The organism is Pseudomonas lactucae (assembly GCF_036688725.1).
Lineage (GTDB): Bacteria > Pseudomonadota > Gammaproteobacteria > Pseudomonadales > Pseudomonadaceae > Aquipseudomonas > Aquipseudomonas lactucae.
In genome coordinates, this window is record NZ_JAQQPT010000010.1 from 1 (window position 1) to 57671 (window position 57671).

Annotated in this window: 50 protein-coding genes, 2 tRNA genes and 1 pseudogene (1 of these 53 running past the window's edge); 33 read left to right on the plus strand and 20 right to left on the minus strand. The window is 62.0% G+C overall.

From position 1 onward, the window contains the following. Positions 1-135: 135 nt before the first annotated feature. From V6M90_RS12965 to V6M90_RS13010, 10 genes are all read right to left on the minus strand, one after another. Positions 136-222 (minus strand) — tRNA-Leu (locus V6M90_RS12965). A 244-nt stretch (positions 223-466) separates the two neighbouring features. Further along, the gene (locus tag V6M90_RS12970) at positions 467-664 is read right to left on the minus strand and encodes a hypothetical protein (RefSeq protein ID WP_003174152.1); all 198 of its coding nucleotides are present in this window, start codon (positions 662-664) and stop codon (positions 467-469) included. Positions 665-763: 99 nt separating this feature from the next. Then, a complete protein-coding gene (locus V6M90_RS12975; protein WP_003174153.1) occupies positions 764-1354 on the minus strand; it encodes a hypothetical protein in 591 nt (196 codons plus the stop codon). After that, positions 1351-2052: a hypothetical protein gene (locus V6M90_RS12980; RefSeq protein ID WP_003174154.1), complete on the minus strand. Its 702-nt coding sequence runs from the start codon at positions 2050-2052 to the stop codon at positions 1351-1353. Before V6M90_RS12980 ends, V6M90_RS12975 begins: the two co-directional genes overlap by 4 nt. Continuing rightward, positions 2052-2813, minus strand: coding sequence for a phosphate ABC transporter ATP-binding protein PstB (pstB, locus tag V6M90_RS12985; RefSeq protein WP_010210300.1), 762 nt, complete (start codon positions 2811-2813; stop codon positions 2052-2054). Before pstB ends, V6M90_RS12980 begins: the two co-directional genes overlap by 1 nt. 76 nt (positions 2814-2889) lie before the next feature. Continuing rightward, positions 2890-3783 carry a phosphate ABC transporter permease PstA gene (gene pstA, locus V6M90_RS12990; protein ID WP_003174156.1) on the minus strand — a complete coding sequence of 298 codons (894 nt, stop codon included), beginning with the start codon at positions 3781-3783 and terminating at the stop codon, positions 2890-2892. Next, entirely contained in the window at positions 3780-4748 is a 969-nt protein-coding gene (gene pstC, locus V6M90_RS12995) for a phosphate ABC transporter permease subunit PstC (RefSeq protein WP_332846631.1), read from the minus strand. The genes pstA and pstC overlap by 4 nt, the downstream gene beginning before the upstream one ends. A gap of 73 nt (positions 4749-4821) precedes the next feature. Next, positions 4822-5850 carry a phosphate ABC transporter substrate-binding protein PstS gene (gene pstS / locus V6M90_RS13000; RefSeq protein WP_003174158.1) on the minus strand — a complete coding sequence of 343 codons (1029 nt, stop codon included), beginning with the start codon at positions 5848-5850 and terminating at the stop codon, positions 4822-4824. Between the two features lie 207 nt (positions 5851-6057). Next, positions 6058-8121 (minus strand): maltose alpha-D-glucosyltransferase, encoded by a 2064-nt coding sequence (gene treS / locus V6M90_RS13005; RefSeq protein WP_078733337.1) that lies wholly within the window; start codon positions 8119-8121, stop codon positions 6058-6060. 84 nt (positions 8122-8205) lie between these two features. Continuing rightward, on the minus strand, positions 8206-8985 hold the full coding sequence (locus V6M90_RS13010; protein ID WP_332846632.1) for an AraC family transcriptional regulator: 780 nt from the start codon (positions 8983-8985) through the stop codon (positions 8206-8208). Positions 8986-9173: 188 nt separating this feature from the next. Between V6M90_RS13010 and V6M90_RS13015 the strand changes: the two genes are divergently transcribed. The 5 genes from V6M90_RS13015 to V6M90_RS13035 are packed head-to-tail and all read left to right on the plus strand — an operon-like array spanning position 9174 to position 15592. Continuing rightward, positions 9174-10799, plus strand: coding sequence for an APC family permease (locus V6M90_RS13015; protein WP_042944763.1), 1626 nt, complete (start codon positions 9174-9176; stop codon positions 10797-10799). A gap of 12 nt (positions 10800-10811) precedes the next feature. Next, positions 10812-11738, plus strand: a complete 927-nt coding sequence (locus V6M90_RS13020; protein WP_332846633.1) for a 4-hydroxyproline epimerase — start codon at positions 10812-10814, stop codon at positions 11736-11738. A 33-nt stretch (positions 11739-11771) separates the two neighbouring features. Then, complete coding sequence (locus V6M90_RS13025; RefSeq protein WP_305427192.1) at positions 11772-12719, plus strand: dihydrodipicolinate synthase family protein; 948 nt, start codon at positions 11772-11774, stop codon at positions 12717-12719. Between the two features lie 59 nt (positions 12720-12778). Continuing rightward, positions 12779-14350: an aldehyde dehydrogenase (NADP(+)) gene (locus V6M90_RS13030; RefSeq protein ID WP_332846634.1), complete on the plus strand. Its 1572-nt coding sequence runs from the start codon at positions 12779-12781 to the stop codon at positions 14348-14350. 3 nt (positions 14351-14353) lie between these two features. Continuing rightward, positions 14354-15592: an NAD(P)/FAD-dependent oxidoreductase gene (locus tag V6M90_RS13035; RefSeq protein ID WP_332846635.1), complete on the plus strand. Its 1239-nt coding sequence runs from the start codon at positions 14354-14356 to the stop codon at positions 15590-15592. A 211-nt stretch (positions 15593-15803) separates the two neighbouring features. Here the strand turns inward: V6M90_RS13035 and V6M90_RS13040 are convergent, their stop codons facing one another. Together V6M90_RS13040 and V6M90_RS13045 are read right to left on the minus strand one after the other, a co-directional pair. Next, entirely contained in the window at positions 15804-16784 is a 981-nt protein-coding gene (locus V6M90_RS13040) for a GlxA family transcriptional regulator (protein ID WP_332846690.1), read from the minus strand. A gap of 342 nt (positions 16785-17126) precedes the next feature. Further along, positions 17127-17735, minus strand: a complete 609-nt coding sequence (locus tag V6M90_RS13045) for a LysE family translocator (protein WP_003174168.1) — start codon at positions 17733-17735, stop codon at positions 17127-17129. A gap of 361 nt (positions 17736-18096) precedes the next feature. Here V6M90_RS13045 and V6M90_RS13050 point away from each other — a divergent pair. Continuing rightward, positions 18097-18638: pseudogene (locus tag V6M90_RS13050) on the plus strand (N-acetyltransferase family protein). Then, the gene (locus tag V6M90_RS13055; protein ID WP_003174170.1) at positions 18639-18884 is read left to right on the plus strand and encodes a hypothetical protein; all 246 of its coding nucleotides are present in this window, start codon (positions 18639-18641) and stop codon (positions 18882-18884) included. 224 nt (positions 18885-19108) lie between these two features. Here the strand turns inward: V6M90_RS13055 and V6M90_RS13060 are convergent. Continuing rightward, positions 19109-19182, minus strand: a tRNA-Cys gene (locus V6M90_RS13060). 75 nt (positions 19183-19257) lie between these two features. Further along, the gene (locus V6M90_RS13065; protein ID WP_003174171.1) at positions 19258-19416 is read right to left on the minus strand and encodes a hypothetical protein; all 159 of its coding nucleotides are present in this window, start codon (positions 19414-19416) and stop codon (positions 19258-19260) included. Positions 19417-19622: 206 nt separating this feature from the next. Here V6M90_RS13065 and V6M90_RS13070 point away from each other — a divergent pair, with 206 nt between their 5' ends. Beyond that, on the plus strand, positions 19623-20003 hold the full coding sequence (locus tag V6M90_RS13070; protein WP_305427196.1) for a fe2+ zn2+ uptake regulation protein: 381 nt from the start codon (positions 19623-19625) through the stop codon (positions 20001-20003). A 1-nt stretch (position 20004) separates the two neighbouring features. On the opposite strand, the gene V6M90_RS13075 is transcribed toward V6M90_RS13070, so the two are convergent. Both V6M90_RS13075 and V6M90_RS13080 read right to left on the minus strand, forming a co-directional pair. Continuing rightward, on the minus strand, positions 20005-20199 hold the full coding sequence (locus V6M90_RS13075; RefSeq protein WP_003174173.1) for a hypothetical protein: 195 nt from the start codon (positions 20197-20199) through the stop codon (positions 20005-20007). Between the two features lie 108 nt (positions 20200-20307). Continuing rightward, entirely contained in the window at positions 20308-21225 is a 918-nt protein-coding gene (locus V6M90_RS13080) for a LysR family transcriptional regulator (protein WP_003174174.1), read from the minus strand. Positions 21226-21340: 115 nt separating this feature from the next. Between V6M90_RS13080 and V6M90_RS13085 the strand changes: the two genes are divergently transcribed. The 18 genes from V6M90_RS13085 (at position 21341) to V6M90_RS13170 (ending at position 43275) form a co-directional block, all read left to right on the plus strand. Beyond that, entirely contained in the window at positions 21341-22336 is a 996-nt protein-coding gene (locus tag V6M90_RS13085) for an aldo/keto reductase (RefSeq protein WP_003174175.1), read from the plus strand. A 139-nt stretch (positions 22337-22475) separates the two neighbouring features. Beyond that, positions 22476-24470, plus strand: coding sequence for a methyl-accepting chemotaxis protein (locus V6M90_RS13090; protein WP_003174176.1), 1995 nt, complete (start codon positions 22476-22478; stop codon positions 24468-24470). Between the two features lie 81 nt (positions 24471-24551). Further along, positions 24552-25016 (plus strand): SRPBCC family protein, encoded by a 465-nt coding sequence (locus tag V6M90_RS13095; protein ID WP_003174177.1) that lies wholly within the window; start codon positions 24552-24554, stop codon positions 25014-25016. 75 nt (positions 25017-25091) lie between these two features. Continuing rightward, positions 25092-25538 (plus strand): DUF411 domain-containing protein, encoded by a 447-nt coding sequence (locus V6M90_RS13100; RefSeq protein ID WP_332846636.1) that lies wholly within the window; start codon positions 25092-25094, stop codon positions 25536-25538. A gap of 3 nt (positions 25539-25541) precedes the next feature. Beyond that, a complete protein-coding gene (locus tag V6M90_RS13105) occupies positions 25542-25985 on the plus strand; it encodes a YqaA family protein (protein ID WP_003174179.1) in 444 nt (147 codons plus the stop codon). A 47-nt stretch (positions 25986-26032) separates the two neighbouring features. After that, a complete protein-coding gene (locus tag V6M90_RS13110; RefSeq protein WP_141063918.1) occupies positions 26033-27034 on the plus strand; it encodes an alpha/beta fold hydrolase in 1002 nt (333 codons plus the stop codon). A gap of 26 nt (positions 27035-27060) precedes the next feature. Further along, the gene (locus V6M90_RS13115; protein ID WP_332846637.1) at positions 27061-28014 is read left to right on the plus strand and encodes a D-2-hydroxyacid dehydrogenase family protein; all 954 of its coding nucleotides are present in this window, start codon (positions 27061-27063) and stop codon (positions 28012-28014) included. Positions 28015-28599: 585 nt separating this feature from the next. Continuing rightward, positions 28600-30153, plus strand: a complete 1554-nt coding sequence (gene glgA, locus V6M90_RS13120; protein ID WP_141063920.1) for a glycogen synthase GlgA — start codon at positions 28600-28602, stop codon at positions 30151-30153. A 19-nt stretch (positions 30154-30172) separates the two neighbouring features. Beyond that, entirely contained in the window at positions 30173-31918 is a 1746-nt protein-coding gene (gene treZ, locus V6M90_RS13125) for a malto-oligosyltrehalose trehalohydrolase (protein ID WP_332846638.1), read from the plus strand. Then, positions 31915-33999, plus strand: coding sequence for a 4-alpha-glucanotransferase (gene malQ / locus V6M90_RS13130; protein WP_332846639.1), 2085 nt, complete (start codon positions 31915-31917; stop codon positions 33997-33999). The genes treZ and malQ overlap by 4 nt, the downstream gene beginning before the upstream one ends. After that, positions 33996-36746 carry a malto-oligosyltrehalose synthase gene (locus V6M90_RS13135; protein WP_332846640.1) on the plus strand — a complete coding sequence of 917 codons (2751 nt, stop codon included), beginning with the start codon at positions 33996-33998 and terminating at the stop codon, positions 36744-36746. The genes malQ and V6M90_RS13135 overlap by 4 nt, the downstream gene beginning before the upstream one ends. A 23-nt stretch (positions 36747-36769) precedes the next feature. Next, the gene (locus V6M90_RS13140; protein WP_003174187.1) at positions 36770-37036 is read left to right on the plus strand and encodes a DUF2934 domain-containing protein; all 267 of its coding nucleotides are present in this window, start codon (positions 36770-36772) and stop codon (positions 37034-37036) included. 133 nt (positions 37037-37169) lie between these two features. Further along, the gene (gene glgX, locus V6M90_RS13145; RefSeq protein ID WP_003174188.1) at positions 37170-39329 is read left to right on the plus strand and encodes a glycogen debranching protein GlgX; all 2160 of its coding nucleotides are present in this window, start codon (positions 37170-37172) and stop codon (positions 39327-39329) included. Position 39330: 1 nt separating this feature from the next. Next, positions 39331-40329, plus strand: a complete 999-nt coding sequence (locus V6M90_RS13150; protein WP_332846641.1) for an acyl-CoA dehydrogenase family protein — start codon at positions 39331-39333, stop codon at positions 40327-40329. After that, positions 40326-41084 carry a PIG-L deacetylase family protein gene (locus V6M90_RS13155; protein ID WP_003174190.1) on the plus strand — a complete coding sequence of 253 codons (759 nt, stop codon included), beginning with the start codon at positions 40326-40328 and terminating at the stop codon, positions 41082-41084. Before V6M90_RS13150 ends, V6M90_RS13155 begins: the two co-directional genes overlap by 4 nt. Next, positions 41081-41680 (plus strand): SAM-dependent methyltransferase, encoded by a 600-nt coding sequence (locus tag V6M90_RS13160; RefSeq protein ID WP_003174191.1) that lies wholly within the window; start codon positions 41081-41083, stop codon positions 41678-41680. The genes V6M90_RS13155 and V6M90_RS13160 overlap by 4 nt, the downstream gene beginning before the upstream one ends. After that, positions 41677-42336, plus strand: a complete 660-nt coding sequence (locus V6M90_RS13165) for a glycosyltransferase (RefSeq protein WP_003174192.1) — start codon at positions 41677-41679, stop codon at positions 42334-42336. Before V6M90_RS13160 ends, V6M90_RS13165 begins: the two co-directional genes overlap by 4 nt. A gap of 177 nt (positions 42337-42513) precedes the next feature. Beyond that, positions 42514-43275 (plus strand): PIG-L deacetylase family protein, encoded by a 762-nt coding sequence (locus V6M90_RS13170; protein ID WP_332846642.1) that lies wholly within the window; start codon positions 42514-42516, stop codon positions 43273-43275. 49 nt (positions 43276-43324) lie between these two features. Here the strand turns inward: V6M90_RS13170 and V6M90_RS13175 are convergent, their stop codons facing one another. Next, entirely contained in the window at positions 43325-43579 is a 255-nt protein-coding gene (locus V6M90_RS13175; RefSeq protein WP_141063927.1) for a hypothetical protein, read from the minus strand. A 412-nt stretch (positions 43580-43991) separates the two neighbouring features. Here V6M90_RS13175 and V6M90_RS13180 point away from each other — a divergent pair, with 412 nt between their 5' ends. Then, on the plus strand, positions 43992-46592 hold the full coding sequence (locus V6M90_RS13180; protein ID WP_332846643.1) for an autotransporter outer membrane beta-barrel domain-containing protein: 2601 nt from the start codon (positions 43992-43994) through the stop codon (positions 46590-46592). On the opposite strand, the gene V6M90_RS13185 is transcribed toward V6M90_RS13180, so the two are convergent. Both V6M90_RS13185 and V6M90_RS13190 read right to left on the minus strand, forming a co-directional pair. Further along, positions 46589-47980: an amino acid permease gene (locus V6M90_RS13185; RefSeq protein WP_305427210.1), complete on the minus strand. Its 1392-nt coding sequence runs from the start codon at positions 47978-47980 to the stop codon at positions 46589-46591. The two genes, V6M90_RS13180 and V6M90_RS13185, sit on opposite strands and share 4 nt — an antisense overlap. Positions 47981-48041: 61 nt before the next feature. Beyond that, complete coding sequence (locus tag V6M90_RS13190) at positions 48042-49079, minus strand: histone deacetylase family protein (protein WP_332846644.1); 1038 nt, start codon at positions 49077-49079, stop codon at positions 48042-48044. Positions 49080-49200: 121 nt separating this feature from the next. On the opposite strand from V6M90_RS13190, the gene V6M90_RS13195 reads away from it, so the two are divergent. The 6 genes from V6M90_RS13195 (at position 49201) to V6M90_RS13220 (ending at position 57187) form a co-directional block, all read left to right on the plus strand. Continuing rightward, positions 49201-49692, plus strand: a complete 492-nt coding sequence (locus V6M90_RS13195) for an Lrp/AsnC family transcriptional regulator (RefSeq protein ID WP_003174200.1) — start codon at positions 49201-49203, stop codon at positions 49690-49692. Positions 49693-49865: 173 nt separating this feature from the next. Then, positions 49866-52019 (plus strand): TonB-dependent siderophore receptor, encoded by a 2154-nt coding sequence (locus V6M90_RS13200; protein ID WP_003174201.1) that lies wholly within the window; start codon positions 49866-49868, stop codon positions 52017-52019. 317 nt (positions 52020-52336) lie between these two features. After that, positions 52337-53827, plus strand: coding sequence for a methyl-accepting chemotaxis protein (locus tag V6M90_RS13205; protein ID WP_141063931.1), 1491 nt, complete (start codon positions 52337-52339; stop codon positions 53825-53827). A gap of 374 nt (positions 53828-54201) precedes the next feature. Beyond that, a complete protein-coding gene (locus V6M90_RS13210; protein WP_003174204.1) occupies positions 54202-54495 on the plus strand; it encodes a hypothetical protein in 294 nt (97 codons plus the stop codon). 295 nt (positions 54496-54790) lie between these two features. After that, on the plus strand, positions 54791-55732 hold the full coding sequence (locus tag V6M90_RS13215) for an EamA family transporter (RefSeq protein ID WP_332846645.1): 942 nt from the start codon (positions 54791-54793) through the stop codon (positions 55730-55732). 117 nt (positions 55733-55849) lie between these two features. Further along, positions 55850-57187 carry an MFS transporter gene (locus V6M90_RS13220; RefSeq protein WP_003174206.1) on the plus strand — a complete coding sequence of 446 codons (1338 nt, stop codon included), beginning with the start codon at positions 55850-55852 and terminating at the stop codon, positions 57185-57187. Between the two features lie 72 nt (positions 57188-57259). Here the strand turns inward: V6M90_RS13220 and V6M90_RS13225 are convergent, their stop codons facing one another. Beyond that, positions 57260-57671 carry the 3' portion of an SgcJ/EcaC family oxidoreductase gene (locus tag V6M90_RS13225; protein WP_305427214.1) on the minus strand. Its footprint extends 107 nt past the window's final position, so the window shows 412 of its 519 coding nt (coding positions 108-519); its start codon lies off the right edge, out of view; the stop codon is at positions 57260-57262.

Genomic DNA, 57671 nt, shown 5'->3' on the forward strand with positions numbered 1-57671 from the left:
TGAGCACAAACGCAAACGCCCCGAACAAGTCGGGGCGTTTGCTGGAACCACCATCAGTGTGTTTTCACACAGCCTGAAAAGGCGGGTTTTTTAAAGGGCTCCACGGACGTTACTGGCGGTCAGTGGAACAAAAGATGGTGCCCGAAGCCGGAATCGAACCGGCACGCCCTTACGAGCGGGGGATTTTAAGTCCCATGCGTCTACCAGTTTCGCCATTCGGGCGGCAGCGCGTGTTGCAGGGTTGGGAATATATAGATCCAGGCGCTTCGATGCAAGGATGCGGGGCAGCTTTCTTGAATCACCGAACGGGTGAAAAAGCTTGCTAGATCAGAGGGCTAGGTAAGCATCTGGAGGAATAGTCGCAGCCTCAATAGCCCGGCAGACCCTGGCCAAAATCCTCCTCGCGCTGCCCAGCGCACACTAAAATCCCGGCGCGAAGGCCGGGACCGTGGTTGCGCACTGCGCATCAATGCTCAGGATGTTCGCTCGTCACCGACTCGGCAGCCTCCACATCAGACATATCCTCTTCGAGCGGTGCTTCGTCGTCCGGCGGCAGTGGGATTTTATCCTCATCATGCCTCGGATCGTGCCCTGTCTCGTTGTCCGTATTGCGGGTCACCGCCTGTTGTGAAAGGTTTCCGGGGGCGTTCTTGTCGATATCCATGCTGGCTCTCCGTTCTGGGCTCGGAATATCCGCGCTTGACGATAAGAGTCGCCGGGTGACCGCAGGTGCCAAGGTTTAGACGAATGGCGTCCCCAACCCTCAACCGTTAACCGTCAGCCCGGAATACACCCCCACCGGCATCTTGTAACGGTGCGGTTGCTGTCGAGCCAACTGCGCCTGCACCTGCGCAACGGCTTCCAGCACGCGCTGGGCCCACTGTTTGTCTTGCGGATCGACCACGACCACGCGGAAACCGTGGTCATGGCCCTCAAGCTGCACGCCTTCGGAGTCATCGACGTGCAAGTCGATGTCGAACGCCGGCGGAAACTTCGATGGCGGGTTCGACAGCCCGCGTTCGGTGAGGGCCTGGTTATGCCGCACGCTGTTGACTACACCGTCGACGTGGATCCCGTACAGCAACAACCAACGTCGAATGTAGGACGGGGTGCGACCGGATGAGGTATAGACCCACACACTGCATCCCTGGCGACGCAGCTCACGCGTCAGCGAACGGGCGCCGTGGCGCAGTGGTTCGCCCAACCAACGATGCAGACAGGCCGGCAACCGGCTGTGTTCGGTCGCGCTGTGGTGAAGCTGGCAGGCCAGCGTGTCATCGATATCGAACGAAATACGGATACGCGGTCGCTTGAACGCGCGTTTGATTGTCTGCAACACCGAATACCTTCTCATCGATAACCGCCCTGATAGACGGACGCAGGCGTGTCGTGCAGGAAAAACTTCATGGGATCTGGAGCGTTATTCTCCAGGAACGCAGCATATTTTTTCTTGATCTTGGGCAACTCGTACAACGCCTTGACGCCATGCTTGGCGGAATTACGGATGACCGAGGACGGGTTGAAGTAGCCCTCGGCGTTATCCAGGGTCAGCACGAAAGGCGGCAGCCCCTCGCGCATCAGCAGGTAACTGACGATCAGCGAGCCGCTGCGGTGATTGCCCTCGATGAACAACTGCGGCTTGCTGAGGCCCCGCACGTAAACCCCCGCGGCACGCTTCCAGACCGATTCACTGTGATGCTTGCAGTACCAACTGTACAAATCCTTGATGCCGCCTTCAACGTTGTTGAAGAAGTGTTCTTCGGTCGCCGCCAGGTGCTGGGCGTATTCCTGCCGGCGTGCCGGGTTCTTGCCGCAGAGCACGGTGGCATTGATCTCCAGCATCAGGTTCAACTGCTGAAGATCGAACAGGTCGACACCGCGCGCAACGTAGTCGTCAATCAGGGCATACCCCTCGAGCACGTTCTGCAGCACCTCGTCGGTCAACGGGTCGCGTGGCTCGGTAAAGTCCCGGCTGAGCGCGGCAAAGTGACGCTGGAGCTCACGCAGTGCGCGCTCAATAGCCGATAAGTCCAGACGACGTGTTGCAATCATCAGCTGAACTTACCGCTGATGTAGTCACCGGTCATTTGCTCGCGCGGGTTTTCGAAGATCTGCGCAGTGGGGCCCATCTCGACCAAATAGCCGGTGCGGGTGCCCTGGGAAATATCCACCGAGAAAAACGCCGTGGTGTCGGCCACGCGAATCGCCTGCTGCATGTTGTGGGTTACCAGCGCGATGGTGTAATCCTTCTTCAACTCCACCATCAGTTCTTCGACCCGGCGAGTGGCGATCGGGTCGAGTGCCGAGCACGGCTCATCCAGCAGCAAGACTTCCGGCTCGGTGGCAATAGCGCGAGCGATGCACAGACGTTGCTGCTGACCACCGGAGAGCGACAAGCCGCTGACCTTGAGCTTGTCCTTGACCTCGTCCCACAGCGCGGCGCCTTGCAGCGCATGTTTCACGCGGTCGCCCAAATCGCCCTTGTAGCGATTGAGGCGCAGGCCAAAGGCGACGTTATCGAAGATGCTCATCGAGAACGGGTTCGGCTGCTGGAACACCATGCCGATGTAGCGACGCACCACCACGGGATCGACGCCCTTGCCGTACACGTCCTGGCCGAGGAAGTGCACATGGCCCTCGAAGCGGAAGCCCTTGACCAGGTCATTCATGCGGTTGAGGCTGCGCAGCACGGTACTTTTGCCGCAACCGGAAGGCCCGATGAAGCCGGTGATCTTGTTCTTTTCGATAGGCACATGGCTGTCACGCACGGCCATGAAGTTGCCGTAGAAAATCTTGTCCAGCTTGCAGTCCATGACCACAGGCGACTGGGTAACAAACGGAGCGGCTATTTGCGCATTGGGTAAGTTCAAAATTCAGGTGCTCCCGTTCTTAATACTTGGGTTTGCCGAAAATACGGCTCACGACATTCACGACCAGCACGATCATCACCAACACCAGCGAGGCCGCCCAGGCGAGCTCAAGCTGATTGTCGAAGGGCATGCCGGAAAAGTTGTAGATCAGCACGGCAAGGGACGCCGTGGGATTCATGACAGCCAGGCTGCCGTCGTGGTAGATCCAGTAGTTGCTGAACAGCGCGGTGAACAACAGGGGCGCGGTTTCGCCGGCGGCGCGGGCCACGGCAAGCATGACGCCAGTGAGGATTGCGGGCATGCCGGTGGGCAGCACGATTTTCCAGATCACCTGCGAGCGGGTGCAGCCCATGCCGTAGGCGGCGTCCTTCATGATCTTGGGCACCATCCTCATCGACTCTTCGGCCGTCAGCACCACGATCGGCAGCATCAGCACCGCCAGCGCCACCCCACCTGCCGGGGCCGAGTAGGTCCCGGTGGTCATCACCACCAGCGCGTAGGCAAACACGCCGGCCAGGATCGACGGCAAGCCGGTGAGCATTTTGGCGGCGAAGCGCGATGCGTTCGCAAGCTTGCTGTCGGGCCCCAGCTCCGCCAGGAACACCGCTGCCAGGATGCCGACCGGTACGGCGATCGCCGCCGCGATACCGACCATGACAAAGGTGCCCGCCATGGCATTGCCGAAGCCGCCGCCCGTTTCGAAACCGGTGGGCGGCAACTCGGTAAACACCTCAAGGCTCAGGCGTGCACCGCCTCGGGTAATCAGCATATAAAGCACGGAGATCAGCGGCACGGCGGCCAGCAGTGCGCCGAACCAGACCAACGAGGTCAAGACCAGGCTGCGCAGGGCACGGCCTTCGAAGCGGCGCTGCAGGCTGGGCAGCGCAGCGGTAGGCGTGGAGAGGTTGGTCATTGTTTGGTCCCCCGCTGGGCGTAGAGCATGATCATCGAACCCGCGACATTGACCAGCAGCGTGATGAACATCAGCACCAACGCCGCATACATCAACACCTCGATCTCGTTCGGCCCGGCTTCGGGAAAGTTCAGCGCCAACAAGGCCGCCAGGGTATTGGCCGGGGCAAACAGGGAAAGGGAAATGTTGTTCGCATTACCCACCAGCATCGCCAGGGCCATGGTTTCACCCAGGGCGCGGCCCAGGCCCAACACCAGGGAGCCGAAGATGCCGGTCGCCGCCGAGGGCACCATCACCTTGAGAATCGCTTCCCAATGCGTCGTGCCCATGCCGTAGGCAGCCTGTTTGGTTTTCATCGGCACCGCGGTGAGCGCGTCCTGGGACACCGCCGCAATCGTCGGCAGGATCATGATCGCCAGTACCAGCGCGGCGGGCAGCAGGCCCGGCCCGCTCAGGGACGTGCCAAAAAACGGGATCCACCCAAGCTCGGTGCTCAACCAGGTCGTCAGCGGCCGAATGGCGGGGATCACTACGTAGATCCCCCACAGGCCGTAAACCACGCTGGGGATGGCCGCGAGCAATTCGACGATGGTGCGAAATACCGCAGCCAGCTTGGCGGGAAGAAAATCCTGAGTGAGGAAAATCGCCATGCTGACACCGAAGAAACCGGCGATCAGCAACGCGATAAAGGCACTGTACAGCGTGCCCCAGATTGCCGGCAGAATGCCGTACTTGCCTTGGTTAACGTCCCAGACACTGCCGAACAGCACATCAAAACCGTGCTTTTCCATACCTGGCAATGCCTTGCGCCCCACTTCGAACACCAGCGCGAAGACCAGCGCCAGCACCAGCACCACGCCGATGCGTGCAAGCGCACGGAAGGTGCGATCAACCATAAAGTCCTTGGTGGACGGCGGCTGGCACGCAGAGTCCGGGTTAACCGGTACGACAAAAGGAGTGTTCATGGGTTGATTCCGAAACAGGGAGGAAGCACGCCGGCATGGCTGACCGCCCATGCCGAGCGTGACCTGGCAAGCCTTACTTAATGTTGGCGGAAGCTTTGCGAACCTGATCGACTACCGAAGCTGGCAGAGGGATGTAGCCCATCGAGTCAGCGATTTTCTGACCTTCGGTCAGGCTGTACTCGACCATTTCACGCATGGCTTTGGCCTTGGCCGGGTTGCCGTTGTCCTTGCGGAAGATCATCCAGGTGTAGGAGGTGATCGGGTAGGACTTGGCACCGTCCGGATCCGGCAGCCAGGCCACCAGGCTTTCCGGCATTTTCACCGCAGCCAGTGCTTCTGCACCGCTTTCGGCGTTCGGCACCACGTAGTGGCCGGCCTTGTTCTGCAACTGGGCGAAGTCAACCTTGGCCAGCTTGGCGAAACCGTATTCGATGTAGCCAATCGCGCCTGGGGTCTGGCGCACGGTGGCGGTCACGCCATCGTTCTTGGGCGACTTGATGAACTTGTCGGTGGCAGGCCAGTTGACGGTGTTGCCTTCACCCATTGCTTCCTTGAAGCCAGGGTTGATGGCCGACAGGTGCTTGGTGAACACGGCGGTGGTGCCGCTGGAGTCGGCACGCACCACGACGGTGATCGGCGTATCGGTCAGTTTCAGGTCCGGGTTGGCGGCGACGATCTTGGGATCGTTCCACTTGGTGATTTTGCCCAGGAAGATGTCGGAGTACACGTCACGCGGCAGCTTCAGGCCCTTCGGGTTGCCCGGCAGGTTGTAGGCCAGCACGATTTCACCGGCGGTCATCGGCAGCAGTTGCACACCCTCGGCGACCTTGGCGATGTCTTCGTCTTTCATCGCCGAATCGCTGGCGGCGAAGTCGACGGTCTTGTTCAGAAAGTCCTGTACACCCGCCCCGCTCCCCTTGGACTGGTAGTCAACGGTGACGCCCTCGGTTTTCTTGCTGAAATCCTTGAACCAGGTGAGGTAGATCGGCGCCGGGAAACTTGCGCCGGAACCGGTCAGGCGGATGCTTTCGGCAGCAAACACCGAAGTGGCACCCAGAGAAACCGCGACGGCGAGTGCAGCAGACTTCATCAGACGTTTCATTCAGGAGAATCCTAGTGATTTCGGGCTCCGGAACTCTGCAACAATCTTGTTACGGTTTTATGAACGTGGAGTGGCAAAACGCCGTGATGTGCTCTTCCAGCAACGCGATAGGGGTCTTTGAGGCGACGAGTTCGTAACAAATTGCGACCAAGTGCCCTGCCGCAGCGTCACCCGCGCAGGGCACTCCAGCGCCTGAAAGGCCGCGTGTTACATCGGGGTTGTGCTGACCACCCTCAACGCCAGCCCTTCATAGGCGTCCAGATTGATGGTAAACACGCCCTCCTCCGTCAGGTCGCCTTCCACCCGCTCATTGATGATGTCCACCACCATCCCCGCCGCGATATCAGGCAGGTTCACGGTTTCGGTGATCGACGTGGCGCCGAAGTTCAGCGCGGTGATTTGCGTGCCTCTACCGGCCGGCAGTTCATGGACCATGATCAACAGTGCCGGGTTTTGCACATCCGGCACCAGGATCTGACGGCTGGCGGCGATGTCGTAGGCGCGGCGGACCGCGAGGATTTTTTGCAGTTGCGAGGCAAACGATTCGGGGTCCTGCAACTGACTGTTCAGGCTGCCATACAGGCTTTTCGAGCGCGGCATCTGCCCGGCGGACAATTCAGCGTCGGGGTTAAGGTCCACCAGGTCGTAGGCCCCGCGATGAATCCAGCGAGTGTCGCCGTCCTGCATCAAATGCGCGACGTCTTGCGCCGCCAGCGGCAAGGCCCCCACCAGGTCCCAGCCAGACAAGGCAAACACCCCCGGCTGCATGGCGTTGTACATCACCAGCAGTAAATGAATCTGGCGGATCTGCTGGATATCCGCCGGGGTGATCGCATCGAGGTCCCGGATACCCAACGCCGCCGTGATGATGCTGGCCGTGGTGCACGACACGCCATTGGTCACGAACTTGAGGTTGTACGGTGCATGCTCGCCGGTCAGGCGCTCATACATCTGCTCGCGGATGTGCTCGCGCAGAATGTTGCCGGGGAACGTCTGGCCCTGGTACAGAAAGCTGTCATGGGCGTGCAGGGTCCAGAAGTGCACCAGCTCCAGCGTCAGTTCATCGTGGTTTTGCAGCGCATGGATCAGCGAGCCGGGGTCGATGCCCTGGCGATGCATTTCGCGCAGCATCAGGCGCAGGAACTCGGCATCGCCCATCAGCAGCGCATGCTGGTATGCGGGACGGGTAATGAAGTCATAGGAGAGGTCGGCGCCGCCATGGGACATCGAGGCGATGTCATCCACCGTCAGGTTCAACTCCTGGAAGCTGAAGCCGCCCGCCTTGCGAATCGCCCCGCCGAGCAGTTGGTTACCGGTGATCGACAACGGGTGGCTCTCCGACCAGGCGGTGCCATCGAGCTTGCGTTCCACACCCAGGAAACCGTTGGCATCCAGGCGCAGGATCTTCGCGCCCATCACGTCGATGGCGTGCAGCGCATCGCCGATAATCATCTGTTGCGCGGCAAAGGTCGGGTCCAGCCAGTTGAGCGACGGCTGGCCTTCCTTGAAGTAATGCAGGTACACCCAGCGACGCGGCTTGCCATCCACGCCGATCACCACAGGCGTGGCGCTCCAGTCGGTTTCCTTGACGCCAGGCTCGAAGAAGATCACCCGTTGCAACTGGCCGACGATGTAGTGCTTGTCGCGCAGTGCATCCACCTGCAATGGGCTGAGGTTCTGCGCATCGCGCCCCTCGGCCACTTCGGGCAGCAGTGGCCAGTCTTCCTCGCGGATCTCAACCATGTGGTAGAGACCGGGGTAATCCTCATACGCCATCTCGGCCAGGCGGAAATCCGCGCCCTTGCCGGTATGGGACGGGATCACATCGTCAATGATCACCGCATTGTGCGCCGCCGCCATGCGCGTCAACGCCTGCAGTTGCGCCTCGGTGCCCAGTTGCGGGTCGATCTCGAAGCTGATGCGGTCGAAATTGCCGTCGATGGTCGGCGTGTGCCGCGTGCCGTTCAGGCCGCCGGACTTTTTCAGCGGGCCGTTATGAATGCCCTGGATGCCGATCTTCGACAGGGCGTGCCACAGGCTTTCATCCCCCAGCGCCTCCAGCACCGTGCCGCCTTCGCGCGTCACGATCGACGCCGGGTACGCGGTAAACCACACCGACGACAACGCCGAAGCATCCCGCGGCCGCGTCTGCGCAAAAGGCTGTTGCCACAACCGGCCCTGCCCGGAATAGAGCTTGGCGCGCTGGCGTGCCGCATGCAGCATCGATTGCTCCACCAGCCAGTTCACATGGTTGTTTTCAGCCGCGGTCATAAGCTTGGTACCTGTCGTTGTGAAACGTTGCTCGTAGACATATGAGGGGGACGCGGGCCATTCGTTGCATTGCAATGGCGACAGCTAGGCCAATCCTTGTGTCGCCTGGCGATACTGACGCGGTGTAAACCCAGTGGAAGCCTTGAACTGCCGCGTAAACGCACTGTGGTCGGTATACCCGCACTGCAACGCCACCTCGGTGATCGGCAGGTCGCTGTGCAGCAAGCGATGGGCCTGTTCCAGCCGTACCTTCTGGATCATTTGCCGGGGAGTGAGGTGGAACACGCGCTTGCAGTAACGCTCCAGTTGCGCCACGGAAATACCGGCGATGCGCGTCAGTTCGCCGAGGGTGACACGGCGGGTGAAGTGGGTGCGGATGTGCTCGTCCACCGCTGCCAGCCGCTGATACGCCGGGTGGGTTTCGCTCGCCGATTGCAGGTCTACGGAGATACCCGCCAGGCCGATGATGCGACCTTCAGGGTCGTACAGCGGCCATTTGTGGGTCAGGCACCAGCCGGGTTCGCGGGTGCCGTACAGATGCAGCTCCAACTGGTCTTCAAGCACCAGACCTTGCTCCAGCACGCGGCGGTCCTGCTCGGTATAACCCGGCCCCAGTTGCGCCGGGAACACTTCGGCGCTGGTCTTGCCCAGCAGCGGTTGCAGCTGTTTGAGGCCGCAGCGTTGCACCAGGGTGCGGTTGGCGAGGACGTAACGGGCGTCCAGGTCCTTGATGAAGATGGCCGCATTGGGGATCACATCCAGCATCGGCAACAGCTGCTTCATACCGGCCACTAACTGCGCGACGCTGTGGGGGCGCGTCGTCTCGCTGCCTTGGCAAAAGCTCGCAAATGCGCTGTGCATCATCACTGTGTATCCCCTGCTGATTCACTCGACGCGTAGCAGATTGCCCGATGCCCAGGACGCTGTCGAGCGACGCACACTGTGCTGAATTCGTCATCAATGCCGGCAAAAAACATCAATCGCCACAGGGTTTTCGCCTTCAGGATAGGACCACTGCATGCCTGTCCAATAACTCACAAGAAGGCGACGCTATGTCAGCTCAAGGCAAGTTCAAGAAACAGCTTTCATTGATGGACCTGACCTTCATCGGGTTGGGTGCCATCTTCGGTTCCGGGTGGCTGTTCGCGGCCAGCCACGTCTCCGCAATCGCCGGCCCCGCCGGGATTATTTCGTGGTTGATCGGTGGTTTCGCCGTGCTGTTGCTCGGTATCGTCTACTGCGAACTGGGCGCGGCGTTGCCCCGCGCCGGTGGCGTGGTGCGTTACCCGGTGTACTCCCACGGCCCGCTGCTGGGTTACCTGATGGGCTTTATCACGCTGATCGCGTTTTCCAGCCTGGTGGCGATTGAAGTGGTCGCCTCGCGCCAATATGCAGCGGCCTGGTTTCCCGAGTTGACCAAGGCCGGTTCCAGCGACCCGACCGCTCTGGGCTGGCTGCTGCAGTTCGCCCTGCTCTGTGTGTTTTTTATCCTCAATTACCGCAGCGTGAAGACCTTCGCCATCGCCAATAACCTGGTGAGCGTGTTCAAGTTCATCGTGCCGCTGCTGGTGATCGGTGTGCTGTTCACCTTCTTCAAACCGGCGAATTTCCAGGCGCACGGGTTTGCGCCGTTCGGGATGTCGGGGATCGAAATGGCCGTCTCGGCCGGTGGGGTGATTTTTGCTTACCTGGGCCTTACGCCGATCATCTCGGTGGCCAGTGAAGTGAAGAACCCGCAGCGCACGATTCCGATTGCGTTGATCCTCTCGGTACTGTTGTCGACCGCCATCTACGTGCTGCTGCAAACCGCATTCCTCGGCGGCGTGCCTACAGAGATGCTCGCCAACGGCTGGGCCGGAATCAGCAAGGAACTGGCGTTGCCCTATCGCGATATCGCCCTGGCATTGGGCGTGGGCTGGCTGGCCTACCTGGTGGTGGCCGATGCGGTGATCTCGCCCAGCGGCTGCGGCAATATCTACATGAACGCCACGCCACGTGTGGTGTATGGCTGGGCGCAGACCGGTACGTTCTTCAAGATCTTTACGCGCATCGATGAAAAATCCGGCATCCCGCGCCCGGCGCTGTGGCTGACCTTTGGCTTGTCGGTATTCTGGACCCTGCCGTTTCCGTCGTGGGAAGCGCTGATCAATGTGGTGTCCGCCGCACTGATCCTCAGCTACGCCGTGGCCCCGGTGACCGTCGCCGCGCTGCGCCGCAATGCGCCACAGATGGCGCGGCCGTTCCGGGTCAAGGGCATGGCAGTGCTGGGTCCGCTGTCGTTCATCATCGCCGCGCTGATTGTGTATTGGTCCGGCTGGAGCACGGTGTCGTGGCTGCTCGGCCTGCAGATCCTGATGTTTGCGGTGTACCTGCTGTGCGCACGCTGGGTGCCGACAGCGCTGGTCAACCTCAAACAACAAGTGCGCTCGTCGGCCTGGCTGATCGGCTTTTACGCAGTGACTATCCTGCTGTCCAAGCTCGGCAGTTTTGGCGGTACCGGCGTGATCAGCCACCCATTCGACACGCTGGTGGTCGCGATCTGCGCGCTGGGCATTTACTACTGGGGCGCGGCCACCGGCGTACCGGCGCACCTGGTGCAACTGGAGCATGAAGCCGATGAAAGTGAAGCCGTCGACGAACCCCGTGCCAGCGCCCCGCTGTCGCCTGCTACCCACTGATTGGAGCTCGTTATGAAGCGACTGCATGTGATCGACTCCCACACCGGCGGCGAACCCACGCGCCTGGTACTGGACGGATTCCCCGAACTCAAGGGCGCGACCATCGCCGACCAGCTCGACACACTGCGCACCGAGCACGATCAATGGCGCCGCGCCTGCCTGCTGGAACCGCGTGGCAACGATGTGCTGGTCGGCGCGCTGTACTGCGCGCCTGTCACGCCGGGGGCCACCTGCGGGGTGATCTTCTTCAACAACGCCGGTTACCTGGGCATGTGCGGCCACGGCACGATCGGTCTGATGGCGTCGTTGCACCACTTGGGGCGCATCCAACCCGGCGTGCATACCCTCGACACCCCGGTGGGCCCGGTAGCGGCCACTTTGCACGAAGACGGCGCCGTCACCCTGCGCAACGTACCCGCCTATCGCTATCGCCAGCACGTGCCGGTGCAGGTGCCGGGCCATGGCACGGTGCATGGCGATATCGCTTGGGGCGGTAACTGGTTTTTCCTGGTGTCCGAGCATGGCAAGACCCTGGACATGAGCAATGTCGACGCCCTCACCGACTACACCTGGGCGATGCTCAAGGCCCTGGAAGACGAGGGCATCGGTGGCGCAGACGGTGCGCTGATCGACCATATCGAACTGTTCGCCGACGATGCCCACGCCGACAGCCGCAACTTCGTGATGTGCCCCGGCAAGGCTTACGACCGCTCCCCCTGCGGCACCGGCACCAGCGCCAAACTGGCGTGCCTGGCCGCCGACGGCAAACTGGCCGAGGGTGAAACCTGGGTACAGGCCAGCATCACCGGCAGCCAGTTCGAAGGCCGTTTCGAGTGGGACGGCGAACGTGTCATTCCCGCGATTACCGGCCGTGCCTACATGACCGCCGACAGCACCTTGCTGATCGATGAGCAGGACCCTTTTGCCTGGGGTATTTGAACCCCCTCTCTTTGACTGAATGGAGTTAGAACCATGAGCGACAACATCTTCACCGGTTGCATCCCCGCGCTGATGACCCCCTGCACTGCCGCGCGCAAGCCGGATTTCGATGCACTGGTCGCCAAGGGCCGCGAGCTGATCGATATCGGCATGAGCGCCGTGGTGTATTGCGGTTCCATGGGCGACTGGCCGCTGCTCAGCGAGGCCGAGCGCCAGGAAGGCGTGGCGCGCCTGGTGGCGGCCGGCGTGCCGACCATCGTCGGCACCGGTGCGGTGAACAGCCGCGAAGCGGTGGCCCATGCAGCCCATGCGGCCAAGGTTGGTGCCCACGGCCTGATGGTGATTCCACGCGTGCTGTCCCGGGGGGCTTCGGCGACCGCGCAAAAGGCGCACTTCTCGGCGATCCTCAAGGCCGCCCCTGACCTGCCGGCCGTGATCTACAACAGCCCGTACTACGGCTTCGCCACCCGCGCCGATCTGTTCTTCGAACTGCGCCGCGAACACTCGAACCTGATCGGCTTCAAGGAGTTCGGCGGTGGTGCCGACCTGCGCTACGCCGCCGAACACATCACCTCCCAGGACGATAACGTGACCCTGATGGTCGGCGTCGACACCCAGGTGGTGCACGGCTTCGTCAACTGCAACGCCACCGGCGCCATTACCGGCATCGGCAATGCGTTGCCACGCGAAGTGCTGCAACTGGTGGCCCTGAGCAAACAGGCGGCCAAGGGCGATGCCAAGGCCCGGCGCCAGGCGCGGGAGCTGGAGGCTGCGCTGGCAGTGCTGTCGTCGTTCGATGAAGGCTGCGACCTGGTGCTGTATTACAAGCACTTGATGGTGCTCAATGGCGACAAGGGCTACGAGCTGCACTTCAATGAAACCGACGTGCTCAGCGACGCCCAACGCCGGTATGCCGAGACCCAGTACGCGCTGTTCCGCCAGTGGTACGCCAACTGGTCGACCGAGCAGAACGTCGACTGACTGTTTAAGCGCCGCTGTGCGGTTCACAGCGGCCCACCCTCTTTTTTCAGGACGACCCCATGACTTTGACGGGCACGATGCTGATCGGTCAGCACTCCCTCAGCGGCAATCGCGAAGCGATCCGAGCCATCAACCCCACCACCGGCGAGCCCCTGGAACCGGCCTACGCCGGTGGCGGCGCCGAGCATGTCGAACAGGCCTGCGCCTTGGCGTGGGCGGCGTTTGATAGCTACCGCGAAACCTCGCTGGAGGTGCGCGCCACGTTTCTCGAGACCATCGCCACGCAGATCGAGGCCCTGGGCGATGAGTTGATCGAGCGCGCCGTCGCCGAAACCGGCCTGCCACGCCCACGTATCCAGGGCGAACGCGGGCGTACCTGCGGGCAATTGCGTACCTTTGCACGCACCGTCCGCGCCGGCGAATGGCTGGATGTTCGCGTCGACAGCGCCCAGCCCGAGCGCCAGCCGCTGCCCCGTGGTGATCTGCGTCAGCGCCACATCGCGCTGGGGCCGGTGGCGGTGTTTGGGGCCAGCAACTTCCCGCTGGCGTTTTCCGTGGCCGGCGGCGATACCGCCTCGGCGCTGGCCGCCGGTTGCCCGGTCATCGTCAAGGCCCATGGCGCCCACCCAGGTACCAGTGAGCTGGTTGGCCGGGCCGTGGCGTTGGCGGTCAAGACCTGCGGCTTGCCGGATGGGGTGTTTTCTCTGCTCTACGACAGCGGCTACGCACTCGGTGTGGCACTGGTCAGCGATCCACGCATCAAGGCCGTGGGTTTTACCGGCTCGCGCAGAGGCGGCATCGCGCTGACCCAGGCGGCGCAAGCGCGGCCGGAACCGATCCCGGTGTATGCGGAGATGAGCTCGATCAACCCGGTGTACCTGTTTCCCGCAGCGTTGGAGGCGCGGGCTGAAGCGCTCGCTCAAGGGTTTATGACGTCATTGACCCAAGGCGCGGGCCAGTTCTGCACCAACCCCGGATTGGTGATTGCCATTCAAGGGCGCGGCCTGGATCGCTTCATCAGTGCCGCCCGCGAACAACTGCCGCACTGCGCCGCGCAAACCATGCTCACCCCCGGCATCTTCAGTGCCTATGCCGCGGGTATCAGCGCATTGAGCGAACACGCCCACCTCGCTGCGAAAGGCTTGGCGGCCGACGGCCCCAATCAGGGCCAGGCGCATCTGTTCGTGACTCAGGCCAGCGCGTTCCTGGGCAATGAGCAATTGCAGGCCGAAGTGTTCGGTGCGGCCTCGTTGATTGTGCAGTGCGCGGATGCCGACGAAGTCCGCCGGGTGTCCGAGCACCTGGAAGGCCAGCTCACCGCGACCCTGCATCTGGATGCAGACGACGTGGCCAGCGCCAGAGCGCTGTTGCCCGTACTTGAACGCAAGGCCGGCCGCCTGCTCGTGAACGGTTGGCCGACCGGGGTGGAAGTGTGTGACGCCATGGTCCATGGCGGGCCCTACCCCGCCACGTCGGACTCACGCAGCACCTCGGTGGGCACGGCCGCCATCCAGCGCTTCCTGCGCCCGGTGTGCTATCAGGACTTCCCGGATGCGTTGTTGCCCGAGGCGCTCCAGCACGGCAACCCGTTGCTGCTGCGGCGCTTGCTCGACGGCCAGAGGGAGGCATAGGCCATGGCCGAAGATTTCGTCGTGGTCGGCGCCGGTATTATCGGCGTCGCCTGCGCCTTGCAGTTGGCGCGCCAGGGCCGGCACGTCGTGGTGCTCGACCAGCAGGAGCCGGGAATGGGGGCCTCCTATGGCAACGCTGGGCACCTGGCGACCGAACAGGTGTTTCCCATTGCCGACCTGTCGATCCTCAAGCGCTTGCCCGCGATGCTATTGGACCCCATGGGCCCGCTGCGCCTGGACTGGAAATACCTGCCCCGTGCCCTGCCCTGGTTTGTCCGCCTGTTGCTGAACCTGCGCCCGGCCCGCTACCAGCGCACCGTCGCGGGTATTCGCGCGCTCAATGAAGATAGCCTCGGCGCCTGGCGGCGCTTGTTGACCAGCATTGATCGGCCGGGGCTGCTGCGCGAAGACGGCTCGCTGCTGGTGTTCGAGCGAGCGGACTCGCGCCCCGCCCTGGAGGCCCTGCAACAGCGCATGCGGCAACAGCGTGTGCCGGTGGATTTCTGGTCCGCCGAAGCCGTGCGCAAGGCCGCGCCGCAGTTGAGCGAGCAGATCCAGGGTGGGCTGTTTTTCCCGGCGACGGGTCACTTTCTCGATCCTTACCAGACACTCTGCGAACTGGTGGAGGCAGCCAAAGCCAGCGGTGTGCATTTTCTCACGCGCCAGGTGCGCGATGCCCGGGTTGACGCTGAGGGCGTGGTATTGAGCACCGACCAGGGCCAGCTCACCGCGCGCCAGGTGCTGATCGCCTGCGGCGCCCATTCGGCCAGGCTCACGTCGGCCCTGACCGGCAAAAACATCCCGCTGGACACCGAACGCGGGTACCACCTGATGCTGCCCCATGAACATCAGCGCCTGCCGTTTGCCGTCACCTCGTTTGAACGCAAGTTCATCATGACCCCCATGACCGGCGGCCTGCGCCTGGCCGGCACCGTGGAATTCGCCGGCCTTGACCGTCCGGCGAACATGGCCCGCGCCTGGCAGTTGCATCGGTTGAGCAAGGGGTTGTTTGGTGAAGACCTGAACCCGCAAGGCGCCACGCCGTGGATGGGTTTCAGACCCTCGCTGCCGGATTCACTGCCGGTGATTGATCGGGTGTGTGAGGGAAAGGTGTTGCTTGCGTTCGGGCATCAGCACCTGGGATTGACGCAGGCAGCGGTGACGGCGGAAAGGATCGGGCAACTGGTGTCGACCGGCACGGATTTACCGGAGCCTGGGCGGTATCGACTGGATCGTTTTTGAACAAGGGGGACAGCTGAGCGGCTGATGCAGATGTGGGAGCTGTCGAGCCCCGGCGAGGCTGCGATGGCGGCGGCATTGCCAACCTATTTATCGCCTGACACTCCGCCATCGCGGCCTCGCTAAAGTTCGACAGCTGCTACGAGGGATCGGCGGCGGATGCAAATTCCGCCAACAGCCCAATGTTTGCACCAGGCTTTCCGTCAGGCGCACCTTACTTGACCAACCGCTTCTCTTTGGAGGGGCGATATCCGAAATACGAGCTATAGCACTTGCTGAAATGACTCGGCGATACAAACCCGCACGCCACCAGCACTTCCACCTGCGACAGCTCGGTGTGTTGCAACAACCGACGGGCCTCGGTGACGCGCAGTTCCATGTAGTAACGCTGCGGCGTGGTGCCCAGTTGCTCCTTGAACAAGCGCTCCAACTGCCGGCGCGAGCGTCCGGCGTAGACGGCCAGTTGGTCCAGTTCCAGCGGCTCCTCCAGGTTTGCGTCCATCAGCTTCACCACTTCGCGCAGGGGCGCGCTGACGCTGACGTTTTCGGTGGGCTTGATGCGCCGGTAGCGCGACTCTTCGAAAGCCAGGATGTCTTCAATGCCTTCGACCAGGGCCTTACCGTGCAGGCTCTTGATCCAATCCAGCGCCATATGGAACGCACCGGATGGGCTTGAAGCGGTCAGGCGGTCGCGGTCGATCACATAAGGTTCGCTGGTGACGTGGGTGGCCTTGGACACTTCGGCCAGCGCCGGGCGATGTTCCGGGTGAATCGCACAGCGATAGTCCTGCAGCAGGCCGGCGCGGCCGAGGAACCAGGCTCCGTTCCACAGCCCGGCCAGGTGGATACCCTGTTCGGCTGCGTTATGCAGCAAGTGGATGAAACCATCGCTGGCCTTGAGCTCGGTACGAAAACCGCCGCAGATGACCAGCAGTTCCAGGTCTTGCAGCGCAACCGCATCCAGACGCGCATCCGGGCGAATCACCAGGCCCAGGTCGCTGATGACTTCACCGTCGTCCCAAACGAAGGTGCGCGAAGCGAACAGCTCGGGACGCAGCAGGTTGGCGGTGACCAGGGTGTCGAGGGTCTGGGTGAACGCAGGCAGGGAAAAATGTTCGAGCAACAGGAAGCCGACGCGGGTCACCGACGTCGGCTGCGAGGTTTCATTGAGGTAGCGCAGGTTTTTGCCTTTCATGCCGCCACTGAATTGACGTCTTTCCATCGAGGGTTGGCCCACTCTTATTGTTGATGCAGTGGGCGTCATCTTAGGGGTAAAAGCGGCGGCTGTCTCAGGCGCTGATCCTGAAGCACAGACAAACGCCCAAGGCCCGCCGCAGAACAGTTGCGAGGCCATCTGATACGGCTTTTTCTTTGTTACCTGCGTCTGTATTGAAATGCCATCGAGGCGGACAATAACCTTATTCCCACTCCCCTTCCCCTCGGAGGCGACATGACCAAGATGGCACTCTTCCTGTTCGGTTTTCTGGTACTGACCATCGGCATCGGCCTGCTGGCGACCATCTCGCCGGTCTAGCGCTTAGCCGGCAAACAACATCGGATACAGCGACAACACCAGCAAACCGGCCATTACCCCATTGAACAGCCTCAGCCAGCGCGGCTCGCGCAGTACATTGCGCAGGCCGCTGCCACAGCCCGCCCACACGCACACACTGGGCAGGTTCACCACGGCAAAGACCAGAGCGATCACCAGTACGTTAGTGACATACCCCTCGGCCGGCGTGTAAGTGGTGATGGCGCCCAACGCCATGATCCAGGCCTTGGGGTTCACCCACTGGAACGCTGCCGCGCCCAGAAAGGTCATCGGTTTTGCGTGCTCATCGTTGCTGTCGGACATGCCCGCCGCCGTGGCGATCTTCCACGCCAGGTACAGCAAATACGCCGCTCCGACATAGCGCAACACCGTATAGGCCCAAGGGAACACCTTGAACACTTCCCCCAGCCCCAGGCCGACTGAAATCACCAGCAGCATGAACCCGATACTGATCCCCAGCGCATGGGGCATCGAGCGGCGGAACCCGAAGTTCACCCCCGAAGCCAGCAGCATGGTGTTATTGGGACCTGGCGTGATCGAAGACACGAAGGCGAACAGCACAAAGGCCGAGAGCAGACTGCTGGACATAAACATGATGGCGCACCCAAACGCTTAGATATGCCTGCGACAGTAGTAGGTTATGTCGCCCGATGGCCCATACAGCCAGGGTCGAATCAAGGCATACACTTCTTCGATAAATAGTTGAGGGGCTTTCACAAACCTTTCACAGACGAGCGCCTAAGGTGAATGCAGCTCCTAGTGAACATCCCCTTTAGCCCGCGCTCCCCAACGCGGGCTTTTCTTTGTGCGGGATTTATCGCAGGCAAAAACAGGCAGGCTATTGTGCAGGGCCGGCCGCGTTTTCGCCTATTGCTCAACGCGGGTAACGTCTTGGTTGGGTTTGTGTTGTAGTGGGTACACATCAGTGCATCGCGCGAATCAATCGGAGATAAACATGATCAACATTCGTGCGGCGACTGAAGCCGATCTCGACACCTTGCGCGCAGTCGGCTGCGAGACCTACCGGGAGCATTTTTCGACATTGTGGTCTCCCGCAGGCATGCAGGACTTTCTCTCGCAGGACTTCTCAAGCGACTCGCTCAGCCGATCGCTTGACCTTCCCGACCGTCATTCGTGGCTTATCGCCTCAGACGAAGATGGCACACCTCTTGGTTTCTCCAAGGTCAACTGGTCCACACCCGCACCCATCACCGGAGAAGCGGGCGCAGAGCTGCAAAAAATCTACTTCCTCAAATCTGCCGCAGGACGGGGCTACGGTAAGCAGCTTTTGCAGTTTGTCTGCGACCAGGCGGTGCGGCGTGGCGAGCACTTGCTGTGGCTGGACGTGCTCAAGAGCAATTCACACGCTCAACGGTTTTACCAAGGGTTTGGGTTTCGCCCGACCCGATCGGTGAGATTCCGTTCAATACGGACCTCGCGCAAATCGGAATGGTTGTCATGGGCCTTGAACTGAATCAGCGCCAAGCGGAGCAGTAAATGAAAAAGCTGATACAGGGCCTTGACGGCCCCAGAACCGCGCAGCAGGAACTGTTTTACGACCTGGAAGATGCGGCAGCGATCATCGGTTGGTCGGTGGTTGAGCTGACCGCCATTGCGGCCAATGGCAAGACGCCCAGCGAGACGGCGGCGTTGCTCAAGATGGCTGGGTTGCTGGCAGCGCAGCAGGAAAAACTGGCAGTGTACGCCGGTGAGGCCAAGTCCCAGCGCATTACCCGGTTGTAGTCAAACCCACAACTTTAGGAGCGGGCTTGCCCTGATGTCAGTCAGTTAACGACGAACACTGTACCTGTGGCGAGGGAGCTTGCTCCCGTTGGACTGCGCAGCAGTCCCACTCTTTGTAAACAAAGAGCGAGGGTCGCTTCGCGGCCCGCAAAGTTGCGGAAGCGATGACCAAATCGCAGCCAATAAAAAACCCCGTAGACGCTAATCTACGGGGTTTTCAAGAGTGGAGGCCGAGGTCGGAATCGAACCGGCGTAGGCGGATTTGCAATCCGCTGCATAACCATTTTGCTACTCGGCCTCAAACGATCAATGCCCCTGCCGCTGACATTCACCGCATAAAAACTTGAGTGGGCGGTAAAACCCTGCCTCTACTCTAACTCATTGAATACATTGAAGTTTTTAATGCCTCAATGCGTTCGATGGGCGCCATTATGTACTCATTTGCTTTTGCCTGCAACCCCTTGATTTCAAAAATATTTCGCCTTGGCATCAAGGGGTTGCGTGCCTGCCCTATTCCTTGATCGTCGGCCATTTCCGGCGCATCCGCCCCGCCGGTTGAGCGCGAACAACCAAGGAAAATTCAGCGCCGAGCACGGCTTATCCAGCCCGTTGCCTGTGTGACAAAACCGATACCGACAAAATTTCTACATCCGGCACTTCATGATTTCGCTCGCTCGTTCGTCTTATTTCATAAGAGCGCCATCATTTTCCTGATCAGGCTCTGATAAGGAGTTTTGCATGTACAACCCGACAGTGCCCAAGGAAGGACATTCAGCGGCCGCCGATACCCATTTCGGCCGCGACGCGCACGCGCTCGAGCAGTCGCCCGAGCAGCAGGGCAACCAGCGCATTCGGCATTTGCTCAAGTATTTTGGTTTGCGCACCAGCCTGATCCGGCTGAAGGTCATCGACGCCCTGCTCACCGCTGCCGACAACCAGCGCACCCTCGGGGTGCGCGGGGTGCACAGCCATCTGCTGGAGCTGGGCATCCCGTTGTCGTTTCTCAGCGTGCGCGAGGTGCTCAAGCGTCTGTGCAGTGAGGGCGTGATCACCCTCAATGCCGATAAAAGCTACAGCCTCCATGAAGAGGCCGCCAAGGTACTCGAAGGTCGCGCCTGATTCAGAGGGTCGGCTTGACCTTTCGGCGCATGATGCCGTTGATCACCACCACCACGACAGCAATCGCAATAGCGATGTACTGGAAGGTTTTTTCGCTGATTACCCCGGTGTTCTGCAGGTAGGACAGGCCGAACATCGAGCCCAGTACCACCAGGGAGATCAGAATCGAGTATTTCAAGCGTTGCTTTTGAGTCATGACGGGGTTCCTGAACCTTAAGAAAGTAGCCGGACCGCATATTACAGGCGGGAAAACACTTTGGCTCCTACGACATTGCGATTGAGCGTGACGCCGAAGGCACGCCTGTCAGGCCCGACGCTGCAAACCACTGTCCGGCCACGCGCACAACTCCACCAGCCAATCGACGAACACCCGCACCCGCTGTGACAACTGGCGGTGCGGCGGGTACAGCGCGGTCAGCGCCATCTTAGGCACGGCCAGTTGCGGCAGTACTTCCACCAGGGTGCCCTGTGCCAGCTCCTGGATCGCGTGATAGTACGGCGCCTGGATCAACCCATACCCGGCCTGGCAGGCGGCGAGATAACCATCGGAGCTGTTCACCGCCACTCTTTTCGCCAGGTTGATCGCGCGCAGCTCGCCGGCCAGCTGAAACTCCAGGCCAAAACGCTTGCCGCTGACAGTGGAGACATACTCCACCATGCTGTGCCCGGCCAGGTCATCGAGCGTGGCGGGCGTGCCCATGCGCTCGAGGTAGTCGGGGCTGGCCAGGGTCAGTTGGTCCATCATCGCCAATGGCCGCGCCACCAGTGATTCATCCAGCGCCAGGCCACCGCGCAGTACGCAGTCCACCCCTTCACGAATCAGGTCGACCGGACGGTCGTTCAGGCCGATTTCCAACTCGATCTGCGGGTAACGCGCAGTGAACGTCGGCAATGCGGGAATCACCAGAAAACGGCCGATGCCCGACGGCATATCAATGCTCAGCGTACCTCGCGGGTTGCGCCGGCTGGTGGAAAACACCGCTTCGGTTTCTTCCAGGTCCGTCAGCAACTGCACGCAACGCTGGTAATACGCCGCGCCATCCAACGTCGGATTGACCTGGCGGGTCGTGCGTTGCAACAACTGCACGCCAAGGTGCGCCTCCAATTGTTTGATCAGGACAGTCACCGAAGCACGCGGCAGTTGCAGGCTGTCAGCCGCCTTGGCGAACCCGCCCAGCTCGACAATACGGGTGAACACACGCATCGCATTGAAACGGTCCAAGGACGATTGCTCCATTTATTATTTAGAAATCATGAACAGTGATAGCGGTTTTAGCCTGTTTATCCCGGTTTTGTCGAGCGTGACAATGGGCGCCTACTTCACATGGAGCAACACCATGCACACTCGTCAACTCGGTAAAAACGGCCCATCTGTTTCCGCCATCGGCCTCGGCTGCATGGGCATGACCGATTTCTATACGCCAGGCAGCGACACCACTGAAGCCACCGCCACCCTGCACCGCGCATTGGAGCTTGGCGTCAACTTCCTCGACACCGCCGACATGTACGGCCCGCACACCAACGAACAACTGATCGGTAAAGCCATTGCCGGCAAGCGCGACCAGGTGTTCCTGGCGAGCAAGTTCGGCATCGTGCGCGACCCGGCCAACCCGGCGCTGCGCGGGGTGAATGGCCGCCCGGAGTACATCCGTGATTCCATCAACGGCACCTTGCAACGCCTTGGCGTGGACACGCTGGACTTGTACTACCAACACCGCATCGACCCTGAAGTGGCCATCGAAGAAACCGTCGGCGCCATGGCCGAACTGGTGCGGCAGGGCAAAGTACGTTACCTGGGCCTCAGCGAAGCCTCGGCCGCCACCCTGGAGCGCGCGCACAAGGTGCACCCGATCAGTGCCCTGCAAAGCGAGTATTCGTTGTGGAGCCGTGACCAGCAATACAACGGCTGCCTCGCGACGTGCCAGCGCCTGGGTATCGCGTTTGTACCCTACAGCCCACTAGGCCGGGGTTTTCTCACCGGCGCGCTGAAAAGCCCGGATGACTTCGGTGCCGATGACTACCGCCGCTTCAGCCCACGTTTCCAAGGCGCGAATTTCGCGAAAAACCTCGAACTGGTGAAGCAGGTACAAACCCTCGCGGCCGACAAAGGCGTGACGGCCGGGCAACTGGCGCTGGCTTGGGTGTTGGCGCAAGGTGACTACATCGTGCCGATTCCCGGGACCAAGCAGCGCAAATACCTGGAAGAAAACGTGGCTGCCACATCGATCATCCTCAGCCCCGCAGAGTTGGCTGCGCTGGATGCGATTTTCCCCGCCGATGCAACGGCGGGCCTGCGCTACCCCGAAGAAGTCTTGGCCATGCTGGATATCTGAAACGCCCGTCGGAGCGCCGCTGGTCGGCGCTCCGTCTTTTCTGCACCATCGTACCTAAAGCTCCTCCTCGCCAAGCCGATAGCCCTTCGAAGCTCTAACAAAGCCGCGTCGACAATAAACGCTTCGTAAGGACGGCCCCATGCCCCCACTGCGCTCCATCCAAGCCCGCTATACCCTGTTTCTGGTGCTGTTCGTCCTGGTGCTGCTGGTGTTGACTGTCGTCGGTATCGGCCAGTTGGTCGCCCCCACGCTCAGGCACACCGAAGAACAGGTGGTGCTCAACCGCATTGCCGAAGTGGCCGAACAGATCAAGGGCGAACTGAACAAGGTTCAAGCCCAGCAACGCACCATCACCCAAACCATCCCGTTGCTCGACAGTGACGCCATCGACAAGGTCCTGCCTGGCCTGGTCGATCAATACGGCGAGCTGAAAGTCTTCGGTGGCGGTATCTGGCCGTTGCCCAACCAGCGTACGCCGGGACGCAACAAACACAGCACCTTCTGGCACCGCGATGCCTCGGGCAAGCTGGCCGTGAACACCTTCTGGAACAGCGACCCCGCGCCCAATTACTACGACCAGAGCTGGTACAAGGGCGGCCTCGCCTCCCCGCGCGGTCAATGCGCCTGGGCCGCGGCCTACAAGGACGACGCCAGCCAGGAGCCGCGCACCAACTGCGCCATGGCGATCCAGCGTGACGGCGCAGCCTACGGCGTGGCCACCATCGACGTGACCCTGGGCTTTTTCAACGACCTGGTGGCCGCCAAGGAAAAAGACATCGGCGGGCAGATGCTGATCGTCGAAGGTGACGGCAAGATCATCAGCAACAGTACCCGCCTGAGCAGCCCGGTGGTGTTGAAGAACATCAGCGAACTGACCGCCACTTCAGCGTTTGCCGCCCAGGTCAGCCAGGCCCTGGCCAATCGCGACAAAGGCCTGCAACGCAGTGAATTCGATAACGGCGGCGTGGCCAGCACCTTCTACATGCGTCCCATCGAAGGCACGCCGTGGTTCCTTGCCACCGCCCTGCCCACTTCGTTGATCACCGCCCAGCGCGATGACGTGCTCGGCAGCCTGGCCCTGTTGCAGATCCCCATGGTGCTGATGCTGGTGCTGCTGGCGGCGTATGCGATCCGCCAGTTGGTGCAGCGTATGAAAACCCTGAAAGCCAATATCGACGCGCTGTCTACCGGCGATGCCGACCTCACGCGACGCATCACCATTCGCGCCGAAGACGAGCTGGGCGCGATCGGGCATTCGGTGAACCGTTTTATCGTCTATCTGCAAGACATGATCGGTGAAGTGACCCAGGCCACCGGCGCCATGTCGTCGGGGCTTGAGCAATTGCAGCGGACCTCGGCGCACACCAACCAGATCCTGGTGCGCCACGCCTCGGAAACCGACCAGACCGTCACCGCCATCACCGAGATGAGCTCCACCGCCGACAACGTTGCGCAAAATGCGGCCGAGACGGCATCGTTCACCCAGCGCGCCAATGAACATGCCGACCGCTCCCGGGTGGTGGTAGGCGAAGCGTCCACCAGCGTCAGCGCCTTGATCGGCGAAGTCGCCAGTGCCACTCACACCGTGGAAAACATGCGCCAGGATGCCGCGCGCATCACCGAGACCCTGGGCGTGATCGGCGCGATTGCCGGGCAGACCAACCTGTTGGCGCTTAACGCCGCGATTGAAGCGGCACGCGCCGGCGAGCAGGGTCGCGGCTTTGCGGTGGTCGCCGACGAAGTGCGCGCCCTGGCGGCACGTACCCAGGCCAGTACCTCCCAGATCAACGAGATGCTGGCGCGCCTGACCACCGGTGTGAGCTCTTCGGTGGCCGCGATGGAAAACACCCAGGCCAGCTGCCAGTCGGCGGCGGATGCCACGGCACGAGTGAACACCGGCCTGGATGAAATGGCCGGTTCGGTGAGCCATATCAATAACCTCAGCACCCAGATCGCCACCGCCGCCGAACAACAAAGCGCAGTGACCGAAGAGATCAACCGCAGCATGGTGCAGATCCGACAGATGGTCGAAGAGCTGGTTGAAAGCGGCCATGCCACTGAAACCAATACGCAAAGCCTGCTGGATGCCAACGGCCGGGTGATTGCATTGATGAGCCGCTTCAAAGTTCGCTGAAAAATTGCCTGGAGACTCCCGTGCAATGCGCGGGAGTCGGACTATTCTCACAGCTCCTAGTCGCTACACAGGAGGTGTGCCATGCCCGCTGTCGAGCAGTCGGTCCGCTTGGAGCAGGTCAGTCAGGAACGCTATATCCAGGCCCCCATCGAGGCTGTCTACGACTATGTAACCCAACCGGATCGCTGGCATGAATGGCACCCCACTTCCCTCGGTGCCGACACCGGCGCCGGCGGCTCCCTCCCCGTCGGCGCACGCTTTACCGAAATGATCGACCTGCTGGGTATCCGCGTGCCCATGAGCTACCGCGTACAGATCGCCCGGCGTCCCGAAGAGTTCAAGACCGTCTTCACGTCTCTGGCCGTCGACGGCTCGATTCATTATTTCCTGCAAGCACATAGCGACGGCACGCTGTTCAAGCGTGTGCTGACCTATGAAACAGAATTGCAATTGGCCAGCCTGCATGAGCGCATGATCCAACTGTCGGCCGTTGCGCTGGACCGGCTCAAGCACCGCCTGGAACACCCACCCGTCGCATCAATTTGAAACATTACCGCTGCGCCTCACGCATAAAAGCAGGGAGAATGCCGGGCTTACTGCACGGTATTGGACGAAGACTCAATGAAAACCCCATTGCGATTGGCCCTGCTTTCAGCATTGTTCACCACCACCCTGGCCCATGCCGCCGAGTTGATCCCCATCGACGTCCACCGCGACGCCAACTGTGGCTGCTGCAAAAAATGGATCAGCCATCTGCAAAGCAACGGTTTCAAGGTCAACGACCATGTCGAAGCCGACATGAGCGCGGTCAAACAACGCATGGGCGTGGCGCCGCGCCTGGGTTCATGCCATACGGCGGTGATCGACGGCAAATTCGTCGAAGGCCACGTACCCGCTGAACAGGTGCTGGCGTTGCGCAAGCGCGATGACCTGCTGGGCCTCGCCGTGCCCGGTATGCCCATGGGTTCGCCGGGCATGGAGGTAGAAGGTCGCAGCGAAGCCTATCAAGTCATCGGCCTGACGCGCGAAGGCCAGGATGTGGTGGTGGCGCAATACCCGGCGCACTGATCGGTGCTGACGGGGTACCTGGGGCTTTTCCTCGCGGCCTTCGGCGCCGCGACACTGCTGCCACTGCAGTCGGAAGCCGTGCTGGTCGGCCTGTTGCTCAGTGGGCATTACAACCTGTGGTGGCTGCTGGGCATCGCCACCCTGGGTAATGTGCTGGGCTCGCTGGTCAATTGGTGGCTGGGGCGCTGGGTCGAACACTTCAAGGCGCGGCGCTGGTTCCCGGTGAGCGACAAGCAGCTTGAAAAAGCCCGTCACCATTACCAGCGCTGGGGGCACTGGACGCTGCTGCTCAGTTGGGTGCCGATCATCGGCGACCCGCTGACCTTGGTGGCGGGCGTGATGCGCGAGCCGTTGTGGCGGTTTGTGCTGCTGGTGACATTGGCCAAAGGTTTACGCTACGGCGCGCTTGCTGCCGTGACCTTGCAGTGGGTGTTAATCCCCCGTTAATCCTCTGTCAACAGCATCCGAGTCTCCCCTTTTCGGAGCGTCGAACCATGCCACTATTGCGCAGTGTTTGTTTCGCCGGGCTGCTGACGGCCAGCGCCGCCCCGGTCCTCGCCGCCACCTACGGCCCACAACTGCAAGGCTTCCAATACCCCTACCCGCTCAAACATTTCACCTTCCAGTCCCAGGGCCAGTCCCTGCAGATGGGCTACATGGACGTACCGGCCACCGGTAAACCCAACGGCCGCAACGTGGTGCTGATGCACGGCAAGAATTTTTGCGGCGCCACCTGGGAAGGTTCGATCAAGGCGCTCAGCGACGCCGGTTACCGAGTGATCGTGCCGGACCAGATCGGCTTCTGCACCGCCAGCAAACCCGAGCATTACCAGTACAGCTTCCAGCAGTTGGCGCTCAACACTCACCAGTTGCTGGAAAAGCTCGGCGTTCAAAAAGCCACGCTGCTGGGCCACTCCACCGGCGGCATGCTCGCCACCCGCTACGCACTGATGTATCCGCAGCAGACCGAACAGCTGGCCATGGTCAACCCCATCGGCCTTGAAGACTGGAAAGCCCTGGGTGTACCGACCCTAAGCGTTGACCAGTGGTATCAACGTGAACTGAACGTCAGTGCCGAGGGCATACGCAAGTACCAGCTCAACACCTATTACGTCGGGCGCTGGAAGCCCGAGTACGAGCGTTGGGTGGACATGTATGCAGGCCTGAGCAACGGCCCCGGGCACACACAGGTCGCCTGGAACTCGGCGTTGATTTACGACATGATCTTCACCCAGCCGGTGTACTACGAGTTCAAGAACCTGCAGGTGCCGACCCTGCTGCTGATCGGCACCGCCGACAACACCGCCATCAACAAGGACATAGCGCCGCCGGCGGTCAAGGCCAGGCTCGGCAACTATGCGGTTCTGGGCAAACAGGTCGCCAAGCTGATTCCCCATGCAACCCTGGTGGAATTCCCAGGCCTGGGGCATGCACCGCAGATGGAAGAGCCGGAAAAATTCCATGCGGCGCTGTTACAGGGTTTGAACGCCCTTTAATCCAACCTTATTCGAGGCACGCGTGAATGTCGGTACAGATCGCAGTGATTGATGATTGGCAACAGGTGGCCGGTGGCGTGGTGGACTGGTCAGTGCTGGCGTCGGTGGGCCAGGTGCACTTCCTGCACGATTACCCGGCGGATACCGCCACCCTGATCGAGCGATTGCAAGGCTTCGAGGTGATTTGCGTGATGCGCGAGCGCACAACCTTCGACCAGGCACTCCTGCAAGGCTTGCCCAACCTCAAGCTGCTGGTGACCGGCGGCATGCGTAATGCGGCCATCGATATTCCCGCCGCCAAAGCGCTGGGCATCCAGGTCTGCGGCACCGACAGCTATAAACATGCCGCTCCGGAACTGACCTGGGCACTGATCATGGCGTCCACCCGCAACCTGCTCGCCGAGGCCAACTCGCTCAGAGCGGGCAACTGGCAGGTGGGGTTGGGCGGCGACCTGCACGGCAAGACCTTGGGCATCCTCGGCTTGGGCAGCATTGGCCAGAAGGTCGCGGCGTTCGCCCAAGTGTTCGGCATGCGCGTGATTGCCTGGAGTGAAAACCTCACGCCGGAACGTGCGGCGGCGGTGGGCGTGACCTGGGTCAGCAAGCAGGCGTTGTTCGAACAGGCCGACATCCTGACCATCCACCTGGTGCTGAGCGAGCGCAGCCGCGGCCTGGTGGACGCCGAGGCCCTGGGCTGGATGAAACCCAGCGCAAGGTTGATCAATACCGCGCGCGGGCCGATTGTGGATGAGCCGGCGCTGGTCAGGGCGCTGCGGAGCGGTCGGCTGGCGGGGGCTGCGCTGGACGTTTATAGCGATGAGCCATTACCGGCCGATCACCCATTCCGCCGCTTGCCGAATGTGCTGGCCACACCCCACGTTGGCTATGTGAGCGAGCAGAATTACCGGCAGTTCTACCAGCAGATGATCGAAGATATTCAAGCCTGGGCGAATCAAACGCCCGTGCGCGTGCTCGGCTGACGCACCCATTCAGTGCATTGCGCACCGATGAGGTGAACATGACCTTCGCTGCATGAGCCGGCTTACTGTGGTGAACAGGCTTATTGTGGCGAGTAAGCAGGACTATTGTGGTGAGCAGGCTTGCCCTGCGCTGGGCTGCGAAGCAGCCCTAAGATAGACAACGCTGATCGAACTGGTGCACCGGATGGGCCATTTTGGGCGCGCGGCGCAGGGCAAACCTGCCCACTACAGACAGCGCGCTAAAAATCGGTGCATCTCCGGTTACAAGTTTTTTGTCCTACAAAAATCTCGCATAAACCCTACGGTCGCTGGGATCTGTCCTAGACTCATGACCGATGGGTCCGTTCCAAAACAAAAACCCCGCAAAAAAACTAAACTTTTCAACTCGGCCTCAGGTCAAGTTTTAAGGCAAGGCGAGCACACCGCGATACACGCTACATGCCCGTCCATCCAATCTTTTTGAGCTAACCGTGCAACTGGCATACGCCTTGCCAGTTTGTAATGCGCCTGTGCGCTTGGCCGCAGGAAGCGGTCATCGGAGCTAATGGCAGCGGGCCATTAGCCGACTAACACGTGGAGAGAACTATGATCAGTGCCGCAGCAAGTATTCAGGGAGAACGTGTTATTCAGCCAGTTGGCGGGTCGACCTCGTTGGTTGATCTCAACACGGTGCGGCCGGTGTCCAGTCATAACCCCAATCGAAAGAAAGTGCTGTTTGTCACCTCCGAGTTTGCCGATCTGGTAAAAACCGGCGGGCTGGGCGACGTTTCCGCCGCCCTGCCCCGCGCCATGGCGCATCTGCATGATGTGCGCGTGCTGATCCCCGGTTACCCGCAGGTGATGGAAAGCGACAATCCGATCCATATCATCGGCGAGCTGGGTGGCCACGCCGCACTGCCGCCGTGCAAGATCGGACGCATGGACCTCAAGGACGGCCTGGTCATCTATGTGTTGATCTGCCCCGAGCTGTACGAGCGCGAAGGCACACCCTACGGCGCCAACAATGGCCGCGACTGGCCCGACAACCATATCCGTTTCGCCCGCCTGGGCCTGGCCGCCGCCGACATCGCCGCCAACCTGGCGCAGATCCATTGGTGCCCGGACCTGGTGCACGCCCACGACTGGCCCGCCGGCCTGGCCCCGGCGTACATGCACTGGCGTGGGTCACGCACACCGACGCTGTTCACCATTCATAACCTGGCCTATCAGGGCGTGGTCAGCCTGGCCTCGACGCCGGAGCTGGGGATTCCACCCCATGCCTTGCAACAGGAAGGCATGGAGTTCTACGGCAAGATGTCGTTCCTCAAGGCCGGCATGGCGTACTCCAGCCATATCACCACCGTGAGCGCCACCTACGCCCAGGAAATCACCACCCCGGAATTCGGCTGCGGCCTTGATGGTTTTCTTGCCGCCAAGACCCAGCAAGGCCTGCTCAGCGGCATTCCCAACGGCATCGATGAAAGCTGGGAAACCTCCACCGACTCGCACCTGATCCACAACTTCAATATCGGCGACTGGGACGGCAAGGCGGTCAACGCTGCCCATGTGCGCGAACTGTTCGGTCTGCATGACTCCACCGGCCCGCTGTTTGCGGTGGTGTCGCGCCTTGTTTACCAGAAGGGCCTGGACCTGACCGAAGCGGTCGCCGGTTTTATCGTCGAGAACGGCGGCCAGATCGCGATCATCGGCCGTGGCGAGCCGGAAGAAGAGCAAGCCATGCGTGAATTGGCCCTGCGCTATCCAGGCCAGGTGGGCGTGCGCATCGGCTTCAACGAGACCGATGCACGCCGCATGTTCGCCGGCAGCGACTTCCTGCTGATGCCATCGCGTTATGAGCCCTGCGGCTTGAGCCAGATGTACGCCCAGCGCTTCGGTTCACTGCCGGTCGCGCGCAACACCGGGGGCCTGGCCGACACCATCGAAAATGGCGTCACCGGGTTCCTGTTCAATGAATCCACGGTGCAAAGCTACGAAGAAGCGCTGAGTCGCGCCTTCAAGGTCTTTGCCTTCCCCGGCTTGCTCAACGCCATGCGTTGCCGCGCCATGACCCAGCCCTTCAACTGGAGCCAGGCCGTGGAACCCTACGCCGAACTGTATGAGCAACTCGTGGCCAAGGCACTGGGGAAACAAGCCAAGTAATCAAGGGAGGTCTCTATAGATGCCGTTACGGACTCTGGAAACCTGGCCCCACGGCGCAATCATGCTGGACGCGCAACACACGCGTTTTGCCTTGTGGGCGCCAGACGCGTTTTATGTCAGCGTTGAATTGGAAGACGGTAGATCCATCGCCATGCTGCCTCAGGCGGATGGCTGGTTTGAAGTCGAAATAAAGTGCCCGGCGGGCACCCGCTATCGCTACAACATCGACGGGGAAAAGGATGTCCCCGATCCCGCGTCCCGGGCCCAGGCCTCGGACGTGCATGGCTGGAGCCTGGTGGTCGACCCGCTCGCCTACACCTGGCAACACGCCAACTGGCAAGGGCGCCCGTGGCACGAAGCGGTCATCTACGAACTGCATGTCGGCGCGCTGGGGGGCTACGCCGAGGTCGAGAAACACCTGCCACGCCTGGCCGAGCTGGGCGTCACCGCAATCGAACTGATGCCGTTGGCGCAGTTCCCGGGCGAACGCAACTGGGGCTACGACGGGGTTCTGCCGTACGCACCGCAGTCCTCCTACGGCACGCCGGAACAACTCAAGCACCTGATCGACAGCGCCCACGGGCATGGTCTGGCCGTGATTCTCGACGTGGTCTACAACCACTTCGGGCCGGACGGCAATTACCTGGGCCAGTACGCCCAAGGATTCTTCCAGGAAGACGTGCACACGCCCTGGGGCGCGGGCATCGACTTCAACCGCCGCGAGGTGCGCGATTTCTTTCTCGATAACGCCTTGATGTGGCTGTTGGAGTACCGCTTCGACGGCTTGCGCCTGGACGCCGTGCACGCCATCGACAATCCCGATTTCCTGCAGCAGTTGGCGCATCGGATGCGTCAGCAGGCCGACATCGGCCGGAATGTCTGGCTGGTGCTGGAAAACGAGCTGAACCAGGCCAGTCTGCTGACGCATGATTTCGACGCGCAGTGGAACGACGACTTCCACAACGTATTGCACGTATTGCTCACCGGCGAAACGGATGCCTATTACAGCGACTTCGCCCAAGACCCTACCGCCAAACTGGCGCGCTGCCTGGGCGAAGGATTTATCTACCAGGGCGACGCCACCCGCCATGGCCATGCCCGTGGCGAACCCAGTGGGTCATTGCCGCCCACGGCGTTCGTGGCCTTTTTGCAGAACCACGACCAGATCGGCAACCGCGCCCTCGGCGAACGCCTGCATCAGCTCTGCTCGCCCGCCGCGCTCAAGGCTGCGACCACGCTGTTGTTAATGTCACCCATGATCCCCCTGATGTTCATGGGCGATGAGGTCAACGCCAGTGAGCCCTTCCTGTTTTTCACCGATCACCACGGTGAACTGGCCGAAGCGGTACGCGAAGGCCGGCGCAATGAGTTTGCCGACTTCGCCGCGTTCCATGACCCCGAGCGACGCGAACGCATTCCCGATCCCAACGCCCTGGCCACCTTCAAGCAGTCATGCCCGGTGTTTGCCGACAACGAACACACGCAGCTTTATCGCCACCTGCTGAGCCTGCGTCACCAGCACATCGTGCCGTACTTGCCCGGCAGCGTGGCATTGGGTGCCCAGGTCCTGGCGCAGGGCGCGGTCAGCGCGCGCTGGCGCCTGGGCAACGGCAGCCAGTTGCAGATCGACCTCAACCTCAGCCCCGCGGCCCTCGAGCACCCAGCGTCCGGCGCAGTTCTATTTCAGACGCCTGCCGAGCAAGGCGCGCAACTGCCGCCCTACAGCGCACGCGTCACCCTATCCCCTGTTGGAGAGCACTCTTGAGCGAAGCGAACCTGGAAATTCTCGCCAGCCGAGCGGGCCTGGCGGTCGACTGGATCGACGCCAACGGCCGCCCGCAACGTGTGACACCCGATGCCCTGCGCGCGGTCCTCAAAGGCCTCGGCCACCCGGCCGATACCGATGCCGAGATCGACGCAAGCCTGCGCGAACTGGAGCAGGCGCGCCACGCCAAACAGCTGCCGCCCCTGATGACCGTCGACAGCGGTCAGGGCCTGGAGCTGGCGCACTATTTCGAGCCCGACACCCAGTGCCGGGTCTGCCTGGAAAACGGTGAAACCCTGGAGCTGCGGCTGGACGGCGATGCGGTACTGCCCGGCGTGATCGCCCTTGGTTATCATCAGGTGCACATCAAGGACCAGACCTTCACCCTGGCCGTCGCCCCCACCCACTGCCACAGCGTGGCCGAAGCGGTCGACAGCAGCCCCGCCCGCGCCTGGGGCCTGAGTGCGCAACTCTACTCGCTGCGCCGCCTGGGCGATGGCGGCTTCGGCGATACCCTGGCCCTGGAGCACCTGGTACGCGCCGCCGCCGAACGAGGGGCCGATGCCCTGGCGATCAGCCCGATGCACGCGATGTTCAGCGCCGACACCGGGCGCTACAGTCCGTATTCGCCATCCAGCCGCTTGTTTCTCAACAGCCTGTATGCCTCGCCCGCGTGCATCCTCGGCGAGCGCGAAGTGCGCAACGCCATCGACGCCCTCGGCCTGACGGACGAATTGCACGCTCTGGAACAACACAGCCTCATCGACTGGCCTGCCGCCGCCGCCGCCAAGCAACGCCTGCTGCGCGCCTTGTATGAAGATTTCCGCCACGGTCATCACCCACAACATGCCGACTTCCTGAGCTTCCGCCAGGCCGGCGGTGAAGCCCTGGAAAACCATTGCCGCTTCGAAGCCATTCAAACCGCACGCGCGGCGGCGGGCGAAGACCTCGACTGGCGTCACTGGCCCGAGGAATGGCGCAACCCACAGAGCCCCGCACTGGCGCAGTTCGCCGACGCCAACCGCGATGAGATCGGCTATTTCGCCTTTACCCAATGGCTGATCGCCCGTTGCCTTGAACGCGCCCAACAAGCGGCCAAGGGCAGCGGCATGGGCGTCGGCCTGATCGCCGACCTGGCCGTGGGCGCCGACGGTGGCGGCAGCCAGGCCTGGAGCCGCCAGGATGAACTGCTGGCCGACCTGACCGTGGGCGCGCCACCGGACATTCTCAACCGCGCCGGCCAAGGCTGGGGCATCTCCGCGTTTTCGCCCGAGGGCCTCAAGCGCAATGGTTTTTGCGCCTTCATTGAAATGTTGCGGGCCAACTTCGCCCACGCCGGGGGTTTGCGCATTGACCACGTCATGGGCCTGCAGCGCCTGTGGGTGATCCCCATGGGGGCCTCGCCCCGCGAAGGCGCCTATCTGTATTACCCGGTAGATGACCTGCTGCGGCTGCTGGCCCTGGAGTCCCATCGTCACCAGGCCATCGTTCTGGGCGAAGACCTGGGCACGGTGCCGGACGGCCTGCGCGAAAAACTCAGCAGTCGTTCGATCCTGGGCATGCGCGTGCTGCTGTTCGAACAAGGCCACGACGGCCAGTTCAAGCCGATCCTCGATTGGCCGGACAACGCCCTGGCCACCACCAGTACCCACGATTTGCCGACACTCAACGGTTGGTGGCACAGCCGCGATATCGACTGGAACATCCAGCTCGGCCTGATCGATGCACCCACCGTGGAGCAATGGAGCGAGCACCGCCTGCGCGAACGCCAGGCGCTGCGCCAGGCCTTGAGCCAGGATCCGCAGAACTTCGTCGATGAAATCCGTAACGAAACCGACCATATGATCGACGCCAGCGTGCGCTACCTGGGCCACACCCGTGCGCCGCTGGTGCTGTTGCCGTTGGAGGATGCCCTGGCGGTGGAAGAACAAGCCAACCTGCCCGGCACCACCGATACCCATCCCAATTGGCGCCGGCGCCTGGCGGGCGAGGCCTCCAGCCTGCTCGACAACGCCGGTGCCGCGCGCCGCCTCGAACTGCTGGCCGTCGCGCGCAACCAAGCCTATGAGCGTGACCGATGAACGCACTGCCCCTGCGCGCCACCCAGCGCCTGCAATTCCATAAAGGTTTCACTCTCGACGATGCGGTGCCGCTGGTGCCGTACTTTGCCCGCCTGGGCATCAGCCACCTGTACGCATCACCGTTGCTCAGCGCCCGCGCGGGCTCCATGCACGGCTACGACGTGGTCGACCCCACCCGCGTCAATCCGGAACTGGGCGGCGAGGCGGCATTGCGGCGCCTGGTCGCAACGCTGCGTGAACATGACATGGGGTTGATCCTCGATATCGTCTCCAACCACATGGCCGTGGGCGGCGCCGATAACCCTTGGTGGCTGGACCTGCTGGAATGGGGGCGCTTGAGCCCGTACAGCGAATTTTTCGACATCCAGTGGCACTCCCCCGACCCGCTGCTCAAGGGCCAACTGTTGATGCCGTTCCTGGGCAGCGACTACGGCGAAGCCCTGCAAAGCGGCACGCTGAGCCTGAAATTCGATGCCGCCCAAGGCGCGTTCCACGTTGACCATTACGAGCACCGATTCCCGATCTGCCCACGGGATTACGCCTTGATCCTGGGCAGCGACGAATCGCTCAAACCCTTGGCCGATCGGTTCGCGGCCCTCGCCTATCAAGACGATGCCTATGCCGAAGCCGCCTGGCTCAAACAGGCCCTGGCCGAACGTGCCACCGAAGTGTTGCCGGCCATCGAACAGCGCCTGGCCGCGTTCGATGGCCGTCAGCCGGAAGGTTTCCAGCGCCTGCATCATCTGTTGGAGCAACAGAGCTACCGCCTGGCCAGCTGGCGCACGGCAGCGGACGATATTAACTGGCGGCGCTTCTTCGACGTCAACGAACTGGGCGGCTTGCGCGTGGAGCGCAGCGCCGTGTTCGAAGCCACCCATGGCAAAATTTTCGAGCTGATCAGCCAGGGCCTGGTGGATGGCCTGCGCATCGACCATATCGACGGCCTGGCCGACCCGCGTGGTTACTGCCGCAAGCTGCGACGCCGGGTGGATGCTCTCTCGCCCGAACGGCATTTGCCGATCTTTGTCGAAAAAATCCTCGGCGAAGGCGAGACCCTGCGTGAAGACTGGCAAGTGGACGGTACCACCGGCTACGAATTCATGAACCAGCTGTCCTTGCTGCAACACCACCCGGACGGTTTTGCCCCACTGGCTGACCTGTGGACGCGCCACAGCGAACGGCCCTCGGCCTTTATCGAAGAAGCCCGGCTGGCGCGTCAGCAAATCCTCAATGGTTCGTTGGGCGGCGACTTCGAAAGCGTGGCACAGGCGCTGCTGCAGGTGGCCCGCGATGACGTGATGACCCGCGACCTGACCCTGGGCGCGATCCGCCGCGCCTTGCAGGAGCTGATCGTGCACTTCCCGGTGTACCGTACCTATATCAGCGCGCACGGCCGCAGCGCCGATGACGACAAGGTCTTCCGGCAAGCGCTCGAAGGTGCGCGCGGCACCTTGAACGAAGGCGATTGGCCGGTGCTTGACCACCTGGAACAATGGCTCGGCGGCCAGCCCTGGCGTCATCGCCCGGTGGGGCGCGAGCGCAAGATGCTCAAGCATGCCTGCGTGCGCTTCCAGCAACTGACCTCGCCCGCCGCCGCCAAAGCGGTGGAAGACACCGCGTTCTATCGCTCGGCGGTGCTGCTGTCGCGCAACGACGTGGGCTTCAGCACCGAACAGTTCAGCGCGCCGCTGGCCGAGTTCCACGCGGTCAATCAGCAACGCTTGAAGGCGTTCCCGGACAACCTGCTGGCCACCGCCACCCATGACCACAAGCGCGGCGAAGACAGCCGTGCGCGCCTGGCGGTGCTCAGTGAATGCGCACCGTGGTACGCCGAGCAGGTTGAGCACTGGCGCACCCTCGCCCAACCGTTGCGCGAGGACGCGAGCGCGCCGTCGGCCGGCGATGAACTGATCCTCTATCAGGTGCTGCTGGGCAGTTGGCCGCTGGACCTGACCGACGACTTCACGGGTTACCAGCAACGCCTCTGGCAGTGGCAACAGAAAGCCCTGCGCGAAGCCAAGTTGCAAAGCAGCTGGAGCGCGCCCAACGAAGCCTATGAACAGGGCGTCGAACGCTTCCTGTCGCGCCTGCTGCTCAGCGTCGAGGGCCAGCCGTTGCGCACGGCCCTCGCCGCTGCCGCCCAGGTGATTGCCCCGGCCGGCGCGCTCAATAGCCTGGCGCAATCCTTGCTTCGAATGACCGTGCCGGGTGTACCCGACCTGTACCAGGGCGCTGAGTACTGGGACTTCAGTCTGGTGGACCCGGACAACCGGCGTCCGGTGGATTTCAACGCGCGGCAACACGCGTTGAACACGCCACCAGACCTCGGTGAGCTGTTATTCAACTGGCACGACGGGCGCATCAAACAGGCCTTGATTGCCCAGGTGCTGGCCTTGCGCAAGGCCCATCCCGGGCTGTTTCGCAACGGCGCCTATACGCCGCTGGAGGTGGTCGGCCAACACGCCGAACACGTGGTTGCGTTCTACCGTGAACACCAGGGCAAACGGCTGCTGGTGGTGGCGCCGCGCTGGCCCCACCGCCTGCTTGCAAACGGTGTGCATCCGCGCATCACTGCGCAGGTTTGGGGCGATACCCGGCTCAAATTACCGTTCGCCGCACCAACTCAACACTGGAAGGGACTTTTTCACACAGGTGCAGTCACACCAGACAAGGAGCTGTTGATCAGCACTGCCCTGGGGGATTTCCCGGTCAATGTCTTTATCAATCCTGATGATCAAGAAAGCTGAAATTCTCTGTGAGGAGCATTGTGATGAGTACTGAAGACAAACGCATACGCGAACTGGCGCATCAGATCTGGGAGTCGGAAGGCAAACCCCATGGGGAGGATGCACGCCACTGGGAGATGGCGCGCAAGCTGGCCGAATCCGAAGCGCTGACGCCGACCAAGCCTAAACCGGCCGCCAAGCCGAAGACCGCGCCCAAGCCTGCGGCAGCCAAAGCCAAACCCGCGGCGGCCAGCAAACCGGCCCCGCCACCGGCGAAAAAACCGGCGGCGCCGAAAAAGCCCAAACCCTGAGCACCCTCACGACCTGAGCCTCCTTCCGGCGCTGCCGGCAGGGGGTGACCTCACTTTTCATTCTTGTACGCTGAAATTCCGTCGGCACGGCCGCGTTCGGCCTGAAGAAAACACCCTTGCAGGAGCAACATTCATGAGCAAACCCCATAAGACCCCATCGACGCCGGGCAATGAGCCGTCGCGGATTCGTGAAGGTTTGCCCTTCCCTCTTGGCGCCACATGGGACGGCCTGGGCGTCAACTTTGCGCTGTTCTCGGCCAACGCCACCAAGGTCGAGCTGTGCCTATTCGATGACTCGGGCGAAGTCGAGCTTGAACGTATCGAACTGCCCGAATACACCGACGAAATCTTCCACGGTTATTTGCCCGACGCCCACCCTGGGCTGATTTACGGCTACCGTGTGTACGGTCCCTATGACCCGGCCAACGGTCATCGCTTCAACCACAACAAACTGCTGATCGACCCCTATGCCAAGCAATTGGTCGGTGAGTTGAAATGGTCCGAAGCGCTGTTCGGCTACACCATCGGCCACCCCGACGACGACCTCAGTTTCGACGAACGCGACAGCGCGCCCTTCGTGCCCAAGTGCAAGGTCATCGACCCGGCCCACACCTGGGGCAACGACCAACCGGTGCGGGTGCCGTGGGACCGCACGATCATCTACGAAACCCACCTGCGCGGCATCAGCATGCGTCACCCCTCAGTCGGCGAATCGGTGCGCGGCACCTGCGCCGGGCTGATGGAAGACGACGTGCTCAAGCATATCCGCCAGTTGGGCATTTCTTCGGTGGAGCTGTTGCCGGTGCATGCCTTCGTCAACGACCAGCACCTGCTGGAAAAGGGCATGACCAACTATTGGGGCTACAACAGCATCGCGTTTTTCGCCCCCGACCCACGCTACCTGGCCAGCGGCAAGATCGCCGAGTTCAAGGAAATGGTCGCGCACCTGCATGAGCAAAAGCTCGAAGTGATCCTCGACGTGGTCTACAACCACACCGCCGAAGGCAACGAGCGCGGCCCGACCCTGTCGATGCGTGGCATCGACAACGCCTCGTACTACCGCCTGATGCCCGACGACAAGCGCTTCTACATCAACGATTCCGGCACCGGCAACACCCTCGACCTGAGCCACCCCTGCGTGCTGCAGATGGTCACCGACTCCCTGCGTTACTGGGCCAACGAAATGCATGTCGATGGCTTCCGCTTCGACCTGGCAACCATTCTCGGGCGCTACCGCGACGGCTTCGACGAGCGTCACAGCTTCCTCGTCGCCTGCCGCCAGGACCCGGTGCTGCGCCAGCTCAAACTGATTGCCGAACCCTGGGACTGTGGCCCGGGCGGCTATCAGGTGGGCAATTTCCCGCCGGGCTGGGTGGAATGGAACGACCGTTTCCGCGACACCGTGCGTGCATTCTGGAAAGGCGACGACGGCCAGTTGGCCGACTTCGCCGGGCGCATGACCGCCTCGGGTGAGATGTTCAATCATCGTGGCCGTCGGCCGTACAGCTCGGTGAACTTCATCACCGCCCATGACGGTTTCACCCTGCACGACCTGGTGTCGTACAACGACAAGCACAACGAAGACAACGACGAGAACAACCAGGACGGCAGCAACAACAACCTGTCCTGGAACCACGGCGTCGAAGGCCCGACCGACGACCCACAAATCAACGCGCTGCGCCTGCGCCAGATGCGCAACTTCTTCGCCACGCTGCTGCTGGCCCAGGGCACGCCGATGATCGTGGCCGGCGACGAATTCGCCCGCACCCAGCACGGCAACAACAATGCGTATTGCCAGGACAGCGAGATCGGCTGGGTCAACTGGGACCTGGATGAAGACGGCAAGTCGCTGCTCAAGTTTGTGAAGCGCTTGATCAAGCTGCGCCTGGCCTACCCGATCCTGCGTCGCGGGCGCTTCCTGGTCGGTGACTACAACGAAGACATCGGCGTGAAGGACGTGACCTGGCTGGCGCCGGATGGCAACGAAATGACCACCGAGCAATGGGAGGACAGCCACGGGCGCTGCCTCGGCATGCTGATGGATGGCCGCGCCCAGGAAACCGGGATTCGCCGTGCCGGTGCCGACGCCACCTTGCTGCTGGTGGTGAACGCTCATCATGACATGGTCAATTTCCGTCTGCCGCCCGTGCCCCAGGGTGAATTCTGGACCTGCATGCTCGATACCAACGACCCGGCCGTGCGCGGCCAGGAGCGCTTTGATTTCGATCACGAATACGCCGTCACCGGCCGCTCGCTGTTGCTGTTTGAACTTCAGCGCGAAGACGAGGCGTGAAATGGACCAGCAGGGATGCCTTCAACACCACCGGGACTACGCGGACACGCAAGCCCTTGGCGAGGCGCTGAAGGCGCTCCAGGCCGAAGGCTTGGACCACTTGCCGCTGCCCGGCAGCGGCGAGACGTTGGCACGGTTCAGTCGGTTGGCGCAGGTGGCCGGGCACGACCTGCGCTTGTGCAAGTTGTTCGAAGGCCACACTGATGCACTGGCGATCATCGCCGAGCTGCATAGCCCACTGCCGCCGTTGGGCAGTACCTGGGGCATGTGGGCCGCCGAACCGCCGACGGCCAAGGTGTGCGTGCAGCGCCAGGGCGAGCGCGTGCGGGTGACCGGGCGCAAGGCTTGGTGCTCCGGCGCGGCGGTGGTCAGCCATGGGTTGTTGACGGCCTGGGATGAAGAAGACCGTCAGCAACTGGTGGCGGTGCCGATGCAACAGCCGGGGGTCAGGGTGACGGATGAAGGCTGGAGCGCAGTCGGCATGGCGGCGACCGGCAGCGTCGAGGTGCTGTTCGACGACGCGCACGGGGTTGCCGTTGGCGGCCCCGGCGCCTACCTTGGCCGCCCCGGTTTCTGGCAAGGCGGCATCGGCATCGCGGCGTGCTGGTACGGCGCGGCGCAACGCCTGGCAGAGGCGCTGCGCGAGCAGTGCAACAAACGCCCGGAACCGCATGCCCTCGCCCACTTGGGCGCGGTGGACAGCGCGCTGTACGCCGCTGCCTGTGCATTGCGCCACAGTGCCGCACACATCGACCGTGCGCCCACCGCTGACGCCCGGCTACTGGCCCAACGCACACGGGCCTGCGTCGAAGAGTGCGTAGAACAGGTGATCCACCATGTGGGCCGGGCGCTCGGTGCCGGGCCTTTTTGCAAGGACCGGCACTTTGCCCAACTGATGGCGGACTTGCCGGTGTATGTGCGCCAAAGCCATGCCGAACGCGATCTTGCCGGTCTCGGCGAGCTGGTTGCCGGCGAACCCACAGGGAGGTGGCAACTATGAAACCCAACCCGATCGTCGGCCAGGGCACGCCGTTGCACCGCTGGCAAGCGTCGTCGCGCATGGCCGAGTTGCCGCTGATCAGCGTTGAACAGTTGGTGCCCGAGGGCCATCGCGCGGTGATTGTCGCGCCACACCCGGATGATGAAGTGCTGGGCTGTGGTGGTCTGTTGCAAGGTTTGGCCGCGTTGGGTCGGCCGATGCAACTGATTTCGGTCACCGACGGCAGCGCCAGCCACCCCGGTTCGCGTCGTTGGCCGGTGGAGCGCTTGAGCGTGGTGCGTCCGCAGGAGTCGGCGCAGGCCCTGCACCGGCTGGGTCTGCCGCTGCACAGTCTGAAATGGCTGCGCGCGGGGTTTGCCGACAGCCATGTCGCCGACCGTGAAGCGCAGTTGGTCGAGTTTATCCAGCGCTACCTCAAGCCCACCGATGTGGTGTTTACCACCTGGCGCGAAGACGGTCACTGCGACCACGAAGCCGTCGGCCGTGCCAGCGCCAAGGCGGCGCAGGCCGTGGGCGCCGCGTTGTATGAGTTGCCGGTGTGGACCTGGCATTGGGCGACCCCCGAGGACTGCCTGGTGCCGTGGCACCGCGCGCGCAAAATCCCCCTGACCTGCGAAGCCGTCGCCCGCAAGCGCCATGCCATCCATGCCTTCGCGAGCCAGCTGGAAGGCGACCCGCAGATCGGCCTGGCGCCGGTGCTTGCGCCCTATGTGGTGGAACGCTTGCTGCAACCTTTTGAGGTGGTATTTGTATGAGTGTGGCCACGCCCTATTTCGACCGACTGTTTGCTGGCAACGATGATCCCTGGGCCTTCCGCCAACGCTGGTACGAACGGCGCAAACGCGCACTGACCCTGGCGTTGCTGACCCGGCCGCGTTATGCCTCGATCTTCGAACCAGGGTGTGCCAATGGCGAACTGAGCGCCGAACTGGCGCCACGCTGTGATCGCCTGCTGTGTTGCGACACCGCCGCGGCGGCCGTGAGCCTGGCGCGTAAACGCCTGCTGGGTTTCCCCCATGCCCAGGTGCGGCAGAGTCGACTACCCGAACAATGGCCCGAGGGCCAGTTCGACCTGATCGTATTGAGTGAGCTGTGTTACTACCTTGACGCCGACGACCTGGGCCGTTTGATCACCCGCGCCCTCAGCGCGCTGAGCGCCGATGGCCAGGTGTTGGCCTGCCATTGGCGTGCGCCCATCGAGGGCTGCCCTCAAACCGCCGAACAGGTGCATGCCCTGCTGGGACAGCGCCTGGGCATGACGCGGGTCGCCGGCCACCATGACCCTGATTTTCTCCTCGACCTGTGGAGCCGCGACGGCACCTCGGTCGCGCATCTGGAGGGCCTGCGATGATCGGCATTCTGATCCCGGTGCACAACGAAGAGGCACTGTTGGCCGAGTGTCTGGACGCCGCACTGGTCGCGGCCAGCCACCCGGACCTGCACGGCGAAGCGGTACAGATCCTGGTGGTACTCGACAGTTGCAGCGACGCCAGCGCGGTCATCGCCAGCGCCTACCCGGTGCAGTGCCTGGACGTGCAAGCGCGCAATGTCGGGCAGGCGCGTGGTGTGGGCGCGCGTCACCTGCTCAATGCGGGCGCACGCTGGATTGCCTGTACCGATGCCGACAGCCGGGTCTCTCCCGACTGGCTGGTGGCACAGCTTGCGTTGGAGGCGGATGCCGTGTGCGGCACCGTCACCGTCGATACCTGGAGTGAGGATTTCGACACATCGGCGCAGATTCGCTATCACCAGGGCTACGCGGCGCGGGACGGGCATCGGCATATCCACGGCGCCAACCTGGGAGTGAGCGCGGGTGCCTACATACGCGCCGGGGGCTTCGAGCCGCTGGCCTGCCACGAGGATGTGCAACTGGTGCGCGACCTTGAACGCTGCGGCGCGTCCATCGCCTGGAGTCACCGCCCGCAAGTCGTCACCAGCGCACGTCTGCAGGCCCGCGCCCAGGGTGGCTTCGGCGACTTTTTGAAGAGCCTGGTGTGCGCGACCTGAAAAAAACCAAAGGCCGAAATGTGAAAACCTTCAATCCTTGTCTATGCTCATGACGCCTTGCTGATCATTCAAGGTTGAATGGTCACGCAGCACCACGGCGGAGCCTGTGGTGAATAAAAGAGAGTCGTCCCGTTATCGGGCACGACCCCGCCTCAATCGACAAGGACGTGACACCCCATGAAGCCTGCCTGCTTAAGCGAAGGTCGTCGCGGCCCCGCGCAAATCTGGAACAGCGCGCCGCAACTGGCGCAAATCCCGCCGATCGCTGCCACCTCACTGGTGCCTCCGGGCGCGCGCGTGGTCATCATCGCGCCGCACCCCGGCGACGAAGTGCTGGCCTGCGGCGGCCTGCTGCAATTGCTCAGCACCCTGGAGCACCCACTGCAACTGATCTCGATCACCGACGGCAGTGCCAGCCACCCCGGCTCTCACACCTGGCCGGCCAGCCGCTTGAGCGTGGTCCGGCCCCAGGAAAGTGCCGAAGCGCTGCGCCGGCTGGGCATGCCCTTGCACAGCCTGAAATGGATCCGCGGCGGTTTTTGCGACAACGCCCTGGCGGCCCGCGAGCCGCAACTGAGCCAATTTATCGCGCGGTATCTGCAACCGGCCGATGTGGTGTTTACCACCTGGTGCAACGACGGCAATGACGACCACGGCGCCGTCGGCCGCGCCAGCGCCAAGGCGTGCAGCCTGGTGGGGGCGCGGTTGTATGAGGTGCCGATCTGGGCCTGGCACTGGCCCGTCCGCGAAGGGGCCGTGTTCCCCTGGCATCGCGCACGCAAGGTAAGCCTGAACACCTGGGGCGTGGCGCGCAAGCTTCATGCGGCCCACGCCTATGCCACCCAACTGATGGGCGACCCCGAGATCGGCCTGGCACCGATACTGGCGCAGGTGCTGCTGGAGCGTATGCGTGAGCCGTATGAGGTTGTGTTTGTGTAGTGGGTTGAAAGCGGGAGCGCGCAATAAATCGCTCCCGACAGCGTGGCATTTACTCTTCTGCCGGCCTGCATTTGACGATGTATTTGTCTGCGTCCTGCCAATCTTCCCTTTTGCGCATCTGTGCTACTGCTTCGTCAACGTCTGACGCCTCTATGCTGTCATCCGCTTGCCTGGCTTCAGCTCCCTGCCCGCTATTGATTGTCATGTCATACACGGCACAATCGAAGTTGGCCGCCCAGCTCAGGGCAGGCGCCATCATCAACACCAGGGCAACGGGCAACATGCGTGCTGCTTGAATATTCATAGTAGTTCTCCTTTGTAGAAGGGGGCTGTCTCAGCCGTTCGCCAGGCACACCGACTACAGGATCACGTGACGGCCACGCCATGAAGCCCATCGGCCTCGACCCTCTACCTCCATCCACTACCGCTTCGTTCCCAGCCTGTTCAGCATAGCCAATGCAACACAGCAAACCACTCGTACCTACCTGCTATTTCTGACAGTAGCGCTCTGCCCGATGTGTGCTAACGTCTAAAAAGCGCTGCACGGGTTCATGTGCAGTCGAGAAAGCCATGCCAACTCTTTGCATTGGCCGGTGTTTTCAGATGCAGGTAACCCGTAGTCCCTGATCCGTATCGCGCATCACGTTGTCATGGTCTGGCCCGCGCCTGTTGTTGCAGGTGCCGGGGGCCCCCTTCCCGTTAGTCGAGGACGGATCATGCACACACGGTTATCACCTCTGGTTTATTTGGGTTTTGCCTGCTCCGCGGCCCTGGCGCCCTGGGCTCAGGTCAGCTATGCAGCCTGCACCATCTCACCCACCGCCGGCGACGACGTCTACACCTGCGACAGCGGCACTGCCGCCGGTTTTACCGACAGCGGCGGCAACAATACATTGACGATGAGCGGCACCGGTGCTGTCACCGGCAATGCCAGCTTCGGCGCAGGCAATGACCTCGTCACGTTTCTCGATACCAGCACCAGCATGCGCATCAATGGCACGCTGAATCAGGGCGACGGCGTGAATATTTTCCAGATGAATAACGGCACGATCACCGGCGCGTTAATTCAGGGCGCGGGCACGGACATCGTGCAAATCAGCGGTGGCACCATAGGGGCGGTGAGCCAGGGCAGCGGCATCGATAAGTTCTCCATGAGCGGCGGGACCATCGCGTCCCTGGCGCAGGGCGATGGGCTGGACGATTTCGTGTTGAACGCCGGCACCATCACCGGCGCCTTCGAGGATGGCGACCAGGCACTGATGACCGGCGGCAGCATCGGCCGAGTGGACATGAAGCTCGACGACAACCTGTTCGATATGCGCGGCGGAAAAATCATCGGCAACCTGGTGACCGGTTTTGGCAAAGACACCGTCCTGGTATCCGGCACCAGCTTCATTGGCGGCAATATCAGCGTCAGCGGCGGTGACGACCGCGTGGAAGTCTCCGGGGGGGACGTCAACGGGCAAATCCTGCTCAGCTTCGGCAACGACGTGTTCAACTGGACGGGCGGTAACCTGCACTCCTTCGTGCTGGCCGGCGCGGGGGACGATACGGCGTTGCTGAAGAACCTGGTGAATACGCAATTGGCAGCAACGACGCTGATTGACGGCGGCCTGGGCAACGACAAACTGACCCTGGACAACACCAAGGCCGGCGACCCGGGCCTGTTTACCAACTGGGAAACCATCCAGATGGACAATGGCGCGCAATTGAGCCTGGGCGGTACGCTCAAGCTCGGTGACAGTGGCACCGGGACCGGCACATTGAGCCTCGACGGTACGAGCGAACTGCTGGTCGCCACCGGCGTGATCGAAGCGTTTACCGCCGGCCAGTTGGTCAGCGTCAACAACCGTGGTCTGATCGACATGACCTCCGGCAGTAACGGCCCCAACGATACCCTGACCATCAACGGTAATTACACCGGTGACGGTGCACGGCTCAAACTGGACAGCACGCTGGGAGGCGACGGCTCACCCAGCGACAAACTGGTGGTCAGTCAGGGTGCCATGGCGGGCTCTACCAGCATCACGGTCAGCAATGCCGGCGGCGCCGGTGCCGAGACGCTGCAGGATGGTATCCAGGTGGTGCAGGCACTCAACGGCGCCACCAGCAGTGCCGGTGCCTTCACACTCGGGGCGCCGGTGTCCGCCGGGGCATTTGACTACTACCTGTTCAAAGGCGGTGTCACGGCCGGTACGCAACACAACTACTACCTGCGCTCCACGATACCGGTTACGCCGATACCCGAACCCGAGAACCCACCCGTCCCATTGCCCGAGCCCGAGAACCCGCCCGTCCAATTGCCCGAGCCCGTCGTAGGCACCCCGCCACTGCCGCCCAACCCAGGCATTACCCCCATTCCGATCTACCGTCCGGAAGTGCCGGTGTATGCCGCGCTGTTCCCGGCCGCGCAACAGATTGTGCAGGGCATGCTGGGCACTTATCACGAGCGCATGGGCGATCAGCGCCAGCAACAGCGCACCGGCGCATTTCCAGCGGGTTGGGGTCGCGTCTACGGCAGCAGCAGCCGCCAGGGTTTTGCCGGTACGGTAAGCCCGACACTGGACAGTTCGATAACCGGCTTCCAGGTGGGCAGCGATGTGTACGCCGGCACCCTGGACGACGGCCTGCTGCAACGCCTGGGGTTTTTCGTCGGCCATAGCCGCCTGAGGGGCAACGTCAAAGGCTTCAACGACGGTTGGCAGGACAAGGACGCCGGCAAGACTACCCTGCGCGGCGACAGCCTGGGGGTTTACTGGACGCTGATCGGCGCCAACCAGGCCTACCTCGACCTGGTGCTGATGGGCACGCGTTTGGATGGCCATAACGAGTCCGACCGTGGCGTGAAGATGAAAACCCGTGGCCACAACCTTGCCGCTTCCGCCGAAGTCGGCTGGCCGATCCCCGTCACCCGTGACTGGGTCGTCGAACCCCAGGCGCAGGTGATCGTCAGCAAGACCAAGCTCGATAGCCGCAACGACGGTATCTCCGACGTGTCTTTCGATGCCGACACCAGCCTCACCACACGCCTGGGCGTGCGCCTGCGCGGCGACTACCATGTGCGCGACATGCCCTTTCAACCCTATGCCCGCGCCAATATCTGGCACACCAGCGCCGGGCAAAACACCGTCACCTTCAACGATGTGACGGACATCGACACCGAGCAGAAGTCCACCACGCTGGGGTTGAGTGTCGGCGCCACGCTGCAGGTCGCCACCGGGGTCAGTGTCTACAGCGAGGTCGGCTATAACCGCAACCTGGACAGCCACACGTTCAACGGCCGCCAGGGCACACTTGGCCTGAGAATGGAGTTCTAGACCGCGCCAACAGCCTTGAAACGGGAAAATTGGAAGGCAATCGCCAGCCAGATAAACCAGGCCGGCATCACGCACAGCGCCAGGCGTGTGTCCGGCCGCAACGCCAGCAAACACAGCACAAACGCGAGGAACGCCAGGCTGAACCAGGCCATCGGTACACCGCCCGGCATTTTGTACACCGATGCAGCGTGCAGGTCCGGGCGCTTCTTGCGGTAGGCGATGTAGGACGCGAGGATGGTCGACCAGGTAAAAATCACCAGGATCGCCGACACCGTCGACACGATGGTGAAGGCGGTCATCACCTCCGGCACCACAAACAGCAACACCAGGCCGAGCACCATCAACAGGGTGGTAAACGCCAGGCTGATAAACGGCACGCTGCTGTGCGACAGGCGTCGGAATATTCCCGGCGCATCCCCCAGGTCGGCCAGGCCGAACAACATGCGGCTGGCGGAAAACACCCCGCTGTTGGCCGACGACGCCGCCGAGGTCAGCACCACGAAATTGACGATACCCGCCGCGGCCGGAAAGCCCGCCACCAGGAACAACTCAACGAACGGGCTCTTGCTCGGCGACACCTGCTGCCATGAGGTCACGGCGATGATGCAGGCCAGGGCCAATACGTAGAACAGGATGATGCGCAGCGGAATCGAGTTGATCGCCTTGGGCAAGGTTCTCTCCGGCGCGCGGGTTTCGGCGGCGGCGGTGCCGATCAGTTCGGTACCGGCGAACGAAAAGATCGCCATCTGGAACCCGGCAAAAAAGCCGAACAGGCCATTGGGGAACGCCGCCTGTTTATCCAGCAGATGGCTCAACGACGCGGTCACGCCGGTGGGTGACACAAAGGAACTGGCGATCAGCACCACACTCACGCCGATCAGCGTCAGCACGGCGATGATCTTGATGATCGCGAACCAGAACTCGACTTCACCGAACAACCTGACGGTGAGCACATTCAACGCGAACAGCGTCATTAGCATGCCCACGGCGGGCATCCACGCCGGGACGTCGGGAAACCAGTACTGGAAGAATCCGCCGACCACCACCGCATCCCCCACCACCGCCACGCTCCAGCTCAACCAGTACGACCAGCCAAGAAAGAACGCCGCGCGCGGCCCCAGGTAAGCGCCGGCAAAGTCGGCGAAACTCTTGAAGTTTAGGTTGGAGAGCAGCAGCTCACCCATGGCGCGCATCACGAAATACACGAACAGGCCGATGATCATGTAGATCAGGATGATCGAGGTGCCGGACAGCGCGATGATCTTGCCGGAGCCCATGAACAGGCCGGTGCCTATCGCACCGCCCATGGCCATCAGTTGGATGTGGCGGTTGCTCAGGGTGCGTTGCAACGCAGGCTTTTCATAAAGCCCGGGCGTGGTTGTTTTCATCACAAAACCTCTTGTTATGTTTTTGAGTTTTGGCAGAAAAAAGGCGGTAGAGCGTTTGTTGTTATCGGGTGGCCTTGCTTTGGAAACCGTGCAGCACGTTGACGGCGTTGATGCCGATCTCATCGACCATGTAGCCGCCTTCCATCACGAACAACGTCGGCACACCTACGCTGGCGATGATCTGGCCCATGCCGATGAAGTCCTCGCTGTCGAGCAGGAAGTGGCTGATGGGGTCGTCCTTGAACGTGTCCACGCCCAGGGAGATCACCAGCACTTCGGGGGCAAAACTTCTTAATTGCCGGCACGCATCGGCCAGGGCGGTGTTGTAGTGGTCCCACGTGGTGTTTTTGGGCAGCGGGTAATTCAGGTTGAAACCCTCACCGGCGCCTGTGCCTCGCTCACTGCGGGCCCCGGAAAAATACGGATAGGACACCGCTGGGTCGCCATGCAGGGAGATGAACAGCACGTCTGCACGGTCGTAGAAAATATTCTGCGTGCCGTTGCCATGGTGGAAATCCACATCCAGCACCGCCACGCGTTTCGCGCCCTGGGTAATGGCCTGCTGCGCGGCAATCGCGGCGTTGTTGAGGTAGCAATAACCGCCCATGTATTCGCGGGCCGCGTGATGACCCGGTGGGCGGCACAGGGCGAAGGCGCTGTGGTGGCCTTCGTCGATCAGCGCCAGGCCGGTGAGCGCGATGTCTGCGCTGGTCTTCACCGCGTGCCAGGTGGTAGCTGTGATCGGCGAACCGGCGTCCATGGCAAAGAAGCCCAGCTTGCCGTCGATGAAGTCCGGCACCTGCTGGTTGGCCAGGTCGCGTACCGGCCACACCAGCGGCAGTGCGTCATGGCTGCGGCCGATGGCGGTCCACTCGGCCCAGGCGTTTTCGAGGAAGGCGACATAGCGCTCGCTATGGGCATTGACGTAACTGGCACGGTCGAAGGCGCGCGGCACAATGATGTCGCCCAGCCCCACGTGCCGGACGCGATCGCGCACGGTGTCGGCGCGGCTCGGTTGTTCGAACGAGGGTTTGAGCACGCCGTCCTTCAATTCGGTGCCGTGGTGCAAACGGTGGTCATCGCTAAAAACAGTCAGCATGGGTGTGCATCCGCCAGTAAAAGACAAGCCTCATTTTGTTCTGGCGGCGAGGGGATTTCTTTGCTTTTACTTCTGGCACTGCTAGCTTTATCGGGTGTTTTTACCAAAGCGGCAGCCATAAATGAAAAATAAAACCAAGCAGGTCGTTCTTGACGACACCGATCTCGCCATCCTGGCCTTGCTTCAGGAAGACGCGAGCATTTCCAACGCCCAACTGAGTGAGCGCCTGGCCCTGAGCCTCACGCCCTGCTGGCGTCGGCGCAAACGCCTGGAGGAAGAAGGCGTGATCAAGAGCTACCAGGCCAACCTCGATCGCAAAATGCTCGGCCTGGACATCATGGCGTTTGTGCACGTGCGCTTTGCCATCCACACCGACCACGCACCGGACGCCTTCGAAGCGGTGGTCAAGGACCTGCCCGAGGTGCTCTCGTGCCACAAGATTACTGGCGATGCGGACTACCTGTTGCAGGTGTTGGCCGAGGATCTGGACAGCTACAGCGAGTTTGTCGAGAGCGTGCTACGGCGCCAATTGGGCATTGCGTCGATCCAGTCCAGCCTCGCGTTGCGCGAGGTAAAAGCCACGAGTCGGGTGGCGATTCCACAGCGCGATTAACGCTGCCCCGCTCGGCAGGTAGTGGCTAAAAGCCTGCTGAGCGGAGGTGAAAAATTCGTTAACTAATTCTCCCCAAAGGGTTTTATCCATGGAATCGATCTGACAGACTAATGCGAATAATTATCAACAGATTTATTATTCGCCAGGAATGGCACTTAGGGAGAGCCCGTTCGATGTCTGTGCAACAAGGATCTACACCTCGCTTGATCGTGTTGGCCGTGTGGCTGGCCGCCTCACACACGGTCTTCGCCGCCGACGCTGAAACCCCGGCCGGCACGCTGGAACTGGGTGCCACGCAAATCTCCGGCGAAGGCCAACTGGGCGAAACCACCGAAGGTACGCAGTCCTACACCACCGGGGCCATGAAGACCGCGACCAAGCTGCCCCTTACCCTGCGTGAAACCCCACAAGCCGTTACCGTCATCACCCGCCAGCGCATGGATGACCAGGCCATGACCAGCATCAATGATGTGGTCAATGCCACCCCCGGTTTGTTCCTGAATTTTTCCAATGGCCCTGGCCGCCAGTCCTATACCGCACGGGGTTTCGACATCGACAACCTGATGTATGACGGCATTCCTAGCGGCTATAGCGGCGCGTCGGTCGGCGCCCAGCCGAACCTGGCGATGTTCGATCGCGTCGAGGTCGTGCGCGGCGCCACCGGTCTGGTGACCGGCGCGGGCAACCCTTCGGCCGCCATCAACCTGGTGCGCAAACGCCCACTGGACGAGCAGAAAGTCACCCTGACCGGTGCCGCCGGCAGCTGGGACGACTACCGTGGCGAGCTTGACGCCTCCAGCCCGCTCAATGACAGCGGCACCTGGCGTGGTCGGGTCGTCACCTCTTACCGCGATGCCAACAGTTTTATCGACCACGCCGAGGACTATCACGGCCTGTTCTACGCCGTCACCGAAGCCGACCTGGGCGAAGACACCACCCTCACCCTTGGCTACTCGAACCAGAAGGACAAGACCAACTACTTCTGGGGCTCCGCCATGATCGGCCAGGACGGCCATCACCTGGACCTGCCGCGCGCCTACAACCCTGGCACCGATTGGGAGAACAAAGACCAGGAAATCAACACCGTCTTCGCCGAACTGCGCCAGCAACTGGCCAATGACTGGAAACTGCAGGTCAACGCCAACTACGCCGAACAGAATGCGCTGTTCTCCGGTTCCTACCAATCGCGCTGGGCCGCCGACAAGTCACTGGCGCGCACGGTCTACCAGGCCGCCTACGACGAAAACCAGGCTGGCGTCGACGCCTTTGCCAGCGGACCGTTCCAGGCATTCGGGCGTACCCATGAATTGGTGGTGGGCGCCAGCCGGCGCATCTACGACATGACCACCCACAACTACAGCCCGTACGACAGCAACTGGCCGCTGACGGCGGGCAAACCGAATTTCGTCCACACCGTCGACGACCGTGCAATAGCCACCCAGGACGGCGTCTACCTCACCACGCGCCTGAGCCTGGCCGACCCACTCAAACTGATCCTCGGCGGGCGCCTGGACTGGTATGACTACGACGCCCACGGCAGCGACAGCGGCGACTACAAGGTCACCCGCAACCTCACCCGCTACGCCGGCCTGATCTACGAGCTGGACGACCATCACTCGGTCTACGTCAGCTACAGCGACATCTTCACGCCGCAAAGCGCCAAGGACACCGCCGGCACGCCGGTCAAGCCGATTGTCGGCAAGAACTACGAGGTCGGCATCAAGGGCGAATACCTCGGTGGCGCGTTGAATGCGAGCGTCGCGCTGTTCCGCGTCGACCAGGAAAACCGCGCCACCCAAGTGTTCGTGCAAAACTGCCCGCAGACCGAATGTTATGAAGCCTCGGGCGAGATTCGCAGCCAGGGGATCGACTTCGAGCTGCAAGGCGCCTTGACCGAGAACTGGCAAGTCGGCGGTGGCTACACCTACGCGCGAACCCACACCATCAAAGACGATGCCAACCCGCAAAAGGTCAACAAGCAGTACAACACCGACACACCGGAACACCTGTTCAAACTGACCACCCGCTACAACCTCCAGGGCCCGCTGGAAAAATTCCGGGTAGGCGGCAACATCTCCTGGCAGAGCCGTATGTACAACGACGTCAAGCTGACGGATGGCAGCACCTACCGCCTCCAACAAGGCACCTACGCCATCACCGACCTGATGGCCGGCTACAAGGTCAACGAGCATGTGGACCTGCAGCTCAACGCCAACAACATCTTCGACCGCCGCTATTACTCCACCATCGCCAACTCCGTGGACTACGGCGGCGACGCCTACGGCACCCCACGGAATATGATGCTGACGGCCAAGTACACGTTCTGACCGACAGGCATAGGTATCGACACAACGTGCGCTGAGCTGAAAATCCAGGGCCAACGGGCTGTTGTGGTGAGCAGGCTTGTCCCGCGCGGGGCTGCGCAGCAGCCCTAAGACCTGCGCCTCGGTTGATCTGACACGGCGGTGACCTTCCGCTGAACCTCGACAGCTCCCACAGGGCACAAGGCTTAAAGTCCCGGCCCCGGATGCCGATACGCCTTTTAGCTTCCCCGCCTCTGCAAAAATCCCGATACCTGTACCCGCGCGCCATCGTGGCACGCCGCATGCTTTGTTCCTGGCCCGTCCACAAGGAGTAAGAGCGAATGCCTGCCCGTACCCGTTTCCTGGAGCACTACCGCAAGGCCGACCGCATCATGCTGGCGTTGATGTGGCTGATGTCCCTGTTCTCCCTGGGGTTGGCGTTCTGGCACGACACGCTCACCCAGGCGCTCGTCGTCGGGGGCGGCACCAGTCTGGTGCTGACCGTGCTCTATCGCGCCATCGGCGGCACCCGCATGATGCGTTGCGCACTGGGCGCGGGGCTGATGGTCATGGCCGCGCTGCACATCAACCAGGCCCAGGGCGTGATCGAAGCGCACTTCGGCATTTTCGCGCTGCTGGCGGTGCTGACGTTCTACCGCGACTGGCTGCCGATCCTGGTGGCCGCCGTCACCATCGCCGTGCACCACGTAGTCTTCCACGCCTTGCAGCACCAAGGGTTCCCGGTGTTCGTGATGCAACACCACGGCGGCTGGGCCATGGTGTTCGTCCACGCGTTCTATGTGGTGATGGAAACCGTCGCCCTGCTCTACCTCGCCGTGCACAGCCAGACTGAAGCGGTGGAGAGCCAGGAAATGCTCGAGAAGATGCTCGACGTGACCTCCCAGTTCAGCGCGCAAACCGCCCACGGCGAAGGCAAGGTGCGTGTATCCCTCGCCAAACGCTTCGACCACTTCCTGCAACAGCTCACTCAATTGATCGACGGCGTGGCCCGTGACTCCCATGGCCTCGGCCAACTCGGCCAGGAACTGGCCCACGCCAGCGGCACCCTGGAAAAAGGCGCACGGCATCAATTGGCCGAAATCAGCGAAATGACCGGCTCCATGCAACGCATGGAACACGCCATGGACAACATCGCGGTGCACGTCGAACAAGCCGTTGAACATGCCGGCGTCGCCAGCAAACAGATCCTGCGCGGTCAGGAAAGCGTCGGCCGCGCCCAACACGAAATCACCCAACTGGCCACCCGCCTGGAGGGCACCAACAAGACGGTCCAGGGCCTGGCCGTCCAAGCCGAGCAGATCGGCTCGGTACTCGAAGTCATCAGCAGCATCGCCAACCAGACCAACCTCCTCGCCCTCAATGCCGCCATCGAAGCCGCCCGCGCGGGTGAGCAAGGCCGGGGATTTGCGGTGGTGGCCGATGAAGTGCGCAGCCTGGCGCAGCGCACCGCCGTTTCCACCCAGGAAATCAAAACCATCATCGAAGGGTTGCAACACGGCAGCCGCCAGGCGGTCGAGGCCATGCACGACAGCCAACAAGGCGTGGAGCGCTGCGTGGAAGACAGCCAGGTGGCCGTGCAGATGCTAGGCGCGGTGGGCAATGACATCAGGCAGATCGATGAACTGAATGGGCGGATTTTCACCACCACACGCGAGCAGACGGAGGCGAATCTGGAGATCGTCGGGCGCTTGCACTCGGTACAGAGCATCGCGCAGAGCACGGCGCAGGATGTGGAGATGCTGGCCCGAAGCAGCGAGCAGTTGCCGCCGATTGCGGTGAGGCTGGATGCGCTGGGGAGGCGGTTTCGTTAGTGATGGGGTTGGGAGTAGTTTTCGGCCGATTCTGCTTAAAAGTCGTTCCTCCCAGTCTGCCCTTTGCCTCGTTCCTCACCGACCTCACTTACAATCCCAAGGTTGCCCCCAAAACCCAATGCCGCTTATAGTCCGCCCCGTCGCCCACATGGCGATCAGGTTTGGCGACCTGACTATCGGATGCAAGAGCACTGCGCTTTTTTGTAGATGCTACTGCACGCCTGCAAAGCTGTCTTTATGGCGGCTGTGCGCGGGAGGCCTTCGGGCCTGCCGGGTTTTCCGATACCGGTTCGCCAACCTGCGTACAGCTGCCACCCGATCGTTTGGCGACGAATGAGTGACGGTCAACCGCTGCATTTATCGGAGCTTCACAGGTGGAAAGATACGTCCCCCTCACCGGAATCGATCTGGTTCCTGCATCGCTGGTTATCGACTCGCAAGCACCGCTCGATGTACTGCAAGCCATGGCCGACTACCGCATTCGCACCGTTACTCAGGTCTTGGAAAACATCGCCTTTCGCAGCGAGATGGAAAGCGACTCGGTCGTGCTTTCTGACTTCGCGCAGTTGCTGGCTATTCCCTTGCGCGATGGCTGTGACCTGATGGATATCATCGGTCAACGCTTACGTGCTCAGGTTCCGGACACTGAAGAAGCCCCCGCAAGCTAAGTCAAATCCACGAAAAACGCGCTGAGAACATTGCGATCCGGCGCGCCTTTCCACGACGCAGCAAGTCATACGACCTCTATATTGAAAATCGAGTTAACCTCATCTCTCCGCGCCAAAGAAACCGCCCGCAAAATTCGATAAATAAAGCCGTATATTCCAATATATAGCGCAATCCGATGAAAATCCTTCCTTGCCCCGGCAACTCAAACACGCTACAAATATCCTCAATGTTGTACGACAACATAAAAATAAATCCCCATCCTTGACGATGTGGCCTACTGCGCGAGTCCTTTCCATGACACCCCCTGCCCCCGCTCTATTCCCCCGTCCTATCGCCGTATTGATACTGCTCTGCATGGGCTGCGCCTTCGCCGGCAATCACGTCGCCGCGCGCGTCGCCTTCGACGATGGCGCCGGCGTGCTGCTGGCCATTGTGCTGCGCTCCGGGGGGACGTTGCTGGTACTGGCCGGGTTGGTGCTGTGGCAACGCCAAAGTCTGCGCCTGCCGCGCGGTGCCTGGCGCTGGCAAGTGCTGCTTGGGCTGCTCATCGCCGCCCAAAGCCTGTGTCTCTACTCCGCCGTGGCCCGCGTGCCGGTCGCGCTGGCGTTACTGGTGGCCAATGTTTTTCCGATTTTGCTGGCCCTGCTCACCTGGGCATTGGGTGGCCCACGCCCAACTGTCCGCACCGCCGTGCTGATGGGCTTGATTCTGGTGGGGCTGGTATTCGTGCTGGACGTACCCGGGCGTCTTTCAAGTGATACGAGCATCGGCCCACAATGGCTGATCGGCGTCGGCCTCGCCCTCTGCGCCGCCTTCGTATTCGCGGGCGCGCTGTGGATCACCGACCACAAACTGTCCCAGGTACGCGGTTCGGTGCGCAGCCTGCTGACGATTTTCATCGTGTTCACCAGCGTCAACCTCGCGGGCCTGAGCGGCACCCTTCCCGGCGGTCTCAACCCGCCGGCAACCGCGACCGGCTGGCTGGCACTGGCCACGTTGATGGTGCTCTATGGCACAGCCTTTATCGTGTTGTTCATGTCGGTGCCTCGCCTGGATATGCCGCGCAATGCCCCGGTCATGAACATCGAGCCGCTGGCGACGTTGTTGATGGGCTGGGTTGTGCTCGATCAACTGCTCAGCGTCGGGCAGATGATCGGGGGGGTCATTGTGGTGACGGGAATCGTGCTGCTGACTTATCGCAAGTCTGCCCAGGCGCCCGTCAAGGCCCAGGTCTAGACTGGCGCGAGCCCATCAGGTCGCTACTGACTACGCAGAGGCCTCTTTTGAACGCCGTCGCCCAACCGCCGCCTCGGATAATCAGCGCTCTCTCTGCGCATTCCGAGGCCCTCCCCCATGTCGAGCCCGTCCACCGAACAGGTCAGCCCCCACACCCTGCGAAAGGTCATCATCGCCGCCGGCATCGGTAATTTCGTCGAATGGTTTGACTTCGCCGTCTACGGTTTCCTCGCCACCACCATCGCCCAGCAGTTCTTCCCCAGCGGCGACGCCAGCGCAGCGCTGCTCAAGACCTTTGCGGTCTTTGCGGTGGCCTTCGCCTTCCGGCCCCTGGGCGGGATTTTTTTCGGCATGCTCGGCGACCGCATCGGGCGCAAACGCACCCTGGCCATGACGATCCTGCTGATGGCCGGCGCCACGACCTTGATCGGCCTGCTCCCCACCTATGCGGCCATTGGTGTTGCGGCGCCGATTCTGTTGTCGCTGATCCGCTGCGCCCAGGGCTTCTCGGCCGGGGGCGAATACGCCGGGGCCTGTGCCTATCTGATGGAGCACGCACCCACCGACAAACGCGCCTGGTACGGCAGCTTCGTGCCGGTCTCGACGTTCTCGGCCTTCGCCGCGGCCGCGGTGGTGGCGTACGCCCTTGAAGCGTCGCTGTCCGCCGAAGCCATGGGCAGTTGGGGCTGGCGCCTGCCGTTCCTGATCGCGGCGCCGCTGGGGCTGGTGGGGCTTTACCTGCGCTGGAAGCTGGATGAGACGCCGGCCTTCCAGGCCGTGAAGCAGGAGCATGCGGTCGCTCACTCGCCGCTCAAGGAAACCCTGCGCAACCATGGTGCGGCGATCTGCTGCCTGGGCGCTTTTGTGTCGCTGACGGCGCTGTCGTTTTATATGTTCACCACCTACTTCGCGACGTACCTGCAAGTGGCGGGCGGGCTTAGTCGGGCGGTAGCGCTGCTGGTGTCGCTGATTGCGTTGATCTTCGCGGCGGCGATTTGCCCGCTGGCAGGGCTGTATTCGGACCGAGTGGGGCGTCGGGTCACGGTGATGACGGCGTGTGTGTTGTTGATGGTGGTGGTGTATCCATCGTTCCTGATGGCCAGTTCCGGCTCGTTCGCGGCCTCGATCGTCGGCGTGATGTTGCTGGCGGTGGGGGCGGTGTTGTGTGGCGTGGTCACGGCGGCGTTGCTCTCGGAGACCTTTCCCACCCGCACGCGCTACACCGCTTCGGCGATTACCTACAACATGGCGTATACGATCTTCGGCGGCACCGCACCGTTGATGGCGACGTGGTTGATCAGCAGCACGGGCAGCAACCTTTCTCCGGCGTTTTACCTGATTGCGGTGGCATTGCTGGCGCTGGCCGGCGGGTTGGCGTTGCCGGAGACGTCGAGGATTTCGCTGCATGACGTGGGCACGCAGGAAAAAGGCGCAACGTCGTTGCTCTCGCGCTAGCACCAGAGATCAGCTGTCGAGCGCCGGCGAAGGCGGCGACTCGCCCCGCCGCTCGCCGCAGCAAGAACGCCCTTATTGCAGGGCATGCTTGACCTGCACCTCAGGCATCGCCGACGAGTGATGGTTGAGAATCTTCCACTGTCCCCCCACCTGCTCATACACAAAGGTATAACGCGCCTGCACTTCACGCTTCTCGCCGTTCGCTTGGGTCAAGGTAAACGTGTAGACCCCGCTGTCCATGGCCACGTTGCTGCCCAGCTGGCGGATTTCGCGGTAGTTGATCTGGCCCACCGGCTTGAGCGCCAGGAAGTGATCGAAGTAGTCCTTGATCTGGTCCGGCGTAGTGCGCACCTGATTGGACACGGTAGGCTGCAACACCGCATCCGGCGCATACAGGTCGACCACCGTGTTCACGTTACCCGTCTGCAAGGCACTGTTCCAACGGTCGAATAAACCGGCGATCTCACGATCTTTCACATTGGCC

What these genes read in the sequence shown, in the direction of transcription:
- V6M90_RS13045 (WP_003174168.1), bottom strand. Translation starts at nt 17,735, where the DNA reads ATGTTTATGTCCAGCAGTCTGCTCTCGGCCTTTGTGCTGTTCGCCTTC.
- V6M90_RS13185 (WP_305427210.1), bottom strand. Translation starts at nt 47,980, where the DNA reads ATGAAAACAACCACGCCCGGGCTTTATGAAAAGCCTGCGTTGCAACGC.
- pstC (WP_332846631.1), bottom strand. Translation starts at nt 4,748, where the DNA reads ATGAACACTCCTTTTGTCGTACCGGTTAACCCGGACTCTGCGTGCCAG.
- V6M90_RS12975 (WP_003174153.1), bottom strand. Translation starts at nt 1,354, where the DNA reads ATGAGAAGGTATTCGGTGTTGCAGACAATCAAACGCGCGTTCAAGCGA.
- pstB (WP_010210300.1), bottom strand. Translation starts at nt 2,813, where the DNA reads ATGGACTGCAAGCTGGACAAGATTTTCTACGGCAACTTCATGGCCGTG.
- V6M90_RS13215 (WP_332846645.1), top strand. Translation starts at nt 54,791, where the DNA reads ATGACACCCCCTGCCCCCGCTCTATTCCCCCGTCCTATCGCCGTATTG.
- V6M90_RS13200 (WP_003174201.1), top strand. Translation starts at nt 49,866, where the DNA reads ATGTCTGTGCAACAAGGATCTACACCTCGCTTGATCGTGTTGGCCGTG.
- V6M90_RS13030 (WP_332846634.1), top strand. Translation starts at nt 12,779, where the DNA reads ATGACTTTGACGGGCACGATGCTGATCGGTCAGCACTCCCTCAGCGGC.
- glgX (WP_003174188.1), top strand. Translation starts at nt 37,170, where the DNA reads ATGAGCAAACCCCATAAGACCCCATCGACGCCGGGCAATGAGCCGTCG.
- V6M90_RS13090 (WP_003174176.1), top strand. Translation starts at nt 22,476, where the DNA reads ATGCCCCCACTGCGCTCCATCCAAGCCCGCTATACCCTGTTTCTGGTG.
- treS (WP_078733337.1), bottom strand. Translation starts at nt 8,121, where the DNA reads ATGACCGCGGCTGAAAACAACCATGTGAACTGGCTGGTGGAGCAATCG.
- V6M90_RS13010 (WP_332846632.1), bottom strand. Translation starts at nt 8,985, where the DNA reads ATGATGCACAGCGCATTTGCGAGCTTTTGCCAAGGCAGCGAGACGACG.
- V6M90_RS13070 (WP_305427196.1), top strand. Translation starts at nt 19,623, where the DNA reads ATGTACAACCCGACAGTGCCCAAGGAAGGACATTCAGCGGCCGCCGAT.
- V6M90_RS13195 (WP_003174200.1), top strand. Translation starts at nt 49,201, where the DNA reads ATGAAAAATAAAACCAAGCAGGTCGTTCTTGACGACACCGATCTCGCC.
- pstA (WP_003174156.1), bottom strand. Translation starts at nt 3,783, where the DNA reads ATGACCAACCTCTCCACGCCTACCGCTGCGCTGCCCAGCCTGCAGCGC.
- V6M90_RS13165 (WP_003174192.1), top strand. Translation starts at nt 41,677, where the DNA reads ATGATCGGCATTCTGATCCCGGTGCACAACGAAGAGGCACTGTTGGCC.
- V6M90_RS13220 (WP_003174206.1), top strand. Translation starts at nt 55,850, where the DNA reads ATGTCGAGCCCGTCCACCGAACAGGTCAGCCCCCACACCCTGCGAAAG.
- V6M90_RS13135 (WP_332846640.1), top strand. Translation starts at nt 33,996, where the DNA reads ATGAACGCACTGCCCCTGCGCGCCACCCAGCGCCTGCAATTCCATAAA.
- V6M90_RS13180 (WP_332846643.1), top strand. Translation starts at nt 43,992, where the DNA reads ATGCACACACGGTTATCACCTCTGGTTTATTTGGGTTTTGCCTGCTCC.
- glgA (WP_141063920.1), top strand. Translation starts at nt 28,600, where the DNA reads ATGATCAGTGCCGCAGCAAGTATTCAGGGAGAACGTGTTATTCAGCCA.
- V6M90_RS13065 (WP_003174171.1), bottom strand. Translation starts at nt 19,416, where the DNA reads ATGGCCGACGATCAAGGAATAGGGCAGGCACGCAACCCCTTGATGCCA.
- V6M90_RS12970 (WP_003174152.1), bottom strand. Translation starts at nt 664, where the DNA reads ATGGATATCGACAAGAACGCCCCCGGAAACCTTTCACAACAGGCGGTG.
- V6M90_RS13115 (WP_332846637.1), top strand. Translation starts at nt 27,061, where the DNA reads ATGTCGGTACAGATCGCAGTGATTGATGATTGGCAACAGGTGGCCGGT.
- V6M90_RS12980 (WP_003174154.1), bottom strand. Translation starts at nt 2,052, where the DNA reads ATGATTGCAACACGTCGTCTGGACTTATCGGCTATTGAGCGCGCACTG.
- V6M90_RS13085 (WP_003174175.1), top strand. Translation starts at nt 21,341, where the DNA reads ATGCACACTCGTCAACTCGGTAAAAACGGCCCATCTGTTTCCGCCATC.
- V6M90_RS13160 (WP_003174191.1), top strand. Translation starts at nt 41,081, where the DNA reads ATGAGTGTGGCCACGCCCTATTTCGACCGACTGTTTGCTGGCAACGAT.
- V6M90_RS13155 (WP_003174190.1), top strand. Translation starts at nt 40,326, where the DNA reads ATGAAACCCAACCCGATCGTCGGCCAGGGCACGCCGTTGCACCGCTGG.
- pstS (WP_003174158.1), bottom strand. Translation starts at nt 5,850, where the DNA reads ATGAAACGTCTGATGAAGTCTGCTGCACTCGCCGTCGCGGTTTCTCTG.
- V6M90_RS13205 (WP_141063931.1), top strand. Translation starts at nt 52,337, where the DNA reads ATGCCTGCCCGTACCCGTTTCCTGGAGCACTACCGCAAGGCCGACCGC.
- V6M90_RS13110 (WP_141063918.1), top strand. Translation starts at nt 26,033, where the DNA reads ATGCCACTATTGCGCAGTGTTTGTTTCGCCGGGCTGCTGACGGCCAGC.
- V6M90_RS13175 (WP_141063927.1), bottom strand. Translation starts at nt 43,579, where the DNA reads ATGAATATTCAAGCAGCACGCATGTTGCCCGTTGCCCTGGTGTTGATG.
- treZ (WP_332846638.1), top strand. Translation starts at nt 30,173, where the DNA reads ATGCCGTTACGGACTCTGGAAACCTGGCCCCACGGCGCAATCATGCTG.
- V6M90_RS13055 (WP_003174170.1), top strand. Translation starts at nt 18,639, where the DNA reads ATGAAAAAGCTGATACAGGGCCTTGACGGCCCCAGAACCGCGCAGCAG.
- V6M90_RS13100 (WP_332846636.1), top strand. Translation starts at nt 25,092, where the DNA reads ATGAAAACCCCATTGCGATTGGCCCTGCTTTCAGCATTGTTCACCACC.
- V6M90_RS13150 (WP_332846641.1), top strand. Translation starts at nt 39,331, where the DNA reads ATGGACCAGCAGGGATGCCTTCAACACCACCGGGACTACGCGGACACG.
- V6M90_RS13015 (WP_042944763.1), top strand. Translation starts at nt 9,174, where the DNA reads ATGTCAGCTCAAGGCAAGTTCAAGAAACAGCTTTCATTGATGGACCTG.
- V6M90_RS13035 (WP_332846635.1), top strand. Translation starts at nt 14,354, where the DNA reads ATGGCCGAAGATTTCGTCGTGGTCGGCGCCGGTATTATCGGCGTCGCC.
- V6M90_RS13140 (WP_003174187.1), top strand. Translation starts at nt 36,770, where the DNA reads ATGAGTACTGAAGACAAACGCATACGCGAACTGGCGCATCAGATCTGG.
- V6M90_RS13170 (WP_332846642.1), top strand. Translation starts at nt 42,514, where the DNA reads ATGAAGCCTGCCTGCTTAAGCGAAGGTCGTCGCGGCCCCGCGCAAATC.
- V6M90_RS13040 (WP_332846690.1), bottom strand. Translation starts at nt 16,784, where the DNA reads ATGAAAGGCAAAAACCTGCGCTACCTCAATGAAACCTCGCAGCCGACG.
- V6M90_RS13190 (WP_332846644.1), bottom strand. Translation starts at nt 49,079, where the DNA reads ATGCTGACTGTTTTTAGCGATGACCACCGTTTGCACCACGGCACCGAA.
- V6M90_RS13025 (WP_305427192.1), top strand. Translation starts at nt 11,772, where the DNA reads ATGAGCGACAACATCTTCACCGGTTGCATCCCCGCGCTGATGACCCCC.
- V6M90_RS13095 (WP_003174177.1), top strand. Translation starts at nt 24,552, where the DNA reads ATGCCCGCTGTCGAGCAGTCGGTCCGCTTGGAGCAGGTCAGTCAGGAA.
- V6M90_RS13020 (WP_332846633.1), top strand. Translation starts at nt 10,812, where the DNA reads ATGAAGCGACTGCATGTGATCGACTCCCACACCGGCGGCGAACCCACG.
- V6M90_RS13075 (WP_003174173.1), bottom strand. Translation starts at nt 20,199, where the DNA reads ATGACTCAAAAGCAACGCTTGAAATACTCGATTCTGATCTCCCTGGTG.